Here is a 57,671-nt window from a genome sequence, read left to right as displayed (position 1 = left end):
CCAGTGAATGAAGTCGTTAAATTGGGAACGAATGATTATATTGGGCTTGAGATAAAATCTTCTCATGTCATCAAGAGTTTAATAATAAGTGATATAATAAAGGGGCTGGGGCTTAAAGAGGAATATAGTGACGACGGTCAAAAATGGGATAGTAAAACATCGAGAAAATCAAGATTTGTGAGATTAAAGAATTTATCTGGTCGTGCAGTAGACATAAAGTTGGAAAGATTAGAAGTTGTTTTGGAAAATAAATAGAGATAGAAAGCCTTTAATAAATTATTGGCAATGTAAATGATTTTACACTGTTAAGATTAGAATTAGAAAAGTTTGCGAAGTTAGTTATTTCCAAAAATAGGGAACTTTAAAGAAAGGAAGATCAGATGATACTACTTTTAAAATTCTTATATTCTTGCAAAAATTGATATCTTTATTTCTCATAGACCATTTCATATTTTTATTTAAATGCAAAAGTTGAATCAAGATCCCTTTTTATGGACTGAATTGCGGTATGCAATTGTATTCGATCGAGACCAGCTTGCATTTAAAACTTTATTTAAAAAATTTTATCCCGATTTATATGACTTTGGCTACGCAATTATAAAGTCACCAGTTCCAGTTGAGGATATTATTTCAGAAATTTTCATGAAATTGTGGCTATTGGAAGATAAATTAATGGAAATTGAAAACATTAAAACTTATCTTTTTAGGTCTATAAGAAACAATGCCATTAAATACCTTGAAAGACAACATACCCATGTGGATATTTCAGAAATTATCGACTTTAACTATCAATATCCAAGTGTGGAGCAAGAATATATTTCCAATGAAAATCTGAAAATTATACAGCAGATTATAGATGAATTGCCTTCGAAGTGCAAAATGGCTTTTACTTTAGTCAAGGAGCTTGGCTTTACCTATCATGAAACGGCTGCCATCATGGAAATTTCTACGAACACCGTTGACCGACACATTCAACTGGCTCTCCGTCGTTTAAGAGATTCTATTACTTGTAAAAAAATAAATAGCTAGAAATCAGTTTTTTAAAATTATTTTAAATTTCTATTGGTGAGATTTGTCTGTAATTGGCTCTTATATTAAAGACTCAAAAGTAAGATGGATCAAGATCAATTTCTAACATTATTAAACAAAGAAATTCAGGGTAAACTCACACCCGAAGAGAAGTTACTGTTTGAGAAATTGATCATTGACAATCCAGATCACCAAGTCCTTTATCATTTTATTAAAAATCGGCAAGGAATTCCGTCATCAACCATTGAAAAAACTGAAATGGCATTTGATCAGCTATGGAAGAAACTGGAAGACAGTACCCCCGAAAACATTCCAGTAAGGAGTAGGATAAAAAAACGTTATCTCTTTTATCTAGTAGCTGCTAGTATTGCGATCTTCTTTTTTGTTGGTATGTGGAGGTATTCGTCCCACCAAGAGGTTGTTGAGTATAAGATGAGCTATAGCAGCAATAAGGGCGAGAAACGGATAATTAGCCTGCCTGATGGGAGTACCGTTTGGTTAAATGGTGACAGCAAACTCTATTTGGCTACCGATTTCAATAAAAAAGAACGTCGGGTGAAATTGGTGGGAGAGGGCTTCTTTGCTGTTGCCAAAGATAAAAAACATCCATTTATTGTCTCTTGTAAAGATTCCGAAGTAAAAGTATTGGGAACAAAATTCAATATCAGAGCGTATCAGGACGAGAATAAAACACAGACTTCTCTTGTGGAAGGGGCTATCGAATTGAAAAGCCAAAATAGTGACGAAACCTATAGGATGTTACCCGGAGAAAAACTAACCATAGCCCACAATTTAATTGGACCCAAATTCAGTGATAAGAGTAGTACAAATACAATAAAACGGACAGCACTTATTGTTCAGGACGGAGAAAAAATGCCCTCCGAAGCATTGTGGCTTGAGAATAAACTTTCCTTTGAAGCCGATCCGATGAATATTGTTGCGTCCAAAATAGGTAAATGGTATAACAGAAATATCGTCATCGATAATACTGAACTGGAGAAAACCACCTTTACCGGGACGATGGAGAATTATAGCCTAGAGATGGTTTTAAAGACTATTTTATTAGCCAATCCAAAGCTACATATCAGAGAAGAAAACGAATCAATTATTTTATATTAACCCTAAATAAACGATAATGAAAGATTATACATAAAGTTTCAAAAAAAGGATACATCCAATGATGTATCCTTCATGTTCATGAAATAAGAGTGCGAAGTCCCTGAGAAAGATAAAGCACTCTATGGTTCCATAATCAATTTAAAACTATGAAAAAAAATTTACATGGTCAGGTATTTTTTGCACGAAAATCTAGCACCATTAAATATGCATTAATGACAAAATTAACATTAGCGCTCACTTTTGCATTTACCGTAAAGGTCTTCGGAATAAGTACCAAAGCACAGGAAAGGGTATCCCTAAAAATAAAAAATACCGATCTTAAGACTGTTTTAAAAACCATTGAGAAGCAGACTAAAGTCAAATTTATATATTTTGACAATGTCATCTCCAATAAAAGCCTTCCCCTTATTTCTGTCGAGAACCAAAATTGGACCAACGCTTTAGCACCATTGCTGAATAGATTTCAGCTCCGGATGGAAAGTATGAATGAGAACACCTATGTGATCACTGTCAACACTAAAGAAGTCCAAGGGCTCGATATCAAAGGAAAGGTTTTAGATCGGCAGGGCTTACCTTTATCGGGTGTCACCGTAGTCGAAAAGGATAAGGACCGCGGTACAAGTACAAACGATAAAGGCGAATTTAATCTAAAAGTAAGCGGGCCAAATGCCATTTTATTCATCAGTAATGTAGGATTTATCAGCCAGGAGATTCCGGTTAGCCAATCATTTATGAATGTTGTTCTCCAGGAAGATCTGACCTCCTTGGAGGAAGTTGTTGTTGTTGGTTATGGTACACAACGGAAAGCAAATCTCACAGGGGCTGTCGCTTCAGTTGATATGGAAAAAGTGTTGGGAGATCGACCCGTAAGCAGCAGCTCTCAAGCATTACAAGGGGCTTTGCCTGGTTTACAGGTTACTTTCGGTGGAGGACGTCCTGGCACATCGACAGAACTAAATATTCGTGGCGTTACTTCCATTAATGGTGGTAGCCCTTTGGTATTGGTCGACAATGTTCCTATGAATATGGACGATATAAACCCCAAGGATATCTTAAATGTCACCGTATTGAAAGATGCTGCCGCTTCTTCTATTTATGGCGCTAGAGCAGCCTTTGGGGTCATTCTGATCACCACAAAGAAAGGATCTAGAAATCAGCCGACCAGCATCAATTACTCGAGCAATCTAACTTGGAGCCGTCCTTCAACACTCCCTGAAAAAGCGAGTCCACTTGAGTTTGTGCAGGCATTAAAAGACTTTGGGAATACTTCCAATTGGGCAGGACAAAATGTCGATACCTGGCTTGATCTATTAAAAGACTATAAAACGGACCCAACAAAATATCCTGATGGGATAGCCGTGGTAAATAACACAAAATATCCCCTAAAGGAGTACGATTTATACAATGAGGTATTCCAGACTGGATTTGAACACCTGCATAATCTTTCTATTAGAGGTGGTTCTGAAAAGATTGCGTATAGGCTTTCTGGTATGTATAGCAACGAAGATGGTATTATGATTACCAAAAAAGATAGCTATAGCAGATATAATTTCAATGCTTATCTAAACGCCGAATTGTTCAAGAATTTTAATGCAAGTGTTAATGTCTTTTATAAAAAAGATAATCGCCTTACCCCAGCCAATATGGGGGAAATGTTTTATCGGGCTCTGACATTCGGGTCGTACCTTAATCCCGGCGAGACGATAGATAGCGATGGGAAAGCTATACCATACGGGACGCCCAACAATTATTTAAAATATGAAGATCCTTCGCGCAGATATGAAGAGAATCTTAGACTCTTTGGTAAGCTGGAGTATAATCCTTTGCCGGGCTGGAATATCACTGCTGAATATACTTTCAGTAAGAATAATCTGAACAATAAAAATGCGCAGAACAGAAATAGGTATATGAATCCAAATAATTTTAATACGGAATACCTGTTCAATCAAGATTTTTATACTCGTTCTAATTCCCTGACAGACTATAATGCTTTAAATCTTTATACGAGTTATAGCCGTGCATTGGATGATCATAATCTGAAAGTTTTGGTGGGAACAAATTATGAGAAAAGTTATAGTGAATCATTTTCAGCAACAAGATATGGAATTTTGAGTCCTGAATCTCCCTCCTTGGGCACAAGTACAGGAACGCAAAATACGTCCGATAGTTTTAGTCAGTATGCTATCCTAGGATACTTTGGCAGAATTAACTATGATTATAAGAATCGTTATCTATTGGAACTGAACGGTCGACTGGACGGTTCCTCCCGTTTCCTCAAAGGTAGCAGGTTTGGCTTTTTTCCATCCGTTTCTGCTGGTTGGAACGTTGCTGAGGAACGATTTATGAGCGGGTTAAAAAATAGTATCCCAATGTTGAAGTTCAGGGCTTCTTATGGGGAAATTGGTAACCAGGTCGTATTTGATACCAATAAAAATCAAGTTTATTTTCCTGCAATACCTCAGATGGGGGCGGGCAATGCAAATTGGATTGATCCAAATACTGGCATCCGCTACCTGACGATAAATCCACCAAATTTAATCAGTTCTACTTTTTCCTGGGAGAAGGCGCGTACTTTAAATTTCGGTGTTGACATCGCTTTGTTCAATAGCAAATTAAACGGAAGTTTTGACTGGTTTAGACGTCAGACGATAGGCATGCTTTTTCAAGGGGCCGACTTACCTGCAGTTTTGGGGGCACAGCCTCCATTTCAGAATATAACGGATCTTGAATCAAAGGGATGGGAGCTGGAACTTTCCTGGAAAGACAAGATTAAAGATTTTAAATATTCATTTGCATTTAATCTTTCAGATAATAGAGGTTTCATTACCAAAATTAATAATAGTGCTGGCTTAATCGATGGCTTCTACAAAGGAAAAGAACTCGGTGAAATCTGGGGATATGTTACAGACCGTTATTATACAGTAGATGATTTTCAGGACAATAGTTTAAATGCCAGTTTGTTAAATGGGAAGTTAAAAGAAGGGATTCCATATTTCAAAGGTGTTGCTCAGAATCCTGGAGATGTTAAATATGCGGATTTAAATGGTGATGGTATCATCTTCGGTGGTACTGGTACGGTATCCGATCCCGGTGATATGAAGGTTATAGGTAATAATAATAGGCGGTTTCAGTTCGGTCTGAATAGTAATTTCTCCTACAAGAATATTGATTTGAGCGTATTTATACAGGGAGTAGGAAAGCGGGATCTTTGGTTGAGCAATTTCTTGATGTGGCCATACAATAACGAATTCGGTACGCTCTATAAGGGTAATCTAGATTATTGGACACCGAACAATACGGATGCGACCTATGCGCGTGTCTATGCAAACGCAGGTTTAAATACTTCAGCGAACCGAAGAACACAGACCAAATACCTGTCGGACGGCTCCTATCTTCGGGTGCGAAATATTACACTTGGCTATACCCTCGACAGAAAAACTTTACGGAGCAAAGTGATCGACAATATCAAGGTATTTGTTTCTGGCGAAAATTTATTTAAAGCTGATCACATGCCAAAAGGGATGGAGGCCGATGGTGAAAACATAGGGTCGGGAGGTATTTATCCATTCCTGAAAAAGTACAGTTTTGGCGTTAATGTTACGTTTTAAATCTTCAAAAACCGCAGAATATTATGAAAAAGAAATTTATCCACTATATCCTTTGTCTGGGGCTAGTCACATCGTTAACAAGCTGCAGCAATTTACTGGACCTCGATCCGGAAGGTACATTGACAGAGCAGAGTACTTTCACAAACTATAACAATTTTATTTCCTATGCCTGGCAATTCTACGGCACGTTTCCTGGCTATAGCAATGCTGTGCCGGATGCTGAGGTCAACGGCGACCTATTTGCCAAAGCTCAGGCAAACGCCACTTCTGATTGGGCTTGGCAGCGAATGGTCGTCCCATCAACAAGTAACGATTACAGTAATCCATTTGTTCAGATCCGATCTATCAATGTTCTTTTGGATAACATTGAGCAGGCAAGCCAACTATCTGAAGTCGAAAAGAAGCATATTCGCAGCATTGGCTACTTTTTCAAGGCTTACCAATATATGGATCTCCTGAACAAATTTGGTCAGGCGATCTGGGTAGAGCGTACCATTGGCGACGGAGATACCGATGTCCTATACGGTATTCCTGGAACTCGTGATGAAATTGCCGCCCACATCGTTGAAATGCTCAGCTATGCCGGAGAAAATATCAAAGAAAATGGGGATGGACCCAATACCATCAACCGTAAGGTTGTCCTGGCACTGACAGCACGCTTTGGCCTAAGAGAGGGGACCTGGAGGAAATACCATCAACTTAAAGACGCCGAGAAATACCTAAAACTGTCAACTGCAGCAGCCGAAAAAATTCTATCTGGTACCATACCGTTATTAAGCAATTATGATCTGCTGTTCAATAGTGAATCATTGGCGAATGTACCCGAGGTTTTTCTATATAAGCAGTATGAGCTGAATCAGATTACACATGGTTTGGCATCTCTGGCGCGTAATTCCTCGGGCAGGTGGGATCTTACCAAGAAAGCTGTGGATATGTATCTGATGAAAGATGGGAAAACAAGATGGGTGAGTCCAACATTTGCTGGTGATGAAAGTGCATATACTGAATTCCGGAATCGTGATACCCGTCTATACTTTACCATTCCGCCTCCCTATAAAGTTAAAATGGGAAAAACAAATATGCTTTGGGAGTATTCCGATGATCCGAAGGACCGGGAATATATCGATTTGATGGCCACACTATCAGACGACAAACATAAAACTTTACCCTGGATGAACTGGGAAGGTCTCATATTGAAAGAGGAACCACATTATGTCGATTTCACCAATGGACAGCCTTATAGTGTAAGCTATACCGGATATCGGTTTTACAAATTCAGTAACAAGATTAATAGGATCCAGAATGTAGATATCAACGATGCTCCTATATTTAGGCTCGGGGAATTGTTGGTCGGATATGCCGAAGCAAAATATGAATTGGGAGAGATCAACCAGCAAATTATCGATCAAACGATAAATAAATTAAGGTCACGCGCTGGAGTGGCTTCTCTGGATTTAACGGCAATTCCACCCGATCCCAAACGCGATGAGACGGTAAGTCCGGTGCTGTGGGAAATACGTCGCGAGCGTGCTGTAGAACTGATGGGGGAAGGCTTTCGTTTTGACGATCTCAGACGATGGAAAAAAATGGATTATGCCATTGCCCCGAAATTAGGAAGATATATAACCAAGGGAGTAGATGTACCCTCCAATACACCTATTCCCATAGAAAATGGACAGACAAAAGGCTATATTTCTTACGAAGGTAAAGCACCGTCTCCTTTTCCTGAATACTATTATTTATATCCGATACCTGCTGCAGAACTGGTACAGAATAAAAACTTAAAACAGAACGAAGGCTGGTAAAATTAATTTTAACACATGAAAGCATTAACATTGATCGCGTTAAGTAAAACGTTCCTAGTTGTCTTAATCGTGACATTTACAAGCAGTATTTTCGCACAAAGTGGAAACAAAAGACCGAATATTGTATTTATTATGGCCGATGATCTTGGTTACGGTGATTTGGGGGCCTATGGTCAAGTGAAGATTGAAACCAAACATATCGATTCATTGGCCCAATCGGGGATGAAGTTTGACAATTTTTATGCAGGCACGTCCGTATGTGCACCATCGCGTTCGTCATTGATGACAGGACAGCATACAGGACACACTTACGTCAGGGGCAATAAGGAAATCGAACCAGAGGGGCAAGAGCCATTGGCTGATTCAGTGCAGACCATCGCTATGTTACTGCAAAAGGCCGGTTATACCACCGGAGCCTTTGGTAAATGGGGGTTGGGCATGGTAGGTACAACTGGTGCACCTGACCAGAAAGGATTTGACGAATTTTATGGGTACAATTGTCAACGTCAATCACATCGATATTATCCTACCCATCTTTGGCATAATAATCAACGTATTGAGCTTGAAGCCAATGGCTTGATGGCACAGGGCCAGTATGCACCAGCATTGATTCAGGAAAGAACACTTGCTTTTATTGATGCCAACAAAGATAAACCCTTCTTTCTTTTTGTTCCAACTGTGCTACCTCATGCCGAACTTGCAGGACCTGCGGACGAGTACTACAGGCAATATGCCGATAAGTTTGATGAGAAGCCTTACCGAGGCAACGATTATGGTCCCAAAGCAACAGTTCCGGGATATAACAGTGTCGAAAAGCCGCATGCGATGTACGCAAGTATGGTAAGTCGGATGGATGCGTATGTAGGACAAATCGTTGAAAGATTACGTCAAAATAATCTGCTGGACAATACAATTATTATATTCACCAGTGATAATGGAGCACATAAAGAGGGTGGAGCGGATCCTAATTTTTTCAATAGTTCGGGCGGATTGCGGGGTACAAAACGTGATCTTTACGAAGGTGGGATAAAGACACCCTTTATTGCTTACTGGCGAGGTAAAATTGCAGCGGGAAAAAAATCCGATTATTTAGGCGCTTTTTGGGATATTATGCCAACTATGGTCGAATTAGCCAAAGCAGATGAGCCGAGATATACCGATGGGATTTCTATTGTTCCCACATTGCTGGGTAACAGTAAAAAGCAAAAGCAGCATGACTATCTTTACTGGGAGTTCCATGAGGATGGAGGACGTCAGGCTGTCCGTAAAGGCAATTGGAAACTTATTTTACAGAAAGTTATGAGCGGTAAGCCAACATTGGAACTGTTTAATCTTAAGCAAGATCCAAAAGAACAAAATAATATTGCTGCTGATAATCCCAAAAAAGTAATTGAATTACGTCGTCTGATCGAAAAAGCACATGTTGAAAGCACTATTTTTCCTTTGATTAAAAAGGTTCAATAAATCAAAATCTTTTAATATTAAAATAGCCTGATCGTTTTGTAATAAGATCGGGCTATTTTGCTCTTCCTTCAATTCGTTATTTAGATTTATATTCAGGATTTGGTCTTTTTTAGGAATAGTTTTAAAACCATTCTAATTGAAGGAACTGATGATATTAGATCAGGTATTCCAATACGATCAATTTAAAATTAGATAGAACTATCTTCAAAATCTGAAGCTGATTCTTATGTTAATCTGCTAAGTTTTGTGTTTGTTTATTTGAGATCAAGTTTAAAAAAGTTCATAATAAGTACAACCATTTTTAAGCTTAGAAATTAAAACTTTAATTTTCGCTATTGACGTCTTATATTTTTGTGTGTAGAAAAAGCCTTTGATAATGGTTATCCAAATGCATGCGCATTGCGTTTCTGAATACTTCAGGATTGCCGACTTTCAAAACATCGACTAATCCCCGATGCGAGATGAAGCTTTTTGACTCGATGTATGTGGTTAACAGCCCACTGTTATGGACATAGTGAAAAATCGGTAATAGCATATCCTGAAAATCTTTAAGAATTGTATTCCTAGTGATTTCATAAAGTTTACCATGAAAGGCGACTTCGGTTTCTATATTAAAAATCGTATTATCTGCATGTATTGGTTCTTTGCTAACAATCATTTCCAACTCCTGAATGTCTTTTTCTTGTATGTTTTCAAAAAGGATATCGGCCATACCCACTTCGAGCGCCATCCGCATTTCAAAAAGATCCTGTAGGGTCTTGGTTTGCATAATATTAGGATAAAGTGATTTGCGTATGGGTTTTAAAAAATCTGGACTTGTCAATATTGGTCCACGATGTTTTTTGGATTCAACCAATCCGACCATACGCAATCGTAACATCGCTTCACGAACAACAGTCCGGCTTACACCGAGCATTTCCGCCAATTCTATTTCCTTAGGTAAGGCATGTCCAATTTTTAAGCCTTGGTTGACAACAAGGTTGACGATTTCTTTTTCTGCGCGATCCACTAGCGAAGAGGTATCAATCATATTGACATGTTGTATTAATGAAGAAGTCGGTTTCATATATTATATAGTACTAAAGGAGCAGTAAGGCAAATATAATTAATAAAAATTATTTTATAACAGCAGAATTTTCTACTTTAGAATACTCTTAAATTCGGGGAGAGGTCAACAAAACACAACTCTATATTTTTTATTGTGGCTGCAATAATAGTGCAGCACTATTGATTTTTTTAACTGTATTTTTATGAGCTGATATCTTGAGGTAGTTTGTAACGATCTTCAATCTGACCCATTACTTAAAAAGTTTAATTTTAGTATATCTATTTGATCAAGATGTACTAAAATTAATATTATATCTCTTTTATCTTTGTAGTTTTTTATAGCCTATATCTCAAGGAAATAGTTCGCCAAATTTGATATGCGAAATCCTTGTCTAAATCTATGTTTTCGAAACACCACATTTCATTTTTTTTAATTATTTTTTGAATAATCCCATCTAGTAAAATATCAATTTCTAATTGATTTTTTTCTACATTCCTTTTTAGCAATTTAATTTGATAATCTTGTGTTTTATAAGTGATCCTGAATATTTGCCCTTTAAATGGGTCGAATAGCATTGAATCAATTGTGTCTTCCATATTTGTTTGTCGTAAACCTAAATAAGGAAAAAAAAATTAAATTATCCTATTTCATATTTAAATTTGATAGATTTCGGCAAAAATATCCATCACTCGTTTCCGCAGCGAGGCAATCCTGAATAAGACTGGCAATTGGGGATTTCTTAACGTTGATACATTAGGGAAGTTCTTGCAATTTCGTAGAAACACTTGTAGACTGATAAATAAAGGTGTCAAAAATCGACAAAGATGTTTTGATGTTCACATATCTTATTTAAAGGGCCTATTGTTTCATCGCCTTTCCTTGCGAACGCTCGTCGCTTCTTACCGAATGGCTGTCTCCATTTTTTGAAATTCTCCTTTCTGATACTTTATGTCATTGTATAAACAATTAGTGCTAATGAGAAGATATTCTATCATATTTGCTTTCATAAATATTATAGAATTAAATAATTGTAGTGTTTCGGTTGATCTAGTTATATCCATAAAAATTTTCATTTTGCATCACACTTATCATTGTTTGTTGATAAAGCTATAGCGAAAAGTTGCTAGTTTACTAAATAAGATATATATTTAATAAGATAATTAAGTCTTGACCAATTTAAACATGAAAAAGAATAAAAACCTTAAGACCCTTTTTGCAGCTGCAGTATTATGTTTTTTTAACTCATGTTCTCAATCTAAAGAAGATAAATATATAGGCTTTTGGATAGAAGATGGAAAAGAGCATTCTGAGCTGCTTGAAATAAAAAAAGAAGGGGATAAATTGTATCTCAATAGCAAGGATATTGAGGCTCCCGCTACTTATAATAAAGAGGATAAAACACTTAAGACGCAAATTACAAATGGAGTTGCTTCTGTGGATATTTTGATGAATATCTTGGATAATCCTGATAAAATGAAAATGAGTATCGGGAATAAAGGCGCAGACTTTTCGAGAGTTTCCAAAGAAAAAGCCGAGGAGTATAGGAAAGCTTATGATGCTTATTATGATCCCGCGTTTTTTGAAGGCGAATGGAAAAGTGAGGTTGAACAGGAAAAACCTCTAAAAATCATCAAAGAGGGAGATGCTTATTTTTATATTGATGGTTTTCTCGGCAAACGGAAGTTAATTTACGACAATAAGAAGCACTTGATGATGGGTAATATAGGTATGACTACAATCACAATCCAAAGAAGCGGTGAAAAAGAAATTACCGCTTATGGTAAAAAATATAAAAAAATATAATCATAAATATCAAATTGTTTCCCCATCCAATGGGGAAACAAAACTATTAGCAATATGTGATCATTCGTAGTTGCCAAATAACTTGACTTTGTTTTCCGTAAGTGAAGATAGAGTTTCTTACCCTTTTAGGGCAGATCTTAGTTACTTAAATACATTTTAAAACACCTCCGATTGAATCGATTTTCTCAATTCTCAAGAGTCCCACTTCTTACATAAACTAAATAACTTTAAAGGGCATATCGCCCAGATCCTAATCACTTCAAATTGGGATAATAAGTATTAGTCTTTTTTTATTTCTGTTCCAACGCAATTCCCATTTACTTCCACTAACACCATCGAGGTCCGGTATGCTTTCTTTGATTCGTTTCAAGAACGAAGGTAAGACGTGTTACGGATCCTAAAGGTCAAAGCGAGTTTTGAAAAAATAATCTCCAGCCCTTTGGGTAGTGTTTTTTTTGCAAAAACCTTTTATCCTCCTAGCCACTAACCTTCTTCTGTTCATGAAAACGAAGCAAAAGCATACTCCGGCTCTTTAGACGAATAAAAAAAATGTCAGCTATGGGAATTAAAAAGCATTGGAAACAGAATAAAAAGGAAAAAGAAAACAAGCACCTCTTCTCATCGCCGAATAAATCAAAAAAATCTATTCACCAACCATTAAAACATTAAAGACATGCTACATCAATTAGATATCACACAAGCTCGGGTTTATGTTGGAACTTTTCATAAGTATAATACAGGATCACTATATGGCAAATGGCTTGAATTGTCAGATTATTATGACATAGAGGAGTTTTACGAGGCATGTAAGGAACTTCATGCAGATGAAGAATATCCAGAATTCATGTATCAGGATTATGAGAACATTCCCGAAGACCTTATTAATGAATACTGTATCAGTGCAAATATTTTTGAAGTTCTTGACGCATTAGAGCGAATGGATCAAGATCATAGAGAGCCGTTCTTGATTTGGTGTGATAACCGTAATAGGAACTTAGCCAAAGAAGAAATTTATGACATAATATCTCGCTTTGAAGAAGACTATCAAGGTGAATATGATGATGAGGAGGATTTTGCAAGGGAGATAGTGGGGGAGCTTTATGACCTCCCCTCAATTGCCAAACAATATTTTGACTACGAGGTATTTGCAAGGGATCTTTTCATCACTGACTACTGGTTCGACGATGGCTTTGTCTTCCGTGAATCATAACTAAATTTTTCAACCAGGCGATCCGATCTTGGGTCGCCTAAATAATTCAAAAAGATGAAAACAACGAATAAAAATAATATAGGCGTACTAACATATAAAAAATTCGATGAGAATGTTCTGTTGAATTCCAATTTCGATATTGAACAGCTATTCAAAATAATCCTTCATGATAAAGACTTTATTCGGTTCGAGATTTTCGACAAAAACAAAAACTTACTACTTACAACAAATCAATGTGATGACGCATCGAATGTAGTGAATATTCACTTAGCGAAGGTATACCGTGATGAAGAGATTAAGTGGACAAATTTCAATGCATATCGTTCACCTATGTATATCTATGGTAAAAAGATAAAATGGAAGGTGAACGATAGGGTATTTAAAACGAAGAAATCAGCCGTAGATTTTGCTGAATTTACGAATAGAAATATTGCAGCAACCATAGAAAGGTTCGTTGATCGAGACTAACTGCAAAACATCCTAAAAACAAATTTATAAATAAGAAAATCATGAGTAGTCAAATTTTTTCAATAGAAAGTGTTCTATTTGGGATTGAAAATATCAAAGGCCCAATAGAGTTGGTTCAATTTTCAAATCGCTTAGCATCACATGAAGGTATTATGTCTTTTAACAGAATGGCTATAGTAAAATTTTCAAACCCCCAAATAAATAAAGGCCTTCCAAATGGCGTACCTACAGATGAGACTTTGTTAATAGCGAATGAAATAGGCCCGTATTTGGATATTTATCTGTGTATTAGAAGTGGGAAAAGTTGCTGCAGGATAGCAACAGCACATTTCCCTGGTGGTGAATTGTATATACATGACGAGTATCGACATACTATACTTCTAAATAAACTTAGCGATAAGCAAATCAAAGATCTATTCAACGTCGTTCGTGAAGATCTTTCCATTATTCAGCCAAAGGCAATTTTTACAGAATTCTAGGCATTTAAAAAAGGGAGGGTTATAGTATTTCATAATTCTCCCTTTTCAATCAAAGAAAAGGCCCCTACACTTTCGTACAGAGACCAGGTTCTCAAGTCTTCATATTTTCTACTGACCTTGAAAAATTAATTGACGAATTTTCAAGTGTAATGCTTATGTTTTTTAGAAAATATATATGTAGATAATGAAATTACGATATTTCGCAAAATTAATTTTTATTGAATTTTTTATAAGTTATTGTAAATTAGTTAGATGTATATTTTGGTGTTTCGATTGCTATATACGAGTAGAATATCAAATTTGCGTAAAGAGTGTTATACTGATTTATTAAAGTAGTTAAATAGAGATTTATGCAAAGTGTTTTAAATTCGTGGGCTTAAAAACAATTACATAACAACATATACTAAAATGTCAAACAAAAACAAAAAAGCAGAAGGATTTGGAATGCCATGGGAAGAAATTTATGGGTATTCACAAGCAATTAAAAAAGGGGATACAGTTTGGATCTCTGGTCAACTCGGTCACAATGAAAAAGGAGAATTGCCTGAGGGGTTGGATGCACAAATGAGACAAACCTATGCAAATATTAAAGAATTATTATCTAGATATGATATGAACATGGATAATGTTGTGGAGGAAGTTATTTATGCTCTTGATATGGAAACTGCGTTTGAGGCGAGGAAAAATTTTAAGGGAGAATATTATTCTGATCCCAAAATGGTAGCGAGTACAATGGTTGGAGTAACTAATCTCGCATTAAAAGGACAATTAGTGGAAATAAAAATTATTGCAACAGAATAAGCTAATTTCCAAATTTTACCTTCGCAAAATTAACTCTGAGTATATAGTAAGATAGGTTTTGTCTTCAATTCAACCTATTTTACTATATGAAAAACATTGCCTTTTCTGCATAGAATACAAATTTCGGTTAGTAGTGCCAATTATTATCGGCCTTGTCTGTATCTTTGGCTATTATAAAAAAATGTCCTGATGCGTATGTCAACCAGAATCGTTTATTATGAAAATGGTGCAATGTATCTGGCTCAGGCTAGATTCCTGATTTCCTAATTCTTCGTAATGATCAGGTTAAAGCATTGATTCAAGAGATGTAGTTATGGATATATTAGTACTATTTTAAATGAATACTAAAGATAGGGAGTTTAATCTTAATTTGGTTCTGTTTTAATCAAAATTTCTTGCATATTTACGTTAGTTATTTCTGCGATCAATCTAAATTTGGATGGATCGGGGTATACTTTATGATTTACCCATTCGGATACAGTCCCAATCGATACTCCCATTTTGTATGCAAATTCATTATTTGACATATTTCTTCTCTGCTAAGATTGCACCGATCCTAAATACAGGTTCTTTCTTTTCCCTTGCCACACAGTTAATCCAAAGTTGAAAAGTTTAAGACATCGTTGGGGGTTACTCCTAATGCATCGGCAATTTGGGTAAGTATAAAGGCAGTAGGATTTGCTCCTTGGCGCTCATATCGATTAATAAACTGTTTATCTTTATTAATTATGGACGCTAATTCACCCTGCTCAATTCCCTTTTCAACTCGAAGTTGTTCAATACGTTGTCCTAATTTAATGCGAAATTCTTTCTGATTCTGATCCATCTGATCAAAATCGATATATTGAGAAAAAAATGGTCAACAAATTTGTTTACTATTGCTTTGTTTTATATATTTGCTTTTATAACATAGGATAATAGAATATGAAATAGGTAATAGAAAAATATTGAAAATATAGATATTCAAAAGTCTTGCTCTCCATTCTCAGGCCAAGTGGCAAGGCAGCAGAAATATCTCACGCTTTCAATGAAAAATGCTATTTTTGCATTTAATTCATTGAAGTGTGGGGCTGCTGTTCACCCAATGCGACTTTAGGCCTGAGAATCTTTTGGAGTACGGGATGCAGCCCCCTCTTTATGTTAAGTTGCTCCCCTGCAGGACTCGTTACTATAAAACGAGTTATGAACAAAAAACAACAATCAAAGAACATCATTACAGCCCCCGAGTAGCTCGGCTGGTTTGGCCAAATATGATTTGGCTTCTCTGCCATGGAACGCGTTACGCCAATATTATACACCTTTGTAACCCCTCAATCAAACGCGATCTGGCTCCCAAAATGAATTAATTATTACAAATGTGAACTGAGTAACTCAGGCTCCCAATAAAAAGCTGATTTCGATCGGAGAGGGACGCTACGTACTTTCGGTTAAAGATTACAGAATGAAAAATGAACAGGATTTTAGCGCTACAATTTGCTTTTGATTCGTTGATCTATGAAGTCCACAATTTGGATTATAACCCTATAAAAGAGATTGAGGCATTCTGGAATCATTATGCCCTAGAGGCTATTTCTGCTAATATACTCCAGTTATTGAGCACGGATCTTGATGGTGGTGCAGGAGAGAATAGGCTCCGGAAAGATGAGGAAATGCAGAAATTTGCAACTGCATTATATCGCGTAGTCATCGCCTACAGTGTTGCCAATTATCGCCATATAGACCTCAGTAAAATGAAGCTTCTAGTAGAAGCTAAAGAGCGTATCGGAAAAGAGATGGAATTGAGCAGGAAGGTCGCTGAGTTTTTCAGTAGGTTATCGAAATAACCATAACAAACAAATTATGAATACCCTAAAATTTTTAGCCTTTTTAAGGCTTTTTATAACCTACATATTTCAAGCACGTGTTAAACGTTACTTAAGGTCAGAACCTGTGCAGATCAAGCAAATGTTAGGGCTACTTTCTATCGACTGTTACCTGAACAGTTTTGCCCCAACTTCTGCCTTTTATACAGTGGGCCCTCAGCGGTCCTCGAATTTTCTTTTGGATTTCTTTGAGGGTGACCCGAATCCTACCCGAATAAATACCGAACAACGCTGGGAAAAAAATATAAGTTGGCCAGGTATTGGTAGGGTCATGCTATGTTGCATTGCATTAGTTTCTATGTTTAGTTTATCGGCTCAGACGCCTCGCAAGGACAGCGGGGCCGATGGGCTCATAAAAGTGGAACCATTACTTGTCGGTCAAAAACTGCCGGAAGAATTCTGGACGAGGAAATATCTTGTTTATAACAATGGCGATACTACTAGGCAGACACTAGAAGCGTACCGTGGGAAACTGTTAGTGCTGGATTTTTGGGCGACATGGTGCGCTATCTGCCTCGGACAGATGAAAGATAAAGACAAGTTGTTCAGCCGTTTTCTAGATGACGCAAAACTTATTTATGTCAACCCAACACAGACAAAAGATAGGTACTCCAATATTATAAAGATCCAGGATAAACTTGCGGAACGCTCACTGACAGGAAATTTCCAGTCGATCATACAAGAGGAATACTTGCAACAGCTGTTCCCTAACCGTATTTATCCGAGGTACGTTTGGATAGGTCCGCGCGGAGACCTAATCGCAATGACGCTGGCCCTTAGTGTAACAGATGGACATATCAAAGACATGTTGAACTTAATTAATCCAAAAGATGGCAAAAAATAGAGTAATCTGGCTTTTTCTGATGCTTTTGGTTGCTGTAACAGCAAAAGCTCAGCTTAGGGGTACTGTCTTGGATCGGGAGACCGGACTGCCCATAGGGGATGTAAACATCATTATAAAAAATAAAGCTAAGGCAAAAACGGATAATCAAGGGCGGTTTTCAATCGCTGAAAAGTTTAACGGTGAACAAGTTATATTTCGACATATAGCTTATCAAGATACAAGCATTTCCCTTAAAGCGGATATGGAGCTTGATGAGTTGACAGTCATGCTTACCCTCAAGCATGGAATGATCGGCGAAGTAGTTGTCAATACAGGCTATCAGAGTGTGCCGAAAGATCGTTTGACCGGTTCCTTTTCCAGCGTGAGCAAACAGCAGCTTGAACAGCAGATCGGACGCGGTATCACGGCAATGTTGCCTTCGGTAGCCAATGGTGTGATGCTGGACAATAACAGTACCTCTGCAAATCGATTAATGGTTCGGAGTTTAAGCACCATCAAAGCAGAAAAGAACCCGTTGATTGTCGTAGACAACTTTCCTTATGAAGGTAATCTCGATGACATCAATCCATTGGATATTGACAATGTCACTGTACTGAAAGATGCTGCTGCATCTGCGATATGGGGTGTGCGTGCCGGAAATGGTGTGATCGTAGTGACTACAAAAAAAGGACAGTTCAATCAACGCCAAAGCTTCCGCTTTTCTACGGCCATTAAAACTGGAGCACCACCAGACTTGGCCAGATTGGATATAATGTCTTCTTCGGATTTTATTGGGATGGAAGAGTTCCTGTTCAATAAAGGCTATTACAATAGTCGGATCACCAGTAGCGCCATGCTGCCATTGAGTCCGATCGTGGAAGCATTGGAACGATTGAAAAATCATAAAATCACCCAAGAAGAATATGATGATTTGAAAAATAGACTCTCGAGGTTAGACCTGCGCGATGAATATCGAAAGCATTTCTATAGCAATTCGCTGTATCAGCAATATCACTTGCAGGGAAATGGCGGTAACAGTGTATTGGCGTGGGGGTCCTCGCTGGGGTATGATAAAGATCTAGGGGCCACAAATAGTAAAAGTGAAAGACTCACCTACAAGCTCAATAATACATTGAAGATCCGCAAAGATATTTTGCTTTCGACTGATATCAATCTTATCCATTTCAATGCTTCGACGGGCATGCCCGCGTATGGTGATGTTAAGATGTCGACTTATGAGCTATATCCTTACGCTACTTTTGCAGATGACCATGGTGTTCCACTGCGCATCGCACAGCGGAACAATGACTACGTGGATCAGATGACCAAAGAAGGCTATGTGCTTGATTGGAACTATTATCCCTTGACCGATTACCGTCATCTGGACAACAGTAGCCATCAGTGGATATTGAACTGGAATATGGGACTAAAATATGATGTGTCTAGCTCCTTAAACATTGACCTTAAGTATAACCTGATGCTCGATCGTACGGACGCTAGAAACCTACGTAATACGGATAGTTATTTTAGCCGTAATCTGGTTAACTCTTTTACTGAAATTGATCGCACAAAAGGTACCACGACATACAATGTCCCTAAGGGAGGCGTTCTCGATCAGTCCGTAGCACGGCAGACTGCCCACAATGCCAGGCTGCAGCTGAATTTTAACCGTACAATAGATCTGCATGGTTTTTCAGGGATCTTGGGTTTTGAGGGACGGATGAAAAAAGGAACAGGTGAATCTTCACGTTTCTATGGATATAATCCGGTCACACTTGCGGTGGCAAACGTGGATTATATCGGACGTTACCCGGATCTGGTCACCGGTGCACTCAACAATATTCCCAGTGGTCAATCCTTGACACAGACAGAAGTGCGCTATCTTTCGGTCTTTGCCAATGCAGTTTATTCTTATAAAAACAAGATAAATCTCTCAGGAAGTGTACGGCGCGATGCGACTAATCTATTTGGTCTCCGTACCAATGACAAATGGAATCTCCTTTGGTCTGTCGGGGGGAGCTGGAAAGCTTTGGAAAATAAAGACTGGGTGGATAGACTAACGATGCGCGCAACCTATGGTTTCAGTGGGAATGTTGATCCATCCATGGCTTCGGTGAATACAATTCAGTATTTGGGCACCAATATGCTGAATAATTTTCCGATTGCCACATTCGCTTCTTATGCCAATCCAGAATTGAAGTGGGAAAGTGTAGCGACATTAAATCTGGGGACTGACCTCATATTATGGAAAGATAAGCTCAATCTGACCTTTGACTGGTACTCAAAACAAGGAAATGATCTCTATGGATTGGATGAAATGGATCCTACCGCGGGGATAGGGGCTACTGTGGTGCGCAACTCGGCAAAAATGAAAGCTTCTGGTTTGGATCTAGCGATAGCTGTGAAGGCTTTAGAGAACAACGACTGGGGATTGCGGTTTCAGATAAATTTGAGCAAAAGCGCCGACAAGGTGCAAAAGTATTACCTGAATAATGCCCTTGGTCGCAATTTCGTTAATGAACGAACGATCGCGGGTATTGTAGGAAAACCTGTTTATTCTCTATTCTCTTATCCTTGGAAAGGGTTGGATACGGATGGAAATCCCATCGGGTATGTCGAAGGAGTAGAATCCAAAGATTATAGACAGATTTATAATAATACCAAGTTGGAAGACATGGTCTATGAAGGACCGACATTACCGCGATGGTATGGAGCTGCGGGGAGCAGCATTCGATTCAGAAAACTGACCCTAGACTTTCGTTTGCTCTATAAATTTGGACATTACATCCGTTCACGGAGTATAGACTATAATGCCCTTTTTGCACAGAATATAACGCATGCAGATTATGCGTTGCGATGGAAAGAAGTTGGCGACGAAAACAACACTATTGTACCTGCGATGATTTATCCATTGAATAGCAACCGGGAAAACTATTACCGCAATGCTTCTGTATTGATCGAACCGGCATCGCATATTCGATTACAATATATCAATCTGCAATATAAGTTGGAACAGATCCTGGGAGGTAAGATCGATGCAACTTTGTTTTTGAACGTGGATAATGTGGGCCTGTTGTGGAAAACCACTAAAAAGGATTTTGATCCAGAATATGAAAATCGCTTCAACGCGATCAGTCCATCAAGACAATGGTCGTTTGGTTGTCGCATCAATTTTTAATTGCTAAATGAACTTATCATGAAAAATACAATTAGTTTAATTTTCATTTTTTCCCTACTGCTGTTTAGCTTCTCGGGCTGTACATCTTTTTTGGATGTAAAATCGGATAGCAAATTGGCCGTCCCGACTTCATTGGAAGATTTTCGGGCACTCATGAATAGTGTCGATAACAGGTTGGCTATTCCTGAAGGAGAAGTGATGTCGGCAGACCAATATCTTCCTGATGATGAATATGACGCTCTGTTTTGTCAAACCGATCGTGATCTTTATCGCTGGGAAGACAGTCCTATGATTCAAGAATGCGATGGTAGCGGAGGTTGGACATTAGCCTATAAAAGCATATATCGATCAAATACTGCCATACATGGTGTAGAAGATTTTGAAAAGACAAACGGTGTAAGTGCTCTTTCGGCTGATGTCAAAGGGCAGGGGTATTTCAATAGAGCGGTAAATCTCTATGAACTTGCGCAGGTGTGGTGCGAGGGATTTGATCCCCAAAAAGCGGAAAACACCCTAGGGCTCCCGCTTAAAGTGACCGATGATTTTAATGAAAAGGCAGTCCGATCATCGCTAAAAACAACGTTTGATCTTATTGTCGATGATCTACAAAAGGCCGCAGCGCTTTTGCCCGACCAACAAAACAATATTTATTGGGCTAGCAAGGTAGCTGCATGGGCTTATCTAGCTCGAGTGTATCTATATATACAAGATTATGAGCAGGCGAAAGCCTATGCTGAAAAATGTATCAATTCAAATTTTAAAATGTTGGATTATAATGATGTCGATGGTGGAAAGGCATTTCCTTTTAAAGTCGACGGCAATCCAGAAGTTATCTATCCTCGTTTCTTATCTACCGCTTACTATTCCATTAGTGTCAAAGTGAGCCGTATGGATAATCTTCTTTATCAAAGTTTTCAGGAAGATGATCTAAGAAAAACTTTGTTTTTCAATCAAAATGATAATGGACTTTTCTTCCGAGGAGATTATGGCGGTGGCTCGGGTGGCTCATTTTGTGGCCCAACGGTTGCTGAAATGCATCTCGTTCAGGCAGAATGTACCGCTAGATTAGGAGACAAGACTGATGCGAGCAATATTTTGCAAAAATTTTTGAGCTATAGATCAAAGAAAGCGCGAACTTTTTCTGAAAAGGAAATTCTTGAGCAAATTTTATGGGAACGTAGAAAAGAACTATTGCGTCGAGGTATTCGGTTCGGCGATGTCAAGCGTCTCAATAAGCTAGGGGCAGGTATATCATTAACAAGAACCATTCGGGGCAAAGAATACATTTTACCACCGAATGATTCTCATTCGAACATTTTGATTCCGCAAAAAGTAATAGAACAATCGGGAATCGTGCAAAACGCACGTTGAGTTACTCGCTTCTTCGGGTAGAAGTAGCACTTTGTACCCCTGAGAGATCACCTAGATCATCGAGATGTTGCTCGATACTTTTATCGGAAGGAACATCTAAACTGCAAGGGATTTCAGTGGGCTGTCCACATGTAAAGCTTGAGTTTTGTGATGGACTCCAATTTGTGGGGTCCATTACATTCGCGGATAAATTGGTGGACGGACCATTGTAATAATACGTTGTAGACGCTTTTACAGTTGAGGGTAGATCCTTTTTCATCACTACACTTGCCGCATACGTACCGATTGCGAGCAGTGCCAAGATTAAAGTGAAGAGTGACGCCTTCACTGCGAATTTATGTTTCATCATAACTTAAGAGTTTTGATTATAATACTAAATTACAGTAATATGAACTAGACCGTTAGGTAGAAAGGGAAGTGGAAGAAGGTAGAAAAGTATATTTAATATCTCAGACTATTATATCCGTATCAAACATTTAATCATTGCTAAGATTTTTTTTTTGAAACTGCTTAAAGTTTAAGGAAGTTAACCCCGTTTGGTTTTTAATAAAAGCATTCATTTCGGTTGTACTACTAAAACCACATTCTTCTGCCGTGGCCAACAGTTTGTCGTTACCGGCAATTATAGTCGCGATATGGTCTAATAAAACCTGATGACGGTAACTGATAAATTTACATCCGTAGTGTTTTTTATGCTCGTCATTGAGATGATGCCTAGTTACTAAAAGTACCTCGGCAATATCAGATAATTTAACCTTAGCCCCCTGATGAAGAATCATAAGTTGTAATAAATTACGAGCTCGGTCTATCAGTATTTCATGCCCATCATCACGTAACTTAAATCGACTGAGTTGAATTAAAAAGATCATATGCTTTAAGATCAAATGCTCATTGTCTAGTATATTGGGGTTGATTCTGCTAAATAGCAATTTTAATTGACGTTTAGTGATTTCACCTACACGAAAAGTGACACTATTAATCGACCGTTTTGACTGCGCCTTTTTTGCGATTATCAAATCTTGCAAAAAGCTAAAGTGTCTATTGGCAGGTGGCCGAAATAGTCCTGCATCTAAAATAAAGCCGACCATAATATGATGCCCTTTAGGTATTTTTAACTTATACTCTCCCTTAGAGAGATAAAGATAAGCACCTCGTCCTTCCACAAAATCCATCACGAACTCTTGAGACCTATGGATTTGCCGTAGTGGGGAATTGCTCAATAAAGGATAGACTAGATGTAAATCACCCATAGAGGTGTACACGGGTATATTTTCTTCTTGATCCATCCAAAATTCATAATAATAGAGATAGCCATACCGACCATCAAAAGTAAGCTCACTAATGCTATTGAATTTGGTTGTCCAATGCCGTTCATTCGCATTACGAATAGGATAGCTAACAGATTGTCTTGGCTGATCAACAGCTTGGTATTCTTGTGGCAAGGCGAAATAAAAACTTCTTTCCATAAACTGATCTCTTTTAATGATTGAATAGGTTTAATGGTTTGGTTAACTGTTGTTTACTGATTAAAATGTCATTATAGTAAAATTTTAAAGAGTAGCCAAAAATAAATGTGTATAGGATTTGGTACCCTGTAAAAGGGTTTTTAGATACTGTGAATTTTTAAGTATACGGAAATTTTTGATTCACAGGTCCACAGAACCCATGTGTTCAAAAATGAATCTTTTGTCTTGTTTTTCTACCAAATTAGCCTTGTGATCACAACGCTTTCATGGCCTGAAAGCAAAGTGACCAAACTGGGCAAGTTTGGTGCTGAGCGAAAACCAAAGATGATAAAGATAATGGAACAGCTTTTTAATGAAATGCAACAATTAGCTGATCAAGCACTTTATACATTTTCCAATTTGGAAACAATAAAGTTCATGATCGAATCTGCAGAAGAAAAATGTAGTCTATACTACTTATAAAATCTAATAGGTGATCCGGACACCTTTTTTTTAGCAATTTAAACAGATAGAACATGAATTTCATTAACCAAAATATTAGTCAAAACTCTGCGTCAACACATAACAAGCTATCTTTTAGTTCTCAAAGTTGGATTAGAGGGCTAAAATGCGCTTCTCTTTTTTATCAATGGGAGCTTGTTAAAAACTACGAATCGGTTTTCAAATTATTAAAAATGTACCAGCATTGGTCTAGTCAGGAACGTCATCAGGTTAATGATTTGTTGTTAAAACGTCTCATTGATATTTGGCCATTTACTGATAGAACCATTCGAATATGGAGCTGTATGCATATCGGACCATATGGAATAATTGCTAGGGTCCTAATTGTGCTTGGATTCAAAGTAGCTGTGTTGCTTCGCTCAGACGTCTATGAAGAGCAAGTAGCTATATATAGAAAACAATTTAAACTTTCATTTGGAAAGGATGCTACAGAAAGTGAATTATTATTTATAAGATCGGACGTAGGAAATCCTCTATTACGGTTAAAGGACGCCATCTGCAAGGGGTTTCAAATTGTTATATTTATCGACGGTCAGCTTAGTAAAAATGAGCATGGAAAAGGATGGGGTAAAGTAAATCTTTATAATTCAGATATAAATCTGAGAGAGGGTATTATAGGATTGAGTTATTGGACCCAAATTCCGATCACAAGTTTGTTTTTAACAATTGTCGGTGAAGAAATCAAATTGCGATATGTTCAAGATATCGCAGTGAAAGAGAAATTAGATTATCAAAGTGTTCTTGAAAATATTTTCGAACCTATCCATCGCCTCAAAATTGAAGAGCTTATTCAATGGGAATTTTTGCCAATTATATTTGATCATACTACTATAAAACAAGGATATAAAAATATCGGATCTAGTTTATGGTTACCATTGTATATGCAAAATAAAGAAATGCTTTTTGATATTACGACTGGTCGCTCAGTGTGGGTTGCTCAAAATGAATTTAAGATCATATCTGGTAAGTTTAGGGAGTTTTTTAAGTAATTAACTCGCTTTTATAAGAAACAAGTATTATTTTCTTTAAACTGTAAAATATTTTTTTTACTAATTTTATAGTTGTTGAAATTAATATTTGTTCTACATACCTAAACTTATAATGATAAAACAAAGTCTTCTTAAACCGTTATCAAGAGGTGTTCATTTCGCATTTTGGACAATTTATTTCATTTGGATCTCCGCAGTAAATATTTACAAATATGGTTGGGGGCATACGTATGTTTTATTTGTTTTGTGTCCGATAATGTTATCAATCAGTTATTTAAACAGAGGGTGGCTGCGTCAGTTACTGTTTAGAAAAATTGAAGTACTACAAGTAAGTAAATTGCTAAGTTATTTTTTAGTCACTGCTTTTTGTGTTTATCTGGCATTATATGAGTTCCCAACAGAGCTTAGTAGAAAGGTTTTAAAAAATCCTCAATTTTTCAAGCTTGCAGATTTTGCTATAGACATTATAACGTTTTATTTAACCTTTGCGTTAAAAGGTGGATTAATATTGATCATGGAAATTTTATATAATGTTACGGTTAGCATATTCATTTATTTAGGGTTGGTTCGTTCAAACTTTAGGGAAGCCACAAAAGTAAAGGTCTTTCGTAATTGGGTTACACATTTCATGGGTAATTTGACACAGAGTTTTGCGCGATCGGTTAGAAAGGATCCGTCAAACTTTACACATGTAGACTCTTTGCTTAAAATCGAAGGTTATGCTTTGCGACAGTTGAATTTTCGGAATGACATCTTGGGGAATTTGCAAGATGAAATAAAATATCTAAGATTGCTGATGGTTTTATATGATGAAAAAAATATTAAACTACAATTAGATATTGAGAATATTAACAGACGTATAATTCCGATGATGTTAATGAGCTTATATAAAAATATGGTAAAGCATGGAGATTTTAGCCATACTAATATACTAGCCATCATTTCAGTGTCAACCTTTGACGATAAACTTGAAATTAAATGTAAAAATAAAATTTCGGAAAAGTCTGCATGGATTTATGGCGAAGGGGGAACGGGATTGAAGCATCTTCAAACGTTGCTACGTCTTGAATATGGTAAGGCCTTCACTTTGTTGGAAAAAATAAACGAGGGAATGTATTATCTAAATATTGAGATAGATTTTAATTATGAAAACGATAAAGAGGGTGTTAAAGCAGGAGAATAAACGTAAAAAAATAAGAGTTGGAATTTTGGATGATGATCCTGAGATGGTAGAAGAACTGAAAGAATGTGTTGATCTTACAGTCAATTTTGAATGCGTATTTTCATCGACTAATCCAAAAGAAACATTATTGGCACTAAGAACGCTCAAACTTGACGTGTTGTTTTTAGATATAGAAATGCCTGTAATCGGAGGTTTGGATATTTTACCTCAGCTTGAGGATCTAAAGGTGTGTAATCCTGGAATTGCTAATATGCAGGTTGTAGTATGCAGTACCAATGAGGCTGTAGGTGATAAAATGTTCCTCTATGGAGTAACTGATTACTTTTTAAAACCTTTTGAAAGGGATCGTTATTGGAAAGCTATTAAAAACGTGAAAACGAAACTTATGGGAGTAGGGTTAAATGATCTTGATGAAAAAAACAATTGTTTTTTTTACGGCAGACGTGGAAAAGAAAGGCGAAGGTTAGAATATGACGATATACTTTGTATTGAAGCTAAAAATGAGCAGAGTTGGATATGGTTAGATGACAAAACCTTTATTGAGGTTAATGAAGCTTTTGGAGATATTCTTACACGATTACCAAAATCAAAGTTTGCGCAAATTCATCGCAGTTTCGCTGTCTCTCTTGACCAAGTAACTGGCGTTACATCGACGCATGTGTATTTGTCTGAAATTGAGCTTAATAGAGGGGAAAAAGGTAAGTACAAATATTTTGATAAATGGATCGAAGACAACATTATCACTGGCATACTAAATAAATCTGGGGAAATACGACTGAAAGCCAGGAATCATCACGATAGTGATTAAGAATTTATATAATTGATTGAGACTTTTTTTAAGCGAGTTGTTTTGAATAAGACAGGGTATTCTAATTGGTCCACAAGTAAATGGTTGTACAAAATTGAAGAAGTATTTTGTACAACGCAATTTTCAAATCATTTAAGTGTAACTTTGACAGAGTTTTTAGGGTTTCTAAAAGCCAATATGATTTATTTTCTTTCGAGCTTTACAGAAATAATGGGGGCTTCCGCTAAAAAAGCGAAGATAGCCCTTTCACAGCTAATTTTAACCGCTAATAAGATATATGGAAATCTAAAAAATATTACGAAAACCAATGTCCCTATAGAAAGATATAGCTATATAAGAAAGATTTATATCGAAATGCTGTCAATTATAGATTCATTATTAAATGACTGTGAGCGCTTAAATGAAAAATTGCTTAGAGATCTACCCTTAACTAAATACTCTTCTTTTGTAGGAAAGGATCTGTTTAAAAAAGACCTAGCATTATTGAAATCCAAAATACATAACTCATGTATTAATCATGATCTTTCCAAACTTGTTTTAGGAACACTTCGCAATGTAATTGAAAAGAAGGAGATTAAGAGAGGTGAGATCAAATATTTAATGTTGATTTTACAGGAACTTTTGAATATCGAGAATCTTGATACACAAAAGATTGAAAATTTACTGATTCAATATGACTTTAACTCACCGAAGTTTTTTAATTACTGTGCTAAAAATTGCCTTTCTCAAACAGCCGAAAATGTAAGCCTACATACCCAAATGGAGGTGCTTATTTCGTTGGAAGACAGATTGAATACTATACCACAAAAGCGCTTCATGAGGCTTACGGTGGAAGATGAATCTATTAGACAACAGTTAAAAAGTTTTTACAAAGAAAAAAAGGAAAGCCTGAAGGAAAGAATGGAATTGCGGAGAAATGAAATATTAGATTCAAAACTATGGCAGGATAATGAAAAAGCTTTGATAAATCTTTCGGTTCCACAAATGGGGCTTATTATAAGATTATTTATGGAACAGGGGATTATTCCACGTGAGGATGTCGGAAAGACTTTTAGTTATTATGCTAAACATTTCAGGACTCCTCACGCTAGTTTTATTTCTGCCGAAAGCCTACAAAAAAAGTCGACAGACGTAGAATTTGCAACGGCGAAAAAAATGAAAAGTCAGTTAATCGGTATGGTAAACTGGTTGAACGAGCATTATAATACTTCCAACTACAAAGATTCATAATTTCCTTTTTTCAAATTCATCCAATAAACCTGCTCTTTCCAATAGCAAAAGAAGATCAGAATACCATATGTAATTGAAGTTCTTGTCTTTTCGTAATTCTGGTAGATTAACATTCATGATATCTTCTAAGGTATTCATACCTAAAATATTTGATCGGTCGAGAAAATCCTGTTCAATATTTAGAGAAGATAGGTCAATTTTTGGCGTATTCATAGTTCAAAATTAAAGCAAAATTAGCCATTGCTAACTAATATTGATATCCATCATAAATATAAAAAATCTATGTATATCCCTATTCATTATTGATTAAATTTCCTCATTCTCATATTTTTCATATGAATATCTAAATAATGAAAATTATGAAAATATGCATTTAATGCCTCTCAAGCATTTTTTTTGAAAGGGGGTGAAAGGGTTCTTTTCACCCCCCTTCACTGTTTATGCCTACTTCATTTTTCTTGCTTTGCAACCAATGGGACAATAAACCCATGGGAATTATGAAAACAAGGGAACTGTTTTTTTTAATGAGGCAAGCAACAGAGGAAGGTGTATCTAGAGCATTATCAATTACTGGCTCTATGCCTAAATCAATTAACAAATCTCAAGCTTATAGGCAGTACGGCCGTAGCAACATTGATAGATGGATCCTTGAAGGTATCCTAGTCCCCTTATCGCATCAATCTTCTCAAATTTTATTTGACCCAGAAGAATTGAAATCTATTTCTGATTCAAGCAATCGCATTACCTATCTGCAAGTGGCAGAAAGATAACTCAGCTTGCCGTGAGGCAGCAATTCTTGTTCTTTGACATTTGGGGATGAAGCATTATCCTGATAAAAAAGGAAATTATGTGAAGAGAGAGTTTTTTCATTTGGAAAAAGTCTCTCGAGAGCACATAGGCAGGCAATAGCCCGATCTGTACAGATTGACGTGAGTAGTCCCGACCATTTAAAACATTAAATTTTGATTGGATAAATACCTTAAGTATTAACAATTTTTATTACACTATTCATTACCTAAATGAATATTACCCTTACACCTTTTCAATTACAGAAGCTACTATCTGATGCTTCGGAACTTGGCGCTCTCAAAGCATTAGCAAAAGTTGGAACGATTAAGCCCTTTCTGAAAAAATCAGAAGCTTTTCGGCGTTTTGGACGCAATAACGTAGAACAATGGATCAGTCAGGGATTGATTACTCCACGAAAAGATGGAAATCACTCAGCGGCCTGGCGAATAGACAGAATTGAAATAGAAATCATCTACAAGGCTAAATCCTCGATGAGTTTCTTTTAAAATATAAACATATTATGACAACAAATAGAATACTATCTGATGAATCATCTTCAAAGGAAGAATTTATCTCCATCAAATCATTATTATACCATCTGGGATTTAAACCAATTGTTTCAAATGAGAAGGAGAGTTTCTACTCAAATATTTTTACTTCAAATAATTTAAAACCAAACAGTTTTAGGTTAGACCATACATTAGATGTATGGTTTGATAAATCAATAGGAAAGGGAGGAGGTATTATTGATTTTGGTAAATATTACTGGCCTAATCTCAACCTCGATGAAGTACGAGAAAGATTAAATTCGTTTTCAACCAGCAAAGAATATCATTTCATGTTCCCAATAAATGATAAGAAAAAGAGGAAAAGAAAGCCGATTAAATTGCCTTACTACCAGGTGGCAGGTATACGGAAGCTTGGTCTGACTAATGAAGTGTCCACATTTCTTCAGGATGCCGGATTATGGGAAATTGCAGATTCAAATTTGGTCGAAGTTCATTATTATGTTAAGGACGAAAAAGGTAAACGCAGAGATTTTTGTGCAGCGGGATGGCCGAATGAGAATGGAGGCTGGGAAGTATACGCCAAAAATTTCAAGTCCTGTATCGGATCTAAGGGGATGACATTTTTTGAAGCCTCTACGAGAAATATTGCCATCTTCCAGCAGTTTACCGACTACCTAAAACATAGAGATCAATTGTATTCACTTTACTCTTCGATTTTAGTACTTAACTCTCCTCAATTTGTTTCTGCCGCCATTAAAAGGGCTAGCAAATACGATAACGTTAAATTTTATTTTGATGGGAACCGGGAAGGTTATAAAGAGGCTAAAATAGAAGTACAGGGTAGCTTGCCTAATTGTATTTTTCTTCCGCTATAAATCAATATTTTTGATGACACAATATATCGATCGAAAAAATGTCGAAGGGTTATCTATTGTGGATTTCCTTGGCCGATTGGGGTACTTCCCTGTCAAAAAATCTGGCAGGGAATTTTTTTACCATAGTATGCTCCGAGAAACCGGTAAAAATACACCATCTCTAACAGTATGGGACGAAGGAGGGAAATGGATGGATCATGGTGGCGCCAATCATACTGGAATTCATGGCGGCGGAATCGTCCAGCTTGCGATGGCTTATTGGCCGAAACATTCTTATTTTGAAATTTTACAAAAAATCCAATATACTTTTGACCATTTTGAAAAAGCCGAAATTCCAGTCTTTGAGTCAAGTAAGGCTCCCGATAGGGAGATAGAAAATATCCTAGAATTTTCACACAGTCAGAAATTGGGTAGAAATTATTCTCTCTCTAGGTACATACAGGAAAGAGGAGTTGATTCTGTGGCAAACGGATTGTTATGGGAACTTTATTACCGCAATAAACTCTTTTCCGATCCAGCGAGATTATTTTATGCGATAGGTTGGAAAAATGAAAAAGATAATTGGGAGATATCTAGCCCAAAGGGATTTAAAGCCAGTATCGGAAACAAAGATATTTCAGTTATACGGGGCAGAACGGATCATCTAGCCATATTTGAAGGCTTTTTTGATTATTTAAGCTGGCTGAGATTAGGTAAAACTGAGTTTCCACCTACCGTTATCGTGCTTAACTCGGTTTCTTTAGTCAAACGTGCTATGGAGCGTATGTGTGAATTCAATAAGATAGATCTTTATCTGGATAATGATGAAGTTGGGAAACAATGTACTTCAACGATAAAAGATTTTTACCCTTACGCGAATGACCGAGCGAATGTTTATTCCGGTTATAAGGATTACAACGAAATGTTAATGGACTCGTTGAAGAACATACATATCCATAAAAATAGATAACTATCGGTATTTACAAATATTCAGATTTCTATATATCCGATTATCTGGATGTCTATCTATACAGCTATATCGCAGTATAAATAACTATGTGGACATATCAATATAGGAAAATCTATTCCATTACATAAATTAATAGATGGATATATTGGAATAGGTTAATCTTCATTACCCTATATATACATTATCATATATATACATAAACAGATATTCGTTTATTTGAATATATAGATCTATTTATATGAAGAAATTAACTGATACAATATCGAAATTGTACGGGTAATAGGAACCTGCCAAGTTCGGCACTTATTCCGGTCAAATTCCTAAAGCCCTGATTAGAATTTGATCAGCTTGATCTTTTAAAAGGCTTTCATCGTCGATAAAACACCTCCACCCTTCCTTGTTTTGTAATGGGCAAGTTGTGTCTTTGTACGTACAGATTTCGCTTTGCTGATCTTGTACCAACAAAAACGAACTTGCCCTGAAACTTATCAGCCTTTTAGGTTGACAAGTATCAGGAAAGGAAAAATGTCGCAACTCCATTTTTCTACTTTCTAAATCTTTGCCCCTTGTTCCTGGGGCATTTTTCCTACATCTAATTTCAACAGCATGTTAAAAAAACACGGCAGCCTATTCACGGGTATAGGAAAGCAGTAGGAGCTACGGAAATGCTATAGTTCCCTAGGTTGCCTATGAGATTTTCAGGACCATTCAGGCAGTTGATAGTTAAAAAGAACCGATATATGGGAAGAAACAAACCACTCAAAACTGAAACGCAAAAAAATAATAGAGTCTTCCGGTTTGAACTGCGCTTAACGGAAAACGAGAAGGCACAGTTCCTTGCCCTTGAAAAATCGCTTGGTATAAACCGGTCAGAAATTGTAAGGAATAGGGTTTTAAACCGTTCATCCAGGATATTGGTTGATTCCAAAACAATACTCCAGATGCTCGATACACTGGGCTCGGAGCTGGGAAGATCAGGAAATAATATCAACCAGCTCGCCCGGCACATCAATACATTGAAGCTACACGGTAAACTGGAACCCGGTGAACTATCCCGATTCCCATCCCTCATAGCTGATTATATAAAATATCAGCGACAGATTGAACAGGAATTCAGAAATCTAATGCGGTTAATCAAAGGGCAGCGATGATTGTTAAAATATTATCCTCCGTTAAAAGTTTTGGCGGTGTCCGCTATAATACGGACAAGATCCAGCAGGATAAAGGTGAACTGGTAAAAGCCGCCAATTTCGGTGCGCTTGGAGCCATGACGAGCTTACGCCCATCTGATTATATCAACTATCTGGAACTACAGACCAGTGCGAGCAAAAAAATAAAGAACCCACAATTTCATGTTGCGATTTCATGTAAAGGCCGGACCCATAGTAAAGAAGAATTAACAGAAATTGCGGAGAAGTGGTTAAAAGGAATGGGATATGAAAATCAACCCTATTTGCTGATATTTCACAAGGATACAAAAAATAATCATATTCATATCGTCTCAACACGTGTCGGCAGGGACGGAAAAAAAATCAGCGATAGCTATGAGAAACTTCGTTCCTATGAGGTCCTCAACCGGGTGATGGGAAGCGACGAGAAAATAGAAGCTTCGAAATCCATACAAAATGCCCTCCATTACAGCTTTTCCACACGGGCACAGTTTATGATGATTTTGGAAAATCAGGGCTACAGTATTACGCTTAACGGTGGGAAGTATCAGGTTTCCAAATTCGGTAAAAATGTTGGTGAAGTATCGCTGGATGTCATTGACAATAAAATCGGGCAGTTTCAAAAAGACCTTGATAGATTATCCCAGATACGAGCAATTTTCCACCGCTATAAATTGGCACATGATCCATCTGTGAGAACTTTGTATTGGGAAAACCCCGGTGGAGAAAGAACTATTGATGTTGGTTACACCTCCGATCTGGCAGAACTGTTCAAATCAAAATTCGGCATCCAGATCCTTTTTCATGGAAAACCCGGAAAACCTCCTTATGGTTATACGGTAATTGACCATGCGTGCAGGAACATCTATAAAGGTGGTGACCTGATGCCACTTTTAGAATTTATCTCCGTAAATAATAGCGATAAAACGTTAGAACCTGGCAGGTCCGAAGATTCCGCACGAGATGGGTTTAACCCGCCAGCCAATAAATCATCTAGCACTGAAAATTCAATTGTTCTGGATGACATACCGGAAAATGGCAGTTTTCCGGTACCTGATTTCCAGATCGACATTTGGGATGACGTCGATGATGAGGCCATTCATGGCAGAAACCGGAGACGTAAAAGAAAATCCCGCACCAATACTCGTTAGCAAAAACATTTTTGACCAAACTCTAACATTATGCTTGTACTTATTGGAAACCAGAAGGGAGGCTGCGGTAAAAGTACCCTTGTGCTTCTGCTCGCCAATTTTTTGGCAATTGAGAAACGCCAGGCCCTGACCATTCTTGATATGGATTATCAACAGTCCCTATTTGCAAAATCACAAAAAGCTAAAATATTGGAAAATGACCCGTTTTATGAAATTGTTCCCGCCGCACTTGATGACTTCCCATTAATGAAGAAGAGACTGCTAAAATCTCCAAAGGACATCATTTTAATTGATCTTCCCGGGAAAATGGATGATGACGGACTTCTTCCGATCTTTACTTCCGCCGATCTCATTCTATGCCCATTTGCGTATGACGAATTTTCGGTTGATTCAACAGTGCTCTTTTCAATGGTCGTCAAAAAGCTGAACAGACGGGCACAGGTTCTTTTTATTCCCAATAGGATCAAGACAAATGTAAAATACGAAACCAAGGAACAGGTCCAGAAGGTCCTGCGGAATTTTGGAACAGTTCTTTCGGAGATTTCGGATAGGATAGATTTTCAAAGGGTCTCAACAGTACATACCCCCGAAACGATCCGTCCGGTATCTTATCCGGTGCTTTCCCATATCTATGACCATTTTCTTAAAAGTGACTAATGCCCATGAATATTAAAACACTAGCGGATGAACTGAGGGAAACCATTAGGAAAGATAATAATGAAGGGACAGGCAAAACAGTCCCTAAAAAGAAACCTGTCCCAAAAAACGCATTAGATCCTATCGTCGAGGAAATACGTGCCCACAGGCTGATCGGAAAAGAAAAGCTGCTGATCAGGCTCGACGATAAAACCATATTTCTCCTCAAACAGCTCAAGGTTACCCAGGGAATTGACATGAACAAGATCATTTCCTATTCCCTTCAATACTTCCTCCAAAAACATCCCCAAATTTCAAATCATATCAAAGAAACCCTAAAAAATCTCGAACTATGAACTGGATTCAATTTACACTTTATCTCTCCACCCTTTACCTTGGATATTATGGACTGAACCTCATGTATGATTTTTATCGCAATAATAAATCGGGTAATGAACCTAAAAACGTCAGGCAAGGTGAAATCTCATTTCCTGAATTTCATTCCTCCACGAAGGTGGACCTACCGGATGAAGATATTCTGGACGACAGCTTCGAAAATGCCGGCGCGATCACAAGTGGCCCGATAGAAAGTTCTGGTGGAGTATCCATCAAAGAATTGTTCTCCCTTGCACAAAATGACCTGATCGAATTCACAAAGGCAATTGCTTATTAATCAATAATGAACAAAAAGAAAACGATATGGACGGCAATTGCCGTCTTTTTTTTTGTCCACAACCTCATCGCCCAGCCCGGCCTGTCCGAATTCAGGCAGGTCAGCTCCGAGATCAGGGGCTGGTATTTTAATTTTTCCGACTTCGCCCTGGTCCTTGGGGCTATCTGTGGCCTGATAGGAGGGGTACGGATCTTCTACAACTGGCAGAGCGGAAAAGATCATCATATTGATGCCCAGGTCATGGCCTGGTTCCTCTCCTGTCTTTTTCTTTCCCTACTGAGTGCATCCCTAAAAGCACTCTATGGAATCAGCTAAAACGCCAATCTTTTTTTCCATTCACTTTTTTAATTCCTATTTCTTATGAGAGTAAAAGCAAGCAAGTTACTTGTTTTGGCCGCAATCTGCCTTTTTGCGGAACGTTCCTTCGCCCAAGGAGGAACAGTTGGTATTGACGCCGCCACTTCGTCGTTAAATACCTATGTCGATCCCATATCGACATTGATACTGAGTATCGGGGCTGTCGTCGGGCTGATAGGGGGAATCAGGGTCTATATCAAATGGAACAGCGGAGACCAGGATATCTCGAAAGAACTGATGTCGTGGGGTGGTTCCTGTCTATTTCTCATTCTGGTCAGTGTGGTCATCAAGGCATTTTTTGGCGTATGATCCAGAAAAACTATCAATTTTATAAGGGGCTCCAAAAGCCCCTTATTTACAGGGGTTTTAAAGGGAAATTTATCTATTACGCTGTCATATCCATCATGGGTGGCATGCTCTGCGGAGGTCTTATTGGCGCATTTACCAACATGATACTTGGCTGTCTGGGCATCCTCCTGTTCATGACCCTGGGAATGGTGTATACGATCAGTAAGCAGAAAAAGGGGCTATTCGACAAAACCCGTCACAACGGAATTATTATCCATCCTTCCAAAACACTGTTCAGAAATGAAAAAGCAAAGTAAGCATGCCTTTAATCTACCTTTTGCGGGCATTGATGAATTTATGGGCTTCCCGATCCTCTTTGGGGATAAGGGGGACTATTCAATTATCCTTGGTATTACCAATCCGGTCATCCAGTATGATGCCGATGAAACCAAGTATTCCGCCTATCACCATGCACTCTCCAGTGTGGTCAAACTTTTGGGGGAAGGACATATAATCCAAAAGCAGGATGTATTTATCCGTAGAAAGTATAGACCAGTTCAATCGGAAGAGTTTTTGGAACAAAAATATCAGGAACATTTTAACGGTCGGGAATTTACCGAAATCAGAAGCTATATCACCTTTACCAAACAGGTAAAGAAAGGCACATTCTATACTTTCGATGAGAAGATGCTCCATAAGTTTATAAGGGATCTTGGTAAAGTAATTGAGGTATTAAGTGGTGCTGAGCTTCATCCAAGGGTTCTTGGAAAAGCAGAAATCAATCGTCTTTTTTACAGGATACTTTCATTTGATTTTGAGGGTACGGAAACAGTATTGGATAATTATCAGTGTCAGGACAATCAGATAAACCTGGGGAAAAGATCCATCAGGAGCATTAGTCTCATAGATACGGATATTGTTGAACTGCCGGATGCGATCAGTGCGTATGCGATACGGAATGAAACAAATGGCTTGATGGATTTTCCCGTTGACAATTTATTTTTTCTGCACAAGGTGCCGGATTATAAGGTCATGATCTATAATCAGGTAATTGAAATTCCAGCTCAGCAGTTTACACTGAACAAACTGGAACTTAAAAGGAAAAGGCATTCCAATATGCCCGATCCAGCCAATCAGCTCTATGTTGAAGATATTGATAATTTATTGGCCGATGTGGCAAAAGACAATCAGTTGCTCGTTAATACACACTTTTCGATTTTGATCGGCTGCGATTCCGAACTGCTGGAAAGGACATCGAATTTTATTGAATCGTCCCTATTTCAGCAGGGGATTATTCCCAGCAGAAATGCTTACAACCAGTTCGAATTATTCAGGTCTTCATTACCCGGCAATGCCGTGGAACTACAGGTCTATGACTTGTTTTTGACTCCGGTAGATGCGGCGCTCTGTTATTTCTTTAAGGAATCACTGCCCTGCGATGAAAAAACGGATTTTCTGATCCGGTTTACAGATCGACAGGGGATACCTCTGGCATTTGATCCTGCTGACCTGAGTACAAACCGTATTTCCAACCGTTCGAAATTTGCGCTGGGGCCTAGTGGTACCGGAAAATCTTTCTTCATGAATGCGCTTCTGGAACAGTATTATAGGTACAACATGGATATTGTCATCGTCGATACCGGCGATTCCTATCAGGGCCTCTGTACTTTTCTGGGCGGAACTTACCTGACCTATACTGAGGAAAACCCCATATCCATGAATCCTTTTGCCCTGACTCAGGAAGAGTTTAACCTAGAGAAAAAGGATTTCTTAAAAACTCTGGTAGCGCTGCTCTGGAAGGGAGCCGACGGAAAACTGTCCCAGGTAGAGGATACACTTTTATCAAACGTTATATCCTCCTATTATTATGAATATTTTTACCTCGATCCCGGTTCACAAAACCCCCATCGTCCTGACGAATTAAATTTCGACTCTTTTTATGTGTATTCCGTTGACAAGATCAGGGATATAATGGACGATGAATCCTTAAAGTTTGATCTGGATGAATACAGGTATGTATTGAAGAAATTCTTTACCGGACAGGAATTTGGTACCGTTCTCAATAAAAGCGCTGACTCCTCCCTTTTTGAAGAGAGGTTTGTGGTGTTCGAAATTGATAATCTGAAGGAGAACAAGACCCTTTTTCCAATCGTTACGCTGGTCATTATGGATCTATTCCTACAGAAAATGAGACACCGGACATTCCAGCGTAAAGCCTTGGTGATCGAAGAAGCATGGAAGGCCATTGCAAGCGCCTTAATGGCTGGTTACATAGTTTACCTGTATAAAACGGTAAGAAAATTTTATGGTGAAATCGTGGTCGTTACGCAAGAACTAGGCGATATTTTGGGCAATCCAATAGTCAAGGACAGCATTCTGGCAAATTCGGATACGATATGTTTACTCGACCAGTCTAAATTCCAGTCCAATTATGATGAAATAGCAAAACTGCTGTCCATTACCGATGTAGAAAGACGCAAGATCTTTACCATAAATAAATTACAGAATAAAGAAGACAGGTCACGTTTTAAAGAAGTCTACATCCGAAGGGGGACGGTCGGCGAAGTATATGGCGTGGAGGTATCCTTATTTCAGTATCTCGCATTTACCACCGAAAAACCCGAAAAAAGTGCCGTAAAAATCTATGCGGACCATTTTGGAAATTACAAAGATGGCCTTACCGCATTCGTCAAAGATCTGGAATATTCTGGCAAAGCCCTGAACGATTTTGTTGGGGAAGTTAACAGAAAGGGAATTCAAACTTTAAATCTTATGGCCAATGAATAGACTAATTATGATTTTGCTGATCTTATTGCCAAGCTTGTCTGTAAAAGCACAGATCTATACCGATCCGGCAGTTGCAGCGGCAACGGGAGCACATGCCTCGGTGATGAATAGGCAATTGGATCATGTCAACGATAACCTGACACTGATCCAGCGGGGCCAGCTTGCTGTTACCGGGCAGTTGCAGATCGTCAATGATCTACAGGATAAAATTTATAAAGGACTCTCCGAGGTCTCTTCTGTGGTCAGGTCACTGCTGAGCATAAGAGAGATTGCTGGAATTACCGTCGATATTATTGAGGATGTCGAAAAAGCAATGGTACTTGCAAAGGGGAATCCTGTGCTTTTACTTTTTGCAGAAGCCGGTGCAAGGGAATTTAAGAACAGGTCGACAAACCTTGCAACGGAGGTAGGGGCCTTTGTACTCAAAGATGGGAAAGAGAATCTGATGGATTCCGGTGAACGGGCAAAATTACTCAACCGGATACAGACGGAATTGACCATTCTCAGAGGCGTTGCGTATGGAATGCACCGTAATATGTATTGGGCAAAACAGCGTGGAATCCTCAATTCCTTAAATCCCTATGCGAGATTTATCAATATAGATAAACAGATCGCGGATGATGTTATCAGAAATTCTAGACTCGTAAAGAAGTAATGCAATGAAATGGAGAATTATCTTTTGTTTCTGTATTCTTTGCTTATCCAAAACTGCAAGTTGCCAGCTGAATGTGCAGCTGTTGCACCAGCTGGTAGGTCACAGCAAGGATGAGTATGAACGGCAGAAAGAGGCCCGTGGCCGCCAGGGAGTGGCTACTGCAAATGAGCAGGTAAATACTTCGGGTACCACGAAGCTCAAAAAGCGGTACCGGGAGATCCAGAACAGGTTCAGTATCCTGCATACGGCATTACAGGGACTGAGTATGGGAATCGAATCCAGACCGATCATTGAACGGATTATTGCCCATCAGGACAGAATAATAAGTATCGCATCCGACCATCCTGAATTTATTCCACTGGCCTTAAATAGCGAAAAGGAAATCGTAGATAGGTCAGTTCAATTGGGAAGATATATTGCCGGCCTGTTTTTGACAATCGGGGATCTCAACCAGATGAAAGCCAGTGATCGCCGTTTGCTTTATGCGCATATACTGACTGAACTCCGACAGATAGAAGGAGCATCCAGGGCACTGGCAGCTACCCTTTATTACTCAACAAGGAAGAAAATACTGGATGGTCTGAATCCCTTTAGCGAGTATATAAACTCCGACAGAAGAATTGTAGAAAATATATTAAGACAATTAGAAAAGAAACCATGAAGTATTATCTCATAACACTGATTATTTTCTGTTTTGATTTTTTGTATGGGCAAAGTTATGTGACAATAATTTCAGATACCAAACATCTGGCAATCGTAAATGAAAACGGTGCGGTCAGGCTGGCCTCCGAATCGGCGCATAACAGTATGCTAAAGCAGATCAATCAAAATGTTGAAGACATCAATCTCAACCTGTCTTCCCTGGTAATCGTTCAGCAGGTGATCCATAGGTCCCTAACGGAGGTAAACAATGCTTTGAAGTCCGGTAGATCCGTGTTACAGGTTTCTTCCCTGATCGCTGAAATTGTTAAACAGTCCAATAGCCTTATCGAGATTTCAAAAGAAGAACCCTGGCTGCTTTTAGTGGCGGAAGGAACAGCTAGGCAGCTAAAAGAAAGGGGGATAAATCTTGCTATGGAAGTTTCTGATTTTGTTCTCAGGGAAGGCAAAAATGTCTTAATGGATTATGAAAAGCGGGATTTTCTTTTGCGGAAGATCATCATCGAACTAAAGGTGATGCGCGCGCTTCTTTTCAGTTTGGAACGTTCGGTTTATTGGACAAAAATAAATGGATTATTAAAAACGGTGAATCCTTTTAAAAATTTCGTCAATAAGGACATCCAAAAAGCAAACGAGATATTAAGGAACTATGGCGCTGTAAAACATTGAATTATGTGGAGAATATTAGCTATTGTTATTTTTCTGCTTGGATCTAAACCTGTCATTGGCCAGCGGATCAAGCGTCAGACCGATAAACATATTGTCAATCAGCAAGAGCGTATGGTTCATAAACAGTGGGACCGAAAGAAATTTACCCCGACTTCTGGCTTTCTTGGACTGAATTATCAGTATTGGCTCACTTGGGGCCTTCACCCCAATTATCCCAAGCTGGACAGGCGTCCCCTTTCAGGCTCCGGGCCCCAGACCATGCGGATGGGGCTGGTGATGGCTATACAGCAGACCAATGATTCCTATAAAAAGCAGTCCGATACCATCCGAAATACAGCTATAAAGGAACTCACCAACTATTCAGGGGCTGTGAGTGCTGCAGATCCACTTTGGATGCTATACTATAAACATGAGTTCGCTCCACTTGAAAAAGATGAATCCCTAATCCTTCAGGGGCTCAGTTCAGAGGTAAAAGAATATCTGATAAATAAAGGTACTTATGAATGGTATACCAGTGAAAGATCGGGGCTCATAGAACGTCTGGAAATCCTTAAAACAGCAGATCTTGAAAGGGGCAGCAGGATCATGGGCTATCATCGCCTATTGTCGGAATATAGGGTTCTTGAATCGGGGTGGGAATCCAAGAAAAGCAATGCCCTGAAATTACTGTCCCTTTCAAGTGACCTGTCTTCCATTAAGGAGATAGATCCGGTCAGGCCGTTCCTACATACTGGAAAATCTGATATTGAAATTGCGGACAAAATCCTAAATAAGAGCAGATGATAAATTAATTTTATATGACATACACATTTTTTTTACAGGCATCTCCAGTGGGGGTGCCTGATTCATTTAAGGATACTTTCACTTTCCTGCAGGGAAATGGAGTATACGAGGAAGGGGTAATGCACTTCCTGAAAGGGATGAAAGATACGATATGGACCCATTACGATACTTTTATTACGGACGCACAGGCGCTAGCGGCAATTTTTATGCTCATATTTTTTGCCATAAAAAGCTATGAAATGATGTCTGGTGATAAAAAAATGGAGATTATGCCCCTGCTCAGACCATTTGGACTGGTCATGGTCATTATCTGGTGGGGAGCTTTCACAAGGGTGATCGCTTATCCTACGGATATTGTAGCTGCCAAAACGGAAAGCCTCTTTGATAGCGGACAGACCGAAGTCAATAGCCTTCGGCTCCAACGTGCAAAACTCATGTATGATATAGCCAATTCCCTGACCCAGATCCAGGCGGAAACCGAAGTCGCAAAAAACGAGGCGGATACATGGTACGGAAAGGCGTGGGATGCGGTCACCTCAACCGTGAAAGATGGGTTTACTTCCGTCTGGAACAATGTTGTGGAGCTAAGAAACAGGATGCAGATCAATTTGCAGCTATGGATGACCTATACACTGGAAACCTTGGCAGTCTGGGTACTTCGGATCTGTGTTTATATCATATTCATGATCCAGATACTCTATTCGACCATTCTGATCATTTTAGGCCCATTCTCCGTTGCAGTAAGTATTCTTCCCGCTTTCAGGGATTCCTTCGGAACCTGGATAGCCCGATTTGTTTCCGTAAACCTTTATTCTGGGATTGCCTATCTGGTGATGCATATCGCCAGTCTTTTTCAGCAGTATGCTCTGGAAGCCGAAATCACCCGTTATCAGGAATTATTATCGACATCTGGCGATAGGCTCGAAAAACTTGGCTGGCTTGCCGGAAATGGAATAATGTCATTTGGGATCGTCATAGTAACCTTCCTGATCGGCGGGCTGACAATGCTCACGGTGCCAAGTATCAGTACATGGATCGTCTCCACTTCTGGAATCACTTCAGCCGCGGGTACTATGGGCCGTGGGGCATCCGGTATGGCAAGAACAGCTAGGAGGGTGATCGCAAAATTCTAAACTTAAATAAAGAACATGATTATCAAAAATATAGAATCAAAGATTCGTCTGGCAACCCTTATTGCCGTCGGGAGTTTAATAACGGCCTTTCTGCTGGTGTCCATAGTTTCTTTCTTTGCCTTTAAACAGGTGGAAAGTGCAAGAAAGTCAGTATATGTACTGGATATAAATAATGTGCCATTGGCCGCGCAGCAGACCAGTGTTGAAATGAACCGTTCAGCCGAGTACCGAACGCATATAAATTTATTCCATAGTCTTTTTTTTACCCTGACACCGGACGAAAAGTTTATAGAATACCAGATGAAGCGGGCGATGTATCTGATTGATGAATCAGGTGCTTTACAATACAATAATCTCCGGGAAAAGGGATTTTTTAATTCCATCTTGTCTTCCAGTGCGGTGCTTACGGTCCAAACGGATTCGATACACCTTGAAGGGAATTATTTTCGCTTTTATGGTAAACAGACCATAGACCGACGGAGCTCCACTGTAGTTCGTAGCCTCATTACAGAAGGATATTTAAGGGATCTTAAAATAAGGACAGAAAACAACGCTCATGCTGTTCTGATAACAAGATGGAAAACATTGGAAAATAAAGACCTCAGTTATGTTCAAAAAAACAACCTCTAATAAATCCGAAAGCAGTGTCTGGAAAGAGATCGGCAATGAATTTTCCAGGTATACAGTCCATTTTAGAAAGTGTGTAAGGTCAAAATTGAGTACATATCCCAAACAGGTTTTCATGTTCATGGTGTTATGTATCCTGATTTCAATCTGCTGTTTTTTTATGCTGCCAAGGCAAAAGGAAGTAAAAATGGTGAAAAATCCGAAACTATCGGCGCCTATTGCGGATGGAATGGGAAATATATTTGGTTCAATCTCCGATCTAAAAGAAGTACTTGAACTCCAGGCTGTCCTAGAAGGGCTTTCAAAAAAAGATAACCTGGATAAACAGGATAGTATGATCCTTATCCAGATAAAGGATAGGCTTTTGTCGCTGGAAAACCATAATGCGAAGGATTCGATATCCAAAGATTGATCCAGCATTTTTTTCCTAAACACGCTTAGTATTTCTCAATTCTAAATCAAATTATTTTATGAAATTAGACCTAAAAAGGCCCAAATATATCATACCGATTATCGCCCTGCCTTTTATCTGTATTTTCTTTTACGTTTACCAATCCGCATTTTCAAAAGAGAGTGCTGTAAAAGAAAATGGGCCCCAGCTAAAAGAACATATTTCGGAAGTCTCCCCAGAGGTGAAAAATAAAGCTTTAACCGATAAGCTTAATGCTTACCGGGAAATGTACCGTCGAGGGGACGGTTATACCGCGGTGAATCAATTACAGGAAGACAAAGTAGATGGATTCCGTTTTGATGAAATGTACAATGATAAGGAAAAACGCAAGTTAGATTCCATAAGGGATAAGCTTAAACAGGAATCACTAATTTCAGTTAATGCACCAAAGGCTGTGCATGGAAATGAAGACCTGGACCGTGTACTGGGTTCCCTTGTCCCTAAATCCAATCCAGAATCCAGAAAAGAACCAAAAAGGAAAGAAGAAGATCCGATGCTCCTGTTCCGCCGGCAGATGGAATTTGCCGATAGTCTGGCAAAGGCCAATGACCCGGAAGAAAGAGCGGCAAGAGAGGAGAGGCAGCGGATCGAAATAGCGAAAAAAGCAGATGCGGAAATGCCATTGCTTAAAGTCAGAAAGGCCGACGATGCCGAATCCGTTTTCAATACGGTAAGAGACAATCCGAACGATTCTTTTATTCAGGCCATAATTGACGAAAATATGACCGGATATGTGGATTCCAGGTTGCGGATCAGGCTCATGGACGATTTATTGGTGGGAAGCAATCTGATTCAAAAAGGCACCTATTTATACGCAAAAATTAGTGGATTTACCGGCCAGCGTGTCCTTTTGAGCATTAGCTCAATTATGCAGGGAGGTAAGATCCTACCCGTAAAACTTGATCTGTATGATAATGATGGTCTTCAGGGCCTTTATGTGCCCGCATCTGCTTTCAGGGAATTCAGCAAAGAGCTTGGCGCAAATTCTTCTCAGGGAATTTCAATACAGGGGGGAGAAAACCAGAACCAGATCATTATGGGCGTGATCCAGAGGATGTTTCAGTCGACTACTACAGCAGTTTCCAGGTATATCAGAAAAAACAGGGCGAAAATCAAATATAATACGCTGGTCTATTTGATAGACCCACAAGCACTTCGTGAAAATCAAAAACAATACAAATAATCATTCATCATTTTCAATTATGAGAAATCTATTTCTGTTTTTATCGGCGATATTTCTGCTCGCCGCAACCCCGACGATGGCACAGTCAGGTGGAGACCATTTACTTAGCGACCTTAAATCTATCAGGATTTCCAAGGGAAATACAGTTCACATCCTTTCACCGGAACCGATCAAATATGTGGATATCTCTTCCAAAAGTGTAGTGGCAGATTTGCCTATAGATAATTTGCTCCGGCTTAAAATTGTTCCAGACAGCATGCATCTAGATGATTCGGGGACAGAACTCGGCAGCATTACAGTGGTCGGAGAAAATTTCATGACACAGTTCCGGGCCTTGAAATCTGGTCTGGACATTGAAGCACAGTCGCCGGTTCTTTATGAAATCAATCCTTTATCTACGGTCCCGCTGGAGCCTTCGGAAAACAACCTGAGCAGGAGCCAGATGAGGTCCTTATCCTATACTCTTTTAACCCAATCCGGTAACCGCCCAAAGAGGAAGGAAGAGAAGTTTGGAATAGGGATCTATCTGAACGGTATCAGAACGATCGGTGATTTCATTTTTCTGGATCTTTCATTTGTCAATAAAACGAACCTTTCATTTAGGCCAGATCAGTTACGTTTTTTTGTGGAAGATAAAAGAATCACCAAGGCAACAAATGTCCAGTCGGTTGAGATAGAACCCATCTGGCAATTTCAGCCATTCGACCTCCTAAAGAAAAAGAACCGGAATATATATGTACTAAAAAAAGTAACATTTCCGGGCAGTAAAATATTGCGGGTAAGTCTCACTGAAAAACAGTTGTCGGGCAGGGCAATTGACCTGAAAATCAAATACCAGGATATCCTGAATGCCGATTCTCTATAATCAATAAAGAAATGGAAGAAACAAAAGAGCAACAGGGCCTTTATAGATTCTTCCAGTTCGCCATTTATCTTTCCATTTTTCTGGAGTTTTATCTCTTTCTTTATGTTGAGAAATCCCTTGAGTATGGGATTCTAAACAAAACAAATTTACTTTTTGCAACCAAGCTGGCAAGGATGCCTTTTTATTCGGGACTGCTGGCCAGTAAGCTATTTACTGTTTTTTTGGTCATACTGGTTTCTATCGGTACCTTGAGTAAAAAGAAGAAAGATCTAAATCCCAAGAACCATATTGTTTATCCCCTCACGCTTGGATTCTTAATAATTGTGCTCGCGGTATGGCTGCACGGTCAAAAAGGGAAACCGGTTCTATACGGGCTGAATTATTATGATCTTGGTTATGTATTCAGCTCTTTTCTGGGGATTGTCCTGATCCATGTTGCATTAGACAACATTTCAAAGATTATCAGCTCTAGATTAGGGAAAGATAAATGGAATATCGAGGAAGAATCCTTTATGCAGCCCACCCAGGCGAAAATCACGCCATATTCTGTCAATATCCCTATGTTGTTTTATTATAAGGGAAAGGTAAATCAAGGCTATATTCCACTGGAAAACTTATTTAGGGGCTGTTTGGTCTGCGGAGTTCCAGGAAGCGGTAAAAGCTTTGGGGTCATTATGCCAATTCTGCGTCAAATGATCGCAAATTCATTTACCATGTGTATTTATGATCTAAAGTATCCTGATCTTGGAAAGATTGCCTACTATCATTACCTGCTGGCGAAACAGGAAGGAAAAATGCTGGATTATGAATTCCATGTCATTAACCTGAATGACCCATCCAGAAGCCGCCGGGCAAATCCATTTAAACCGGAATATTTGCAGACTCTCGCAGATGCAAATGAAACTGCCGAAGCATTGGTAGAGGCTCTAAAAAAGGGTGATAAGAGTGGAGGTAGCGACCAGTTTTTTACCCAATCTGCCGTGAATTTCTTAACGGCCTGTATCTACTTCTTTAGCAAGTATGAAAATGGAAGTTATTCCACTTTGCCACATGTTCTGGCATTTCTAAACCTATCCTATGAAGATATTTTTGACTCGCTTTTTAGCAATGAAGAGCTTAATTCACTTCTTTCTCCATTTCAGACAGCTTATAAAGCTCGTGCTTTTGAACAGTTGGAGGGACAGGTAGGAACATTAAAAATCTTTATCAGCAGGCTGGCGACAAAAGAAACTTTCTGGGTTTTTGGCGGAGATGACTTTGAACTACAGGTCAGTAATCCCAAACATCCCGGAATACTGATCTTGGCTAATGATCCCGCTACCCAGAGCATCAATTCCGCATGTTTATCCGTTGTCGTGAACCGTGTTACAAAACTGGTAAATTCCAAAGGAAACCTTCCTGTTGGAATAGTCGTTGATGAGGCTCCGAGTTTATATTTATACCGTATAGAACAGGTTCTTAGTCAGGCTCGAAGTAATCTTGTGGCGACTGTCTTGGGTATCCAGAGCTTACAACAATTTCAGCAGCAGTATGGCAAAGAAACTTCCGCAACGATTACTTCGGTAGTGGGAAATGTTCTATCAGGAAGCGTACAGAACAAAGATACGCTTGAGTGGTTGGAAAGGATCTTTGGAAAAGTAAAACAGCAGAGCGAAAGCCTTAGTATCGACAGGAATAAAACTTCTATATCCCTGTCAGAAAAACTCGAACCTCTTATCCCTGCCGGTAAAATCGCGGCACTGCCTGCAGGTCAGATGGTAGGACTTGTCGCTTCTGATGCCGTAGAGAAATTTACCGGAAAATTCAGGACCTCAGCCGTTAACTGTCGGATAAATATTGATGTTGGAGCGATAAAACAGGAAGAGCAGCATTATAGAGAATTACCCATATTCTATGATTTTGGTGAGAAAAAAGAACAGATACTTCTGGCAAATTTCAAAAAGATCAAAGAGGAAGTTAATTCAGTTGTTGAAGCAGTTACCGGATTTCGGTATACCGAGCCTACCGAAAAAGAATCCTTAGCGGATAAGTACAAAAATTCATCGGAATAATTTTCAGAACACTGATTTAATTACATTATGTATAATATTCGTTGCCCCGTTTATCCTGTTTATTGTAGTCCAATAATCTGGGTATTTCTATTGCTTTTTATTTCCTTAAATACCGTTGGGCAATCCCTAGATTTTAGTCTCCCTCTTGAAAAAATGCGGGTAACGTCGCCTTACGGTTTTAGGGTACATCCGATAAAATTAAAACCTATTCATCATAACGGTGTAGATCTTGCCGCCAGGGATTCACCCATCTATAATATAATTTCAGGAAATGTGGTGAATGCCGCGGAAAGTCCTACGCTGGGTAAATTTCTGGTAATAGAATCAGGTGATGATATCCAGGTTATATACGGACATCTATCTCGACTATTTGTCCAAAAAGGCGAATGTTTACCGCCCGGTCATCTACTTGGAGTAAGCGGTAGAACAGGTCTGGCGACCGGAGAGCATCTCCATCTCTCAGTCAAAATCCGGGGTCAATTTATTGACCCCATTCTTTTTCTTAAAAAACTCAATGAGTTCAGCTTAAATCCTTTAAACTAGCAAAAAAATGAATAAATCTTTTGAAAGCCTTAATGAGAAACTTAGAATTCTGAAAGAAGGCGAAGAAATTGGGCTAACGCCCGAAGAGGCAGTCATATACGGTATATCTTATGGTGACGAATTTCCTTTTGAAGAGGAAAATAACGAGGAAGGGGAGGAGGATGAACAATAAGGTAAAATCGCTACACGAGCAGGTTGCCGCAGCCCTCATCGAAAAATTGGAAAAAGGAACAGCCCCCTGGCAGAAACCTTGGAATTCCGTCTCAACCGATTTCAGTCTGCCTTATAACGCAATTACCGGAAATAGATATAAAGGAATCAATATCTTTTCACTGCTGAATTCAGGCAGGGAAGACCCCCGATGGCTGACTTTCAAACAAGCGGATTCCAAAGGCTGGCAAATAAACAAGGGTGAAAAGGGTACGCTGGTTCAATTTGTCAAAACCCATGATCTTATCCCAAAATTAGATGAAAACGGGAAAAAAGTCGTTGATGAAAATGGCAAAAGCATAAAAGTACGGACGCCTTTGGAACGTGCCATTGTTACAGCGGCTTGGGTCTTTAACGCTGAACAGGTCAGTGGAATTCCAAAATTAGAATTAAAGCCCCAATTGAAATCTGATTGGGACCCAATAGTCCGTGCGGAAGATCTGGTTCTCCTTTCCGGTGCGGTGGTCAATCACAGAAAAGGAGATGAGGCGTATTATAGCCTCCGTTCTGACAGTATAACGATGCCCTTAAAAGAACAGTTTACCACTCCTGATCGCTATTATGCTACCCTTCTTCATGAGCTTGGGCATTGGACTGGACATCAGGACAGGCTCAACAGGTCCCTGTTTAACAGGTTTGGAAGTGAAGGCTATGCACGGGAAGAATTAAGGGCGGAGATTGCCTCTATGCTGATCGGTGATGAGTTTAAGATAGGTCATGATCCAGGCCAGCATGCTGCTTATGTAAAAGGGTGGATCGAAATGTTAAAAAATAATCCTTATGAAATCCATGCTGCTGCAACGGATGCGGAAAAGATATTTTCTTATCTGCTGGATTTTGAGCGTAAACGTGAACTTAACCAGCAAACCACTAATAAAAGCCAGCAAAAAAATGAATCCAAACTGTTTATTGGCGATATCATTCCGTACAAGGATTCGGTTTATAAAGTAACCAGTCAACTGAAAAGGGGAAGGCTTCAGATGGAAGTAGAGGACACGGGGAAGAAATTTGTACTCTCAAAAAATGACAGGCTCTACCAATCGTTGCTAGATGTCAAAAACGGCAATGATATAAAAACTCCTGCAATTTCTAAAAATAACGAAGAAGTCCAAAAAGCTTCTTATGGTTTAAAACGTTAATCCAATAATTAGATAGTAACATGAATCAATTTAAAGACAACGAACTTCCCCTTGGTGAACTTGAAAAACTGGGACTATATATTCAAGGGCGAATACTTCTCTCCAGGGACAATATCAATGCACTATTGACTGGCAGAAGAACTGAAATGACAAATTTTAAGGACCTTAAATTTGATGGGTTATCTATTCCCGAACTCGATGCAAAACTATCTTTAAAGAAAAATGATGACGGAAGTGTGAGCCTGAATGTGCATCCAATATACAAAGTAGCAAAAGCACATGAGTTATTGGATGAAAACGAAAGTCAGAAACTTCAAAATGGTGAGATTGACAATATTGCCAAGGAGCAAGAAGTACAAAAGGGTAAGGTCAGAAAGATAATCATCGAATACGATGAACAGACCAAAGAATTTATTTCCTATGATCCTGAAAAGGTAAATGTTCCATTAATGGTAAATTCAGAGACGCTCACCGAAGAGCAAAAGAAAAAATTTAAAAATGGACAGATTGTGGAATTATCCGATGGCACTAGGTTTCAACATACTGCGCTTAACCCTCAGGGATTGAAATCTGACAATAAAAGACTCGCCCTTTCGATCCTGTTTGATGCAGGTATCTCTTACCTGGTATATAGGGGGATTCAGGCCCTGAAAAACCGTGCTGCCAAATTTCAATCCGAAGGTTATACAAATGGGTATAATCAGGCCATTGCTGATATGAAACAAAAAGGAAATGTAGTGGATTCTAATGTTACCATTCAGCAATTAATAAATAAGCATATCCCAAATCAAGAATCTAGGGGATATGGACGCTCATCGTCCCGCTAATGAATGCGGATAATTTGGATCAGGAAGTGATCCGATTCTTTGAACCATTTTTTGAAAGATCTCCTACCGGTTTTGAGTTTAATTATAGATGTTTATCAAATCAGCCAGAGGAAGTTTGGAAGAACAACGGATATGTAAACGAGGTTGCCAGTGGTATCTGGAAAGCCCATCATCAAATTCCGATTTCTGTAATTCATTTGTTTATCGCTTCTACTTGTACAGATATCTTGTGTTTTGCACACTTTTTTCCACAGTATGTTAATAATGCAAAATCTATTGCTTTTGCTTCGGTAGGCTATCTTCCAAGCAGAGAAAATTTTAGGGAACTCATTTGTGAGTTCCCTAATGCGAAAATCCATCTTATATCTGAAAATAGTTTGATTGGGAAAATCTTTGACTGCAAGATTGCTCTTTGGAACCGGAATGTTGACTCAAAATTTCGGATCAATAATGAGCTGATAGAAATTGAATTTGGCTCGCAAAGTCTTGTTTTACCGATTGAGAAGTTTTCCCTAAACTACTTTGAAGTGATCTCTGGTAAACGTTTCGCTCTTCGAACTCATAAACCAGTTAAGGGATTCCTGAATTTCCACAAATTATTTACCGCCTTATAGTATTTAGTTCCTAAAAAGGTTAATTATTAACCGCCTTCCAACTTATGGATTTATTCACCTTTTAAATAATATTTTATGAATATTGAACTTAAAAATGTTAAACATTTTCCTTCTTTAAGTCAGGAGACGGAGGCATTTACAGCCTCTCTATATATTAATGGCAAACATGCTGGATATGCTGAAAATACAGGGCATGGTGGCGAGACGAATTATTATGATAAAGATGCAAAAGGAAAAGAGCTTATAAAACAAGCCGAAGAGTATGTGAAATCTTTTAAAAAACCGGATGATCGTTTTATCAATATGGCTTTGGAGGAAAAAATTAATGATCTACTTTACGATCATTTACAGAAAAAGGACCTCGAAAAATTCAATAAGAAACTTGCTAAAATAACCGACAACGGAATTGCCTATGGTATTCCAAATGATTCGTATTCTTATTTTACTTTCAATCACTCGATGGAAAAATTCCTAAATAATATTAAAGGGATCGAACATATCAAGAATTTGATAAGGGATAAAATTATTCCAAAGCTAGGGTCCGATAAAATTATTTTAAATACAAATATTCCTGAAACACTCCTTTTGGAATCTGGTCTCAAAAAAGGCCAGTATGCCCAACCTAAAAGCAATATTGTAACTCAAGCCAATTTGGATTCACAGAATGAGCAAATTAAAAGAAGGAGGTAGTATGTTAAAATAGGGAGAACCCTAACCTGTTTTCTAATCAGAAAATCCGCTTTTTTATTCTGTAGTCCCACCTATGTTCGAATTAGGTGTAGAATTTGATACCATTCAGAAATTCAATGATCAATTAATTTATAACATTTTGATCGTCTGGATATTGTGCTGAGAGATTAGGAAATCGTCTTAGAATCGAATTGCATCTATACCTGAAATATCCGATTAATTGTCTATTCTAAGCCATACGTTTCGGCCTGATAAGCTATTTTTCTCGAAGCTATAATCATTAGATGATAACCTTGCTCGGAAGAAGAAAATTATCTCAGTTCTAATATGGTTTTTATCAAAATTTTGGTAATCAAAGCGGTCTAGAACTTTAACTTTTATAGATTATAATTTCAATAAAATTTAAAACGTTTTACTTAATTTTAGATCAATTTAAACCGAAATATTAAGTAACTTAAAAAATTGCATCAATTCATAGTATGAATCTTAGACAAATTTTAAATAATTCTAAAATTGGATTGTTAGAAAAAATCAATTTTATAAAAACTCAAATAGATCCAGGTAGCTATAATAAGATATTTGAGAGTAATAGAATTTTAAGACATTCATTAAATAGGAATTTATTTCCCAAAAATCTTGAAAACATTAAAGTTAACGATCCATTGTATTTCACAAATGATTTTGTCTCTGAATTTCAGTGGGTTGCTAACAAGATATTATTAAATGTTTCGGATATTAATCAATTTGTTGTTTTAAAAGAAGAGTTTGAGATTTCAATTTTAAAAGGTGATTTTCCTACTGCTAAATCCCTTATTTCACAAATTGTTTCGAATTTTGGATTTAGTATATGGTCAATTGAATCAGAACTGCATATCTCCGAGGAAGAAATTGGTTCAAGTGAAAACTGGTTAAAATTGTCCAATTATTTAAATATTATAGGGAATAATTTTTATGAATTCTGTATAAATGCGAGTAGTAAAAAAATTGAAAACTCTGTATCTTTTGAAAGTTATGTCAATCAAATACAGAATGATATAAATACTATAAATGCAAATGAGCTAATAAAAGATTTTTTTGTATTCAGCAATTTCGTATTTGCTAATTATAATTATTATTATTCTGATTTACGAAGCGCTATTTATATCTGTAACTTATTTTCTATAATAGATCAATATAATAATATTATAAATGTTATTACTGTAAACCTTAACAATAAAAATTGTGAATATAGAGCCTTATTTAAATCATTTGTTTCCAAATTAATTAAAGCGGGGAATTCAGATATAAGAGTTATCAATATTTATAATCATCTGTGGGATGAAAAATATATTGAAAATAAGAATTGGACTCTAATAAATGAGATATTAGAAATCTATTACAAAGGAGATTTTAAATCATCCCTGAAACTTAGTAAAATATTTATAATAGAATATCCTTTGGAATTCGAGGTCTATGAGATTTATATAAAGTCAATAATAAATTTAAAACAAGAATTTGAGCCTTTAGGACTAAGATCTATTGATTTAGTGTTAATGGAATTATATCAATATTTATTATTTAAAAAAAACAATGAAAAATGTGGTAGAAAATTAATTAAATATGCCCTCAAGTATTCGAATGGCAATCTAGGAATGCAAATAATGGATTTTCTTTCTAATATAGATAACAACAAAAATCAATCAATTAGATATTCTTTTTATTCTAATTCTTATAAAGTTGCTTTAGAAGGATTTAACTCTGCTATAGGTGATTTATTCGGGAATAATAACTATTTTGAATATAAAAAAATTTTGTATGGGCTTAAGGATGTGGAATATTCGAAGTTTGTTTCAACAGATAATTTACTGAAACTTGTTGCAGAAGTTGCTTATTATTACTATAGCAATAATTATTCTAGTGTAATAAGTCTTGTAACAGAAAATTTTTCAGTTATAATCTCCAGTAATTACTACAAAGAGCGTTTTTTGTTTTTTTTATTCGATTCTTATATAAAAGATAACAAAATTGAAGAAGCTCTCGATCTATTTGGATATATGATGTTTGATGAAGACACCTTTTACATCAAGACAAATTTCCAAGAACTATTTGAGCTAGCAATAGAGAATGATGATAAATTTAAATTCATTAGTAGTATAAATACTTTGATTCTATCATCTTTGTATTATTTTGAATATAATTTATATGAATTTCTAGATGAGTTTTTATGCTCAAGAAATTATGATTTAGAAGATGTATTACATCTCGAAAATTTAGATCCAAGTATTAATGTATATTTATTAAATAAGATATGCACGATAGATACCATCAAGTATTACTTTAATCGAATTAATGATACCGAGGAATTTAGATTGAAAGTTTTGTTTCGTCTAATAACTATAGATAAAAAGAATAAGAAAATTTATAGTGATGAAATCGATGAGATAAATAAAAAGATTTCTGTAAGAAATGTGATTAAAGAAGTTAATAATGGAAGATTATTCGTAGATATAGATAGACTCAAAGAACAATTAGTTGAGAAATATAATGATGATTTTAACCGTCTTTTAAGAATAGCCACAGAAAAGAAAAGCAATAAGTTGGTAAGTTTCAATGCTTCAAAAGCCAGAAACTGGGAAACGTCATTGAAAGAGCAGGTGCAAGATGATTTTAATAATTATAATGATGCTGATTTTGTGGCTTTTAAAAATATATATTATGAAGTTCGCGAGCAATTTTTATTTAGCAAAGAATATGGATTAGACAGTAGTTTGAGTACAAAAATTCGACATGGCGCATTGGAAAACCAAATTAGAAGTGTATTTGAGAAATTAAATTTGGTAACAACAAAGCTATCTGGCGAGTATATTGACTCTGAATACTGGAATTCACAAAAAGTTGAACCAGATTGCTTGGAAACTATACAGATTCAAATAAAAGTTTTTAGCAAACAAATAGATGATCTCACTGGGAATTTAAAAAACCATGCGATACAAATTACTCATGAAAGATTGAATAATCCAATTGCTCTATTTAACTATTCTACAAATGATGAGATCCTTTACAATTTTTATAAACAACATATCGATTATTTAAAAAATACAGACGATATTGTTGAAATTTTATTAAATGATTTAGCATACTATACGAATTTGAAATTGTGTATTGGTATTTACGAGTATTTAGAAAATGAGGTCTATCAACTAATTAGTGATCTGGTCGAGAACTTTAGAAATAGCCTTCCTAAATCATTGCCTAGAAATATCATGCTTTATGAAAATTTAAATACGTCTTTGACAAATTTGCAATTGTGTCTTGAAGATGTTTCTGAGTGGTTTATATTAGAAACATCTTCAACCTCCAAATTATTAATGCTTGAAGATATAATAAATGCCAGTGTTGAAATTACAAAGCAATTAAATATAAGTATTACTGTTGATTATGAGGTGGATATGAAGTTTAAGAGCGTTTCTGGTTATAGTAGTTTGATCTATGTGTTTAATATTCTATTTACCAACGCAATTATTCACTCTCAATCCGATAATAAGATAAAGTTAACAGTTAAGAGTGAATTGATTGATGGTCAATATATTAAAATTGATGTTATTAATACTCACAATATTAAAGATCTTCAAAAAACAAAAGATAATTTGAAAATTATAAAGGATAATTGGAATGATTTAAAGAAAATTGAACGCTCTAATATTGAGGGGGAGAGTGGGTTCCATAAAATTAAACGAATAATGATATATGAAGCAAAATGCATAACAGAAAAGTTCGATTATGAAGTAAATAGTGAAAATATCACAATCTCACTTTTTTTAGTTTATAAAAAACCAGATAATCATGAAAATATTAATTATTGAAGATGATAGAATTAAGATCGATAAGTTAACATCCTTATTGTATAAATGCGATTTTGACTTAAGAGAGTCATTTCAATCAGGATTGGAAGCATTAAGATCGAACAACTATGATGTGTTAATTTTAGATATGACCATCCCGCTTTGGGAGAAAGAGAATAATGATATTAATCAAAATTATGAACAATTTGGTGGAGAGAAGATATTACGCGAAATGAAGAGAAAAGCTATTATTGTTCCAGTAATCTTGTTTACTATGTTTGACAAATTTCCTATAGGTAATGATGTATTGACTTTCGAACAGATTTCTGCAAAATATAAACAGAATTTTGATTTTTATGTTGACGGGGTATATTATGATTCAAGAAACGATGATTGGAAGAGTAATTTGTTAACTCTAATAGAAAGTATAAAATAAATGAATCCTAATATTTCGATTTTGATCGTAGATGATGATATGAATAAAATTCAAAATATTATCACTACAATAAAAGCCCAGATTAAAGATGTGCCATTAAGAATAAATCAAGCCATTAGCATATCGGAAGCCAAACAATATTTAAAAAAAGATAAATATCACTTATTAATTTCAGATCTACAGATGCCGTTACATGAAGGGGGAGAATTAATACCAAAAGCCGGGGAAATCTTAGTTAGGGAAATTTATAAAGTAAAAAATAGACTCAATGTACCCTTATATATTATTGGTTTAACCCAACATCGTCAATTTATCTCAAATTTTAATAATCTTTGGAAGGTACTTTTTTATAACATGTCTGAAGAAAGTTGGAAGATATATTTACGAGATCTAATTTTTCATATTTATTTAATTAAGTCAAATTTATCACAATTTATTATTGAAACAATTTTCGTTGAAGGTGTAAATGATTTTAAATTATTACAAAAAACAACCGAATTATATTATGAAGAGTTATTGACAATGTTTAAAATCGAATATATTGATTTTGGAGGCGGTACTTCTTGGGTAGAACGAAAAATTCAGATATGGAGTAAAACTCTTAACAGAAAAGAAGACGGATCTTATTTGAAAAGTATTGGCTTGTTTGATCATGATCTTCCCGGTCTTAAATCGATTGAAATTATAAATCAAAGTATAAGAGTTGATTCTGCAGAAAGAAATACCTTCACTATTTTATCAACATCAGCAAAATATTCTCCATTATTGAAATCAATCAAATCGAAGGGGATTAATTTCTATACTACTATGGAGGATTTAATCGGAATAGATATTTGGCAATCAGCGAAAGAAAATGGATGGTTAGAGTCAAGAAAAGAAACTGACTTTATTAACAATGTTAAAGTAGATGAGGAATTTTTATTATCCGAAGGATTTACAGAGGAAGAAATTTTACAAATCTTGTTTAAAGTAAAAAGTGACTTCAAAAATAATTTTACAAACTTAGCTTTGAAAAATAAAAATAGTCTTATTAACGTATCATTTCTTTTAAAAGACATTTTCGGGAAATTAAAGCTTTTTAAAAAATAAGTGTCATTTTAATAAATTGTTCATGATTTGAAAGTGTCCCAAACAATAAGCACAGAACCAGTTTGCATGAAATCTATAAATTTGTGGTCAAATGCCGAAAGGGACTGTCTCAGGTAAGTATGTAAATAAAAACTATGGAGTTCAGTTAGGTTCCTTAATAACTGGACTCGGTTTTCAGAGATGTTAATGTAATCTCCCAAATCTGGTGTGCTTTCGTCCGGAACCCGCGGTGTATTTTTGTCGGAATATTCAATTTATCAATCCATGTGATTATAACATGTTAAACAGACTTCGTTTTCAGATATTACGTTTCCTTTACAATTTTTGTTCGAGCAAATTTTCCGTTGTACTTTATATTCTCTTCTGCAAATTAAACACTCAATTTTATTTGATGTAGGCTTATTGGGCGAGAGAAAGGACCATTTTGGATTTATATCTATACTTAAATGTCTACTAAGCCAATATGAACATTCAGGACAAGAATATCGTCTACTATTAATATCGTAGGGTAAATATGATTTTAACACTCCTTTAGGAACAGACTCTTCAATAAAATCTAAAATTTGATAAAAGTAGGCGCTTTCTAAATCCATATCCCAAAAGCCAAACGTAGGATCAGAAGTAGACATATCCTTAAATAATTCTATCCATTTGATAGGATTATAAAAATAAGATATAATATTTAAGATTTTTCCAATAATATATTTGTATTCTAAGTTATCTATTCCCGTGCTATGAACAAGTTTGTTACGCATGATCCTCAATTCTTTGTATTTGGATATTACGGTTTGATTTGT

At 37.3% G+C, this 57,671-nt stretch carries 59 protein-coding genes (1 of these 59 running past the window's edge); 51 read left to right on the top strand and 8 right to left on the bottom strand.

Annotated elements, in window-relative coordinates:
• The 6 genes from B4Z90_RS07575 to B4Z90_RS07550 all read left to right on the top strand — a co-directional run.
• Positions 1-255, top strand: partial view of a beta-N-acetylglucosaminidase domain-containing protein gene (locus B4Z90_RS07575; RefSeq protein WP_286801744.1) — the end only. The gene continues 1,899 nt to the left of window position 1, outside the view; 255 of the gene's 2,154 nt are visible here — the last part of the coding sequence; its start codon lies beyond the left edge, outside the window; its stop codon occupies positions 253-255.
• 207 nt (positions 256-462) lie between these two features.
• Positions 463-1,029, top strand: a complete 567-nt coding sequence (locus B4Z90_RS07570; protein WP_286801743.1) for an RNA polymerase sigma factor — start codon at positions 463-465, stop codon at positions 1,027-1,029.
• Between the two features lie 84 nt (positions 1,030-1,113).
• Positions 1,114-2,148, top strand: a complete 1,035-nt coding sequence (locus B4Z90_RS07565; RefSeq protein ID WP_286801742.1) for a FecR family protein — start codon at positions 1,114-1,116, stop codon at positions 2,146-2,148.
• Between the two features lie 146 nt (positions 2,149-2,294).
• A complete protein-coding gene (locus tag B4Z90_RS07560; protein ID WP_286801741.1) occupies positions 2,295-5,756 on the top strand; it encodes a SusC/RagA family TonB-linked outer membrane protein in 3,462 nt (1,153 codons plus the stop codon).
• Between the two features lie 23 nt (positions 5,757-5,779).
• Positions 5,780-7,561, top strand: coding sequence for a RagB/SusD family nutrient uptake outer membrane protein (locus B4Z90_RS07555; RefSeq protein WP_286801740.1), 1,782 nt, complete (start codon positions 5,780-5,782; stop codon positions 7,559-7,561).
• Between the two features lie 15 nt (positions 7,562-7,576).
• Positions 7,577-9,025, top strand: coding sequence for an arylsulfatase (locus tag B4Z90_RS07550; RefSeq protein ID WP_286801739.1), 1,449 nt, complete (start codon positions 7,577-7,579; stop codon positions 9,023-9,025).
• 343 nt (positions 9,026-9,368) lie between these two features.
• Here B4Z90_RS07550 and B4Z90_RS07545 read toward each other — a convergent pair whose 3' ends face one another.
• Together B4Z90_RS07545 and B4Z90_RS07540 are read right to left on the bottom strand one after the other, a co-directional pair.
• A complete protein-coding gene (locus tag B4Z90_RS07545; protein WP_286801737.1) occupies positions 9,369-10,091 on the bottom strand; it encodes a FadR/GntR family transcriptional regulator in 723 nt (240 codons plus the stop codon).
• Between the two features lie 317 nt (positions 10,092-10,408).
• Positions 10,409-10,669 (bottom strand): hypothetical protein, encoded by a 261-nt coding sequence (locus tag B4Z90_RS07540; RefSeq protein WP_286801735.1) that lies wholly within the window; start codon positions 10,667-10,669, stop codon positions 10,409-10,411.
• 586 nt (positions 10,670-11,255) lie between these two features.
• Between B4Z90_RS07540 and B4Z90_RS07535 the strand changes: the two genes are divergently transcribed.
• The 5 genes from B4Z90_RS07535 to B4Z90_RS07515 all read left to right on the top strand — a co-directional run bounded on the left by B4Z90_RS07535 (position 11,256) and on the right by B4Z90_RS07515 (position 14,834).
• Positions 11,256-11,876: a hypothetical protein gene (locus tag B4Z90_RS07535; RefSeq protein WP_286801734.1), complete on the top strand. Its 621-nt coding sequence runs from the start codon at positions 11,256-11,258 to the stop codon at positions 11,874-11,876.
• 673 nt (positions 11,877-12,549) lie between these two features.
• Positions 12,550-13,086, top strand: a complete 537-nt coding sequence (locus B4Z90_RS07530) for an antirestriction protein ArdA (RefSeq protein ID WP_286801733.1) — start codon at positions 12,550-12,552, stop codon at positions 13,084-13,086.
• Between the two features lie 54 nt (positions 13,087-13,140).
• Complete coding sequence (locus B4Z90_RS07525; RefSeq protein WP_286801732.1) at positions 13,141-13,554, top strand: hypothetical protein; 414 nt, start codon at positions 13,141-13,143, stop codon at positions 13,552-13,554.
• A gap of 41 nt (positions 13,555-13,595) precedes the next feature.
• Positions 13,596-14,033, top strand: coding sequence for a hypothetical protein (locus B4Z90_RS07520; RefSeq protein WP_286801731.1), 438 nt, complete (start codon positions 13,596-13,598; stop codon positions 14,031-14,033).
• 408 nt (positions 14,034-14,441) lie between these two features.
• The gene (locus B4Z90_RS07515; RefSeq protein WP_286801730.1) at positions 14,442-14,834 is read left to right on the top strand and encodes a Rid family hydrolase; all 393 of its coding nucleotides are present in this window, start codon (positions 14,442-14,444) and stop codon (positions 14,832-14,834) included.
• 365 nt (positions 14,835-15,199) lie between these two features.
• Here B4Z90_RS07515 and B4Z90_RS25135 read toward each other — a convergent pair whose 3' ends face one another.
• Both B4Z90_RS25135 and B4Z90_RS07510 read right to left on the bottom strand, forming a co-directional pair.
• Positions 15,200-15,361 (bottom strand): helix-turn-helix domain-containing protein, encoded by a 162-nt coding sequence (locus B4Z90_RS25135; protein WP_376746121.1) that lies wholly within the window; start codon positions 15,359-15,361, stop codon positions 15,200-15,202.
• Between the two features lie 65 nt (positions 15,362-15,426).
• The gene (locus tag B4Z90_RS07510; protein WP_286801729.1) at positions 15,427-15,660 is read right to left on the bottom strand and encodes a helix-turn-helix domain-containing protein; all 234 of its coding nucleotides are present in this window, start codon (positions 15,658-15,660) and stop codon (positions 15,427-15,429) included.
• Positions 15,661-16,282: 622 nt separating this feature from the next.
• Here B4Z90_RS07510 and B4Z90_RS07505 point away from each other — a divergent pair.
• The 4 genes from B4Z90_RS07505 to B4Z90_RS07490 are packed head-to-tail and all read left to right on the top strand — an operon-like array spanning position 16,283 to position 22,068.
• A complete protein-coding gene (locus B4Z90_RS07505) occupies positions 16,283-16,657 on the top strand; it encodes a hypothetical protein (protein ID WP_286801727.1) in 375 nt (124 codons plus the stop codon).
• A 16-nt stretch (positions 16,658-16,673) separates the two neighbouring features.
• Positions 16,674-17,540: a TlpA family protein disulfide reductase gene (locus tag B4Z90_RS07500; protein ID WP_286801725.1), complete on the top strand. Its 867-nt coding sequence runs from the start codon at positions 16,674-16,676 to the stop codon at positions 17,538-17,540.
• Complete coding sequence (locus B4Z90_RS07495) at positions 17,527-20,697, top strand: SusC/RagA family TonB-linked outer membrane protein (protein ID WP_286801724.1); 3,171 nt, start codon at positions 17,527-17,529, stop codon at positions 20,695-20,697. Before B4Z90_RS07500 ends, B4Z90_RS07495 begins: the two co-directional genes overlap by 14 nt.
• Positions 20,698-20,715: 18 nt before the next feature.
• Positions 20,716-22,068, top strand: a complete 1,353-nt coding sequence (locus tag B4Z90_RS07490) for a RagB/SusD family nutrient uptake outer membrane protein (RefSeq protein ID WP_286801721.1) — start codon at positions 20,716-20,718, stop codon at positions 22,066-22,068.
• 1 nt (position 22,069) lies between these two features.
• Here B4Z90_RS07490 and B4Z90_RS07485 read toward each other — a convergent pair whose 3' ends face one another.
• Positions 22,070-22,417, bottom strand: coding sequence for a hypothetical protein (locus B4Z90_RS07485; protein WP_286801720.1), 348 nt, complete (start codon positions 22,415-22,417; stop codon positions 22,070-22,072).
• Positions 22,418-22,544: 127 nt separating this feature from the next.
• Positions 22,545-23,534: a helix-turn-helix transcriptional regulator gene (locus tag B4Z90_RS07480; RefSeq protein WP_286801719.1), complete on the bottom strand. Its 990-nt coding sequence runs from the start codon at positions 23,532-23,534 to the stop codon at positions 22,545-22,547.
• A 515-nt stretch (positions 23,535-24,049) separates the two neighbouring features.
• Here B4Z90_RS07480 and B4Z90_RS07475 point away from each other — a divergent pair.
• From B4Z90_RS07475 to B4Z90_RS07460, 4 genes are all read left to right on the top strand, one after another.
• A complete protein-coding gene (locus tag B4Z90_RS07475) occupies positions 24,050-25,024 on the top strand; it encodes a hypothetical protein (RefSeq protein ID WP_286801717.1) in 975 nt (324 codons plus the stop codon).
• A 112-nt stretch (positions 25,025-25,136) separates the two neighbouring features.
• Positions 25,137-26,207 (top strand): hypothetical protein, encoded by a 1,071-nt coding sequence (locus B4Z90_RS07470; protein WP_286801716.1) that lies wholly within the window; start codon positions 25,137-25,139, stop codon positions 26,205-26,207.
• Positions 26,170-27,015: a LytR/AlgR family response regulator transcription factor gene (locus tag B4Z90_RS07465; RefSeq protein ID WP_286801714.1), complete on the top strand. Its 846-nt coding sequence runs from the start codon at positions 26,170-26,172 to the stop codon at positions 27,013-27,015. Before B4Z90_RS07470 ends, B4Z90_RS07465 begins: the two co-directional genes overlap by 38 nt.
• A 12-nt stretch (positions 27,016-27,027) precedes the next feature.
• A complete protein-coding gene (locus B4Z90_RS07460; RefSeq protein WP_286801713.1) occupies positions 27,028-28,245 on the top strand; it encodes a hypothetical protein in 1,218 nt (405 codons plus the stop codon).
• On the opposite strand, the gene B4Z90_RS07455 is transcribed toward B4Z90_RS07460, so the two are convergent.
• Positions 28,240-28,458 carry a hypothetical protein gene (locus tag B4Z90_RS07455; RefSeq protein ID WP_112375691.1) on the bottom strand — a complete coding sequence of 73 codons (219 nt, stop codon included), beginning with the start codon at positions 28,456-28,458 and terminating at the stop codon, positions 28,240-28,242. The genes B4Z90_RS07460 and B4Z90_RS07455 overlap by 6 nt on opposite strands.
• 284 nt (positions 28,459-28,742) lie before the next feature.
• On the opposite strand from B4Z90_RS07455, the gene B4Z90_RS07450 reads away from it, so the two are divergent.
• From B4Z90_RS07450 to B4Z90_RS07295, 32 genes are all read left to right on the top strand, one after another.
• Positions 28,743-29,015: a hypothetical protein gene (locus B4Z90_RS07450; RefSeq protein WP_146753125.1), complete on the top strand. Its 273-nt coding sequence runs from the start codon at positions 28,743-28,745 to the stop codon at positions 29,013-29,015.
• 249 nt (positions 29,016-29,264) lie between these two features.
• On the top strand, positions 29,265-29,540 hold the full coding sequence (locus B4Z90_RS07445; RefSeq protein ID WP_112375693.1) for a hypothetical protein: 276 nt from the start codon (positions 29,265-29,267) through the stop codon (positions 29,538-29,540).
• Positions 29,541-29,554: 14 nt separating this feature from the next.
• On the top strand, positions 29,555-30,418 hold the full coding sequence (locus tag B4Z90_RS07440) for a hypothetical protein (RefSeq protein WP_112375694.1): 864 nt from the start codon (positions 29,555-29,557) through the stop codon (positions 30,416-30,418).
• A 13-nt stretch (positions 30,419-30,431) separates the two neighbouring features.
• Positions 30,432-31,367, top strand: coding sequence for a toprim domain-containing protein (locus tag B4Z90_RS07435; RefSeq protein WP_112375695.1), 936 nt, complete (start codon positions 30,432-30,434; stop codon positions 31,365-31,367).
• Between the two features lie 740 nt (positions 31,368-32,107).
• Complete coding sequence (locus B4Z90_RS07430; RefSeq protein WP_286801712.1) at positions 32,108-32,518, top strand: plasmid mobilization protein; 411 nt, start codon at positions 32,108-32,110, stop codon at positions 32,516-32,518.
• Complete coding sequence (locus B4Z90_RS07425) at positions 32,515-33,687, top strand: relaxase/mobilization nuclease domain-containing protein (protein ID WP_286801710.1); 1,173 nt, start codon at positions 32,515-32,517, stop codon at positions 33,685-33,687. The genes B4Z90_RS07430 and B4Z90_RS07425 overlap by 4 nt, the downstream gene beginning before the upstream one ends.
• A gap of 30 nt (positions 33,688-33,717) precedes the next feature.
• On the top strand, positions 33,718-34,344 hold the full coding sequence (locus B4Z90_RS07420; protein WP_286801709.1) for a ParA family protein: 627 nt from the start codon (positions 33,718-33,720) through the stop codon (positions 34,342-34,344).
• A 5-nt stretch (positions 34,345-34,349) separates the two neighbouring features.
• Positions 34,350-34,679 carry a hypothetical protein gene (locus B4Z90_RS07415; RefSeq protein ID WP_157698563.1) on the top strand — a complete coding sequence of 110 codons (330 nt, stop codon included), beginning with the start codon at positions 34,350-34,352 and terminating at the stop codon, positions 34,677-34,679.
• Positions 34,676-34,996, top strand: a complete 321-nt coding sequence (locus B4Z90_RS07410) for a hypothetical protein (RefSeq protein WP_286801707.1) — start codon at positions 34,676-34,678, stop codon at positions 34,994-34,996. Before B4Z90_RS07415 ends, B4Z90_RS07410 begins: the two co-directional genes overlap by 4 nt.
• 6 nt (positions 34,997-35,002) lie before the next feature.
• On the top strand, positions 35,003-35,311 hold the full coding sequence (locus tag B4Z90_RS07405; protein ID WP_286801705.1) for a DUF4134 family protein: 309 nt from the start codon (positions 35,003-35,005) through the stop codon (positions 35,309-35,311).
• Positions 35,312-35,356: 45 nt separating this feature from the next.
• A complete protein-coding gene (locus B4Z90_RS07400) occupies positions 35,357-35,662 on the top strand; it encodes a DUF4134 domain-containing protein (protein WP_112375704.1) in 306 nt (101 codons plus the stop codon).
• On the top strand, positions 35,659-35,958 hold the full coding sequence (locus tag B4Z90_RS07395; RefSeq protein WP_165308872.1) for a DUF4133 domain-containing protein: 300 nt from the start codon (positions 35,659-35,661) through the stop codon (positions 35,956-35,958). The genes B4Z90_RS07400 and B4Z90_RS07395 overlap by 4 nt, the downstream gene beginning before the upstream one ends.
• A complete protein-coding gene (locus B4Z90_RS07390; RefSeq protein WP_286801701.1) occupies positions 35,942-38,428 on the top strand; it encodes a TraG family conjugative transposon ATPase in 2,487 nt (828 codons plus the stop codon). Before B4Z90_RS07395 ends, B4Z90_RS07390 begins: the two co-directional genes overlap by 17 nt.
• Complete coding sequence (locus B4Z90_RS07385; RefSeq protein WP_286801700.1) at positions 38,421-39,083, top strand: hypothetical protein; 663 nt, start codon at positions 38,421-38,423, stop codon at positions 39,081-39,083. The genes B4Z90_RS07390 and B4Z90_RS07385 overlap by 8 nt, the downstream gene beginning before the upstream one ends.
• Before the next feature lie 4 nt (positions 39,084-39,087).
• On the top strand, positions 39,088-39,744 hold the full coding sequence (locus B4Z90_RS07380) for a hypothetical protein (protein ID WP_286801697.1): 657 nt from the start codon (positions 39,088-39,090) through the stop codon (positions 39,742-39,744).
• Positions 39,741-40,412, top strand: a complete 672-nt coding sequence (locus B4Z90_RS07375) for a hypothetical protein (protein ID WP_286801696.1) — start codon at positions 39,741-39,743, stop codon at positions 40,410-40,412. Before B4Z90_RS07380 ends, B4Z90_RS07375 begins: the two co-directional genes overlap by 4 nt.
• A 3-nt stretch (positions 40,413-40,415) precedes the next feature.
• A complete protein-coding gene (locus B4Z90_RS07370; RefSeq protein WP_286801694.1) occupies positions 40,416-41,195 on the top strand; it encodes a hypothetical protein in 780 nt (259 codons plus the stop codon).
• A 14-nt stretch (positions 41,196-41,209) separates the two neighbouring features.
• The gene (locus B4Z90_RS07365) at positions 41,210-42,328 is read left to right on the top strand and encodes a plasmid transfer protein (protein WP_286732621.1); all 1,119 of its coding nucleotides are present in this window, start codon (positions 41,210-41,212) and stop codon (positions 42,326-42,328) included.
• Positions 42,329-42,343: 15 nt separating this feature from the next.
• The gene (traK, locus tag B4Z90_RS07360; protein ID WP_286801692.1) at positions 42,344-42,958 is read left to right on the top strand and encodes a conjugative transposon protein TraK; all 615 of its coding nucleotides are present in this window, start codon (positions 42,344-42,346) and stop codon (positions 42,956-42,958) included.
• Between the two features lie 157 nt (positions 42,959-43,115).
• Positions 43,116-43,367 (top strand): hypothetical protein, encoded by a 252-nt coding sequence (locus B4Z90_RS07355; protein WP_286801691.1) that lies wholly within the window; start codon positions 43,116-43,118, stop codon positions 43,365-43,367.
• A gap of 58 nt (positions 43,368-43,425) precedes the next feature.
• The gene (gene traM / locus B4Z90_RS07350) at positions 43,426-44,589 is read left to right on the top strand and encodes a conjugative transposon protein TraM (RefSeq protein ID WP_286801690.1); all 1,164 of its coding nucleotides are present in this window, start codon (positions 43,426-43,428) and stop codon (positions 44,587-44,589) included.
• Positions 44,590-44,608: 19 nt separating this feature from the next.
• Positions 44,609-45,454, top strand: coding sequence for a conjugative transposon protein TraN (traN, locus tag B4Z90_RS07345; protein WP_286801687.1), 846 nt, complete (start codon positions 44,609-44,611; stop codon positions 45,452-45,454).
• An 11-nt stretch (positions 45,455-45,465) separates the two neighbouring features.
• Entirely contained in the window at positions 45,466-47,505 is a 2,040-nt protein-coding gene (locus tag B4Z90_RS07340) for a type IV secretion system DNA-binding domain-containing protein (protein WP_286801685.1), read from the top strand.
• Positions 47,506-47,532: 27 nt separating this feature from the next.
• Positions 47,533-48,048 carry a M23 family metallopeptidase gene (locus B4Z90_RS07335; RefSeq protein WP_286801683.1) on the top strand — a complete coding sequence of 172 codons (516 nt, stop codon included), beginning with the start codon at positions 47,533-47,535 and terminating at the stop codon, positions 48,046-48,048.
• Between the two features lie 7 nt (positions 48,049-48,055).
• Complete coding sequence (locus B4Z90_RS07330) at positions 48,056-48,220, top strand: hypothetical protein (RefSeq protein ID WP_286801681.1); 165 nt, start codon at positions 48,056-48,058, stop codon at positions 48,218-48,220.
• Positions 48,210-49,397, top strand: coding sequence for an ArdC family protein (locus B4Z90_RS07325; protein WP_286801679.1), 1,188 nt, complete (start codon positions 48,210-48,212; stop codon positions 49,395-49,397). The genes B4Z90_RS07330 and B4Z90_RS07325 overlap by 11 nt, the downstream gene beginning before the upstream one ends.
• Before the next feature lie 20 nt (positions 49,398-49,417).
• Positions 49,418-50,224, top strand: a complete 807-nt coding sequence (locus tag B4Z90_RS07320) for a DUF4099 domain-containing protein (RefSeq protein ID WP_286801678.1) — start codon at positions 49,418-49,420, stop codon at positions 50,222-50,224.
• Between the two features lie 14 nt (positions 50,225-50,238).
• Positions 50,239-50,838: a hypothetical protein gene (locus tag B4Z90_RS07315; RefSeq protein ID WP_286801677.1), complete on the top strand. Its 600-nt coding sequence runs from the start codon at positions 50,239-50,241 to the stop codon at positions 50,836-50,838.
• 75 nt (positions 50,839-50,913) lie between these two features.
• The gene (locus B4Z90_RS07310; protein WP_286801675.1) at positions 50,914-51,528 is read left to right on the top strand and encodes a hypothetical protein; all 615 of its coding nucleotides are present in this window, start codon (positions 50,914-50,916) and stop codon (positions 51,526-51,528) included.
• Between the two features lie 479 nt (positions 51,529-52,007).
• Entirely contained in the window at positions 52,008-55,370 is a 3,363-nt protein-coding gene (locus B4Z90_RS07305; protein ID WP_286801673.1) for a hypothetical protein, read from the top strand.
• Positions 55,351-55,785: a hypothetical protein gene (locus B4Z90_RS07300; protein WP_286778618.1), complete on the top strand. Its 435-nt coding sequence runs from the start codon at positions 55,351-55,353 to the stop codon at positions 55,783-55,785. Before B4Z90_RS07305 ends, B4Z90_RS07300 begins: the two co-directional genes overlap by 20 nt.
• Entirely contained in the window at positions 55,786-56,874 is a 1,089-nt protein-coding gene (locus B4Z90_RS07295; RefSeq protein WP_286801670.1) for a hypothetical protein, read from the top strand.
• Between the two features lie 257 nt (positions 56,875-57,131).
• Here the strand turns inward: B4Z90_RS07295 and B4Z90_RS07290 are convergent.
• Positions 57,132-57,671: hypothetical protein (locus B4Z90_RS07290; protein WP_286801668.1), on the bottom strand; the 540-nt coding region annotated here is incomplete at its 5' end.

The sequence above is a fragment of the Sphingobacterium sp. UBA5639 genome (genome assembly GCF_002421245.1).
In the GTDB taxonomy this organism is placed as follows: Bacteria; Bacteroidota; Bacteroidia; order Sphingobacteriales; family Sphingobacteriaceae; genus Sphingobacterium; species Sphingobacterium multivorum.
Note: the sequence above shows the minus strand (reverse complement) of the source record. Positions and strands in the feature narration are given on the sequence as shown.

Excerpts from the sequence above, each read along its gene's own strand:
- B4Z90_RS07470 (WP_286801716.1), top strand. The coding sequence starts at position 25,137 with ATGATAAAACAAAGTCTTCTTAAACCGTTATCAAGAGGTGTTCATTTC.
- B4Z90_RS07480 (WP_286801719.1), bottom strand. The coding sequence starts at position 23,534 with ATGGAAAGAAGTTTTTATTTCGCCTTGCCACAAGAATACCAAGCTGTT.
- B4Z90_RS07385 (WP_286801700.1), top strand. The coding sequence starts at position 38,421 with ATGAATAGACTAATTATGATTTTGCTGATCTTATTGCCAAGCTTGTCT.
- B4Z90_RS07500 (WP_286801725.1), top strand. The coding sequence starts at position 16,674 with ATGAATACCCTAAAATTTTTAGCCTTTTTAAGGCTTTTTATAACCTAC.
- B4Z90_RS07570 (WP_286801743.1), top strand. The coding sequence starts at position 463 with ATGCAAAAGTTGAATCAAGATCCCTTTTTATGGACTGAATTGCGGTAT.
- B4Z90_RS07440 (WP_112375694.1), top strand. The coding sequence starts at position 29,555 with ATGACAACAAATAGAATACTATCTGATGAATCATCTTCAAAGGAAGAA.
- B4Z90_RS07380 (WP_286801697.1), top strand. The coding sequence starts at position 39,088 with ATGAAATGGAGAATTATCTTTTGTTTCTGTATTCTTTGCTTATCCAAA.
- B4Z90_RS07365 (WP_286732621.1), top strand. The coding sequence starts at position 41,210 with ATGACATACACATTTTTTTTACAGGCATCTCCAGTGGGGGTGCCTGAT.
- B4Z90_RS07305 (WP_286801673.1), top strand. The coding sequence starts at position 52,008 with ATGAATCTTAGACAAATTTTAAATAATTCTAAAATTGGATTGTTAGAA.
- traN (WP_286801687.1), top strand. The coding sequence starts at position 44,609 with ATGAGAAATCTATTTCTGTTTTTATCGGCGATATTTCTGCTCGCCGCA.
- traM (WP_286801690.1), top strand. The coding sequence starts at position 43,426 with ATGAAATTAGACCTAAAAAGGCCCAAATATATCATACCGATTATCGCC.
- B4Z90_RS07545 (WP_286801737.1), bottom strand. The coding sequence starts at position 10,091 with ATGAAACCGACTTCTTCATTAATACAACATGTCAATATGATTGATACC.
- B4Z90_RS07310 (WP_286801675.1), top strand. The coding sequence starts at position 50,914 with ATGAATATTGAACTTAAAAATGTTAAACATTTTCCTTCTTTAAGTCAG.
- B4Z90_RS07560 (WP_286801741.1), top strand. The coding sequence starts at position 2,295 with ATGAAAAAAAATTTACATGGTCAGGTATTTTTTGCACGAAAATCTAGC.
- B4Z90_RS07515 (WP_286801730.1), top strand. The coding sequence starts at position 14,442 with ATGTCAAACAAAAACAAAAAAGCAGAAGGATTTGGAATGCCATGGGAA.
- B4Z90_RS07375 (WP_286801696.1), top strand. The coding sequence starts at position 39,741 with ATGAAGTATTATCTCATAACACTGATTATTTTCTGTTTTGATTTTTTG.
- B4Z90_RS07550 (WP_286801739.1), top strand. The coding sequence starts at position 7,577 with ATGAAAGCATTAACATTGATCGCGTTAAGTAAAACGTTCCTAGTTGTC.
- B4Z90_RS07525 (WP_286801732.1), top strand. The coding sequence starts at position 13,141 with ATGAAAACAACGAATAAAAATAATATAGGCGTACTAACATATAAAAAA.
- B4Z90_RS07530 (WP_286801733.1), top strand. The coding sequence starts at position 12,550 with ATGCTACATCAATTAGATATCACACAAGCTCGGGTTTATGTTGGAACT.
- B4Z90_RS07495 (WP_286801724.1), top strand. The coding sequence starts at position 17,527 with ATGGCAAAAAATAGAGTAATCTGGCTTTTTCTGATGCTTTTGGTTGCT.
- B4Z90_RS07435 (WP_112375695.1), top strand. The coding sequence starts at position 30,432 with ATGACACAATATATCGATCGAAAAAATGTCGAAGGGTTATCTATTGTG.
- traK (WP_286801692.1), top strand. The coding sequence starts at position 42,344 with ATGATTATCAAAAATATAGAATCAAAGATTCGTCTGGCAACCCTTATT.
- B4Z90_RS07565 (WP_286801742.1), top strand. The coding sequence starts at position 1,114 with ATGGATCAAGATCAATTTCTAACATTATTAAACAAAGAAATTCAGGGT.
- B4Z90_RS07355 (WP_286801691.1), top strand. The coding sequence starts at position 43,116 with ATGCTGCCAAGGCAAAAGGAAGTAAAAATGGTGAAAAATCCGAAACTA.
- B4Z90_RS07410 (WP_286801707.1), top strand. The coding sequence starts at position 34,676 with ATGAACTGGATTCAATTTACACTTTATCTCTCCACCCTTTACCTTGGA.
- B4Z90_RS07485 (WP_286801720.1), bottom strand. The coding sequence starts at position 22,417 with ATGATGAAACATAAATTCGCAGTGAAGGCGTCACTCTTCACTTTAATC.
- B4Z90_RS07465 (WP_286801714.1), top strand. The coding sequence starts at position 26,170 with ATGAAAACGATAAAGAGGGTGTTAAAGCAGGAGAATAAACGTAAAAAA.
- B4Z90_RS07320 (WP_286801678.1), top strand. The coding sequence starts at position 49,418 with ATGAATCAATTTAAAGACAACGAACTTCCCCTTGGTGAACTTGAAAAA.
- B4Z90_RS07415 (WP_157698563.1), top strand. The coding sequence starts at position 34,350 with ATGAATATTAAAACACTAGCGGATGAACTGAGGGAAACCATTAGGAAA.
- B4Z90_RS07420 (WP_286801709.1), top strand. The coding sequence starts at position 33,718 with ATGCTTGTACTTATTGGAAACCAGAAGGGAGGCTGCGGTAAAAGTACC.
- B4Z90_RS07300 (WP_286778618.1), top strand. The coding sequence starts at position 55,351 with ATGAAAATATTAATTATTGAAGATGATAGAATTAAGATCGATAAGTTA.
- B4Z90_RS25135 (WP_376746121.1), bottom strand. The coding sequence starts at position 15,361 with ATGTCAAATAATGAATTTGCATACAAAATGGGAGTATCGATTGGGACT.
- B4Z90_RS07505 (WP_286801727.1), top strand. The coding sequence starts at position 16,283 with ATGAACAGGATTTTAGCGCTACAATTTGCTTTTGATTCGTTGATCTAT.
- B4Z90_RS07400 (WP_112375704.1), top strand. The coding sequence starts at position 35,357 with ATGAGAGTAAAAGCAAGCAAGTTACTTGTTTTGGCCGCAATCTGCCTT.
- B4Z90_RS07450 (WP_146753125.1), top strand. The coding sequence starts at position 28,743 with ATGAAAACAAGGGAACTGTTTTTTTTAATGAGGCAAGCAACAGAGGAA.
- B4Z90_RS07555 (WP_286801740.1), top strand. The coding sequence starts at position 5,780 with ATGAAAAAGAAATTTATCCACTATATCCTTTGTCTGGGGCTAGTCACA.
- B4Z90_RS07370 (WP_286801694.1), top strand. The coding sequence starts at position 40,416 with ATGTGGAGAATATTAGCTATTGTTATTTTTCTGCTTGGATCTAAACCT.
- B4Z90_RS07390 (WP_286801701.1), top strand. The coding sequence starts at position 35,942 with ATGAAAAAGCAAAGTAAGCATGCCTTTAATCTACCTTTTGCGGGCATT.
- B4Z90_RS07520 (WP_286801731.1), top strand. The coding sequence starts at position 13,596 with ATGAGTAGTCAAATTTTTTCAATAGAAAGTGTTCTATTTGGGATTGAA.
- B4Z90_RS07430 (WP_286801712.1), top strand. The coding sequence starts at position 32,108 with ATGGGAAGAAACAAACCACTCAAAACTGAAACGCAAAAAAATAATAGA.
- B4Z90_RS07475 (WP_286801717.1), top strand. The coding sequence starts at position 24,050 with ATGAATTTCATTAACCAAAATATTAGTCAAAACTCTGCGTCAACACAT.
- B4Z90_RS07325 (WP_286801679.1), top strand. The coding sequence starts at position 48,210 with ATGAACAATAAGGTAAAATCGCTACACGAGCAGGTTGCCGCAGCCCTC.
- B4Z90_RS07335 (WP_286801683.1), top strand. The coding sequence starts at position 47,533 with ATGTATAATATTCGTTGCCCCGTTTATCCTGTTTATTGTAGTCCAATA.
- B4Z90_RS07340 (WP_286801685.1), top strand. The coding sequence starts at position 45,466 with ATGGAAGAAACAAAAGAGCAACAGGGCCTTTATAGATTCTTCCAGTTC.
- B4Z90_RS07395 (WP_165308872.1), top strand. The coding sequence starts at position 35,659 with ATGATCCAGAAAAACTATCAATTTTATAAGGGGCTCCAAAAGCCCCTT.
- B4Z90_RS07490 (WP_286801721.1), top strand. The coding sequence starts at position 20,716 with ATGAAAAATACAATTAGTTTAATTTTCATTTTTTCCCTACTGCTGTTT.
- B4Z90_RS07330 (WP_286801681.1), top strand. The coding sequence starts at position 48,056 with ATGAATAAATCTTTTGAAAGCCTTAATGAGAAACTTAGAATTCTGAAA.
- B4Z90_RS07535 (WP_286801734.1), top strand. The coding sequence starts at position 11,256 with ATGAAAAAGAATAAAAACCTTAAGACCCTTTTTGCAGCTGCAGTATTA.
- B4Z90_RS07510 (WP_286801729.1), bottom strand. The coding sequence starts at position 15,660 with ATGGATCAGAATCAGAAAGAATTTCGCATTAAATTAGGACAACGTATT.
- B4Z90_RS07405 (WP_286801705.1), top strand. The coding sequence starts at position 35,003 with ATGAACAAAAAGAAAACGATATGGACGGCAATTGCCGTCTTTTTTTTT.
- B4Z90_RS07295 (WP_286801670.1), top strand. The coding sequence starts at position 55,786 with ATGAATCCTAATATTTCGATTTTGATCGTAGATGATGATATGAATAAA.
- B4Z90_RS07455 (WP_112375691.1), bottom strand. The coding sequence starts at position 28,458 with ATGAATACGCCAAAAATTGACCTATCTTCTCTAAATATTGAACAGGAT.
- B4Z90_RS07425 (WP_286801710.1), top strand. The coding sequence starts at position 32,515 with ATGATTGTTAAAATATTATCCTCCGTTAAAAGTTTTGGCGGTGTCCGC.
- B4Z90_RS07445 (WP_112375693.1), top strand. The coding sequence starts at position 29,265 with ATGAATATTACCCTTACACCTTTTCAATTACAGAAGCTACTATCTGAT.
- B4Z90_RS07540 (WP_286801735.1), bottom strand. The coding sequence starts at position 10,669 with ATGGAAGACACAATTGATTCAATGCTATTCGACCCATTTAAAGGGCAA.